The sequence below is a fragment of the Bacteroidia bacterium genome, from assembly GCA_016218155.1.
Taxonomy (GTDB): domain Bacteria; phylum Bacteroidota; class Bacteroidia; order Bacteroidales; family GWA2-32-17; genus GWA2-32-17.
Genome location: JACREQ010000059.1, coordinates 115,343 through 173,013, shown reverse-complemented (window position 1 = coordinate 173,013; position 57,671 = coordinate 115,343). Strand labels below are relative to the sequence as shown.

The 57,671-nt window shown below is 31.8% G+C and carries 46 protein-coding genes (2 of these 46 running past the window's edge); 30 read left to right on the top strand and 16 right to left on the bottom strand.

Annotation, left to right across the window (positions count from 1 at the left end):
• The 3 genes in view from HY951_11530 to HY951_11520 are tightly spaced (at most 57 nt apart) and all read left to right on the top strand, a layout consistent with a single transcriptional unit that may run on beyond the window.
• Positions 1 to 490 carry the 3' portion of a class I SAM-dependent methyltransferase gene (locus HY951_11530; protein MBI5540683.1) on the top strand. The gene continues 236 nt to the left of window position 1, outside the view, so only the last 490 of its 726 coding nucleotides appear in the window; the start codon falls outside the window, past its left edge; its stop codon occupies positions 488 to 490.
• A gap of 57 nt (positions 491 to 547) precedes the next feature.
• Complete coding sequence (locus HY951_11525) at positions 548 to 1,297, top strand: FkbM family methyltransferase (protein ID MBI5540682.1); 750 nt, start codon at positions 548 to 550, stop codon at positions 1,295 to 1,297.
• The gene (locus HY951_11520; protein ID MBI5540681.1) at positions 1,287 to 2,024 is read left to right on the top strand and encodes a glycosyltransferase family 2 protein; all 738 of its coding nucleotides are present in this window, start codon (positions 1,287 to 1,289) and stop codon (positions 2,022 to 2,024) included. Before HY951_11525 ends, HY951_11520 begins: the two co-directional genes overlap by 11 nt.
• A gap of 24 nt (positions 2,025 to 2,048) precedes the next feature.
• Here HY951_11520 and HY951_11515 read toward each other — a convergent pair whose 3' ends face one another.
• Both HY951_11515 and rffA read right to left on the bottom strand, forming a co-directional pair.
• Positions 2,049 to 3,515: a hypothetical protein gene (locus tag HY951_11515; GenBank protein MBI5540680.1), complete on the bottom strand. Its 1,467-nt coding sequence runs from the start codon at positions 3,513 to 3,515 to the stop codon at positions 2,049 to 2,051.
• An 11-nt stretch (positions 3,516 to 3,526) separates the two neighbouring features.
• The gene (gene rffA, locus HY951_11510; GenBank protein ID MBI5540679.1) at positions 3,527 to 4,651 is read right to left on the bottom strand and encodes a dTDP-4-amino-4,6-dideoxygalactose transaminase; all 1,125 of its coding nucleotides are present in this window, start codon (positions 4,649 to 4,651) and stop codon (positions 3,527 to 3,529) included.
• Positions 4,652 to 4,708: 57 nt separating this feature from the next.
• Here rffA and HY951_11505 point away from each other — a divergent pair, with 57 nt between their 5' ends.
• The 6 genes from HY951_11505 (at position 4,709) to HY951_11480 (ending at position 14,302) form a co-directional block, all read left to right on the top strand.
• A complete protein-coding gene (locus HY951_11505; protein MBI5540678.1) occupies positions 4,709 to 5,398 on the top strand; it encodes a WbqC family protein in 690 nt (229 codons plus the stop codon).
• Positions 5,388 to 6,317 carry a glycosyltransferase family 2 protein gene (locus HY951_11500; protein ID MBI5540677.1) on the top strand — a complete coding sequence of 310 codons (930 nt, stop codon included), beginning with the start codon at positions 5,388 to 5,390 and terminating at the stop codon, positions 6,315 to 6,317. Before HY951_11505 ends, HY951_11500 begins: the two co-directional genes overlap by 11 nt.
• The gene (locus HY951_11495; GenBank protein MBI5540676.1) at positions 6,307 to 6,924 is read left to right on the top strand and encodes a hypothetical protein; all 618 of its coding nucleotides are present in this window, start codon (positions 6,307 to 6,309) and stop codon (positions 6,922 to 6,924) included. The genes HY951_11500 and HY951_11495 overlap by 11 nt, the downstream gene beginning before the upstream one ends.
• Before the next feature lie 103 nt (positions 6,925 to 7,027).
• Positions 7,028 to 12,580: a PKD domain-containing protein gene (locus HY951_11490; protein ID MBI5540675.1), complete on the top strand. Its 5,553-nt coding sequence runs from the start codon at positions 7,028 to 7,030 to the stop codon at positions 12,578 to 12,580.
• A gap of 2 nt (positions 12,581 to 12,582) precedes the next feature.
• Positions 12,583 to 13,170 carry a non-canonical purine NTP diphosphatase gene (locus HY951_11485; protein MBI5540674.1) on the top strand — a complete coding sequence of 196 codons (588 nt, stop codon included), beginning with the start codon at positions 12,583 to 12,585 and terminating at the stop codon, positions 13,168 to 13,170.
• A gap of 37 nt (positions 13,171 to 13,207) precedes the next feature.
• Positions 13,208 to 14,302 (top strand): glycosyltransferase family 4 protein, encoded by a 1,095-nt coding sequence (locus tag HY951_11480; GenBank protein MBI5540673.1) that lies wholly within the window; start codon positions 13,208 to 13,210, stop codon positions 14,300 to 14,302.
• Between the two features lie 71 nt (positions 14,303 to 14,373).
• On the opposite strand, the gene HY951_11475 is transcribed toward HY951_11480, so the two are convergent.
• Complete coding sequence (locus tag HY951_11475; protein MBI5540672.1) at positions 14,374 to 16,248, bottom strand: von Willebrand factor type A domain-containing protein; 1,875 nt, start codon at positions 16,246 to 16,248, stop codon at positions 14,374 to 14,376.
• Between the two features lie 245 nt (positions 16,249 to 16,493).
• On the opposite strand from HY951_11475, the gene ssb reads away from it, so the two are divergent.
• Both ssb and mqnC read left to right on the top strand, forming a co-directional pair.
• Positions 16,494 to 16,844: a single-stranded DNA-binding protein gene (gene ssb / locus HY951_11470; GenBank protein ID MBI5540671.1), complete on the top strand. Its 351-nt coding sequence runs from the start codon at positions 16,494 to 16,496 to the stop codon at positions 16,842 to 16,844.
• A gap of 86 nt (positions 16,845 to 16,930) precedes the next feature.
• Entirely contained in the window at positions 16,931 to 18,013 is a 1,083-nt protein-coding gene (gene mqnC / locus HY951_11465) for a dehypoxanthine futalosine cyclase (GenBank protein MBI5540670.1), read from the top strand.
• 163 nt (positions 18,014 to 18,176) lie between these two features.
• On the opposite strand, the gene HY951_11460 is transcribed toward mqnC, so the two are convergent.
• The 4 genes from HY951_11460 to HY951_11445 all read right to left on the bottom strand — a co-directional run bounded on the left by HY951_11460 (position 18,177) and on the right by HY951_11445 (position 21,349).
• Complete coding sequence (locus HY951_11460) at positions 18,177 to 19,244, bottom strand: T9SS type A sorting domain-containing protein (protein ID MBI5540669.1); 1,068 nt, start codon at positions 19,242 to 19,244, stop codon at positions 18,177 to 18,179.
• Positions 19,245 to 19,336: 92 nt separating this feature from the next.
• On the bottom strand, positions 19,337 to 19,648 hold the full coding sequence (locus tag HY951_11455; protein MBI5540668.1) for a DUF59 domain-containing protein: 312 nt from the start codon (positions 19,646 to 19,648) through the stop codon (positions 19,337 to 19,339).
• A 56-nt stretch (positions 19,649 to 19,704) separates the two neighbouring features.
• Entirely contained in the window at positions 19,705 to 20,130 is a 426-nt protein-coding gene (locus HY951_11450) for a SufE family protein (protein ID MBI5540667.1), read from the bottom strand.
• Between the two features lies 1 nt (position 20,131).
• Complete coding sequence (locus HY951_11445; GenBank protein ID MBI5540666.1) at positions 20,132 to 21,349, bottom strand: cysteine desulfurase; 1,218 nt, start codon at positions 21,347 to 21,349, stop codon at positions 20,132 to 20,134.
• A 175-nt stretch (positions 21,350 to 21,524) separates the two neighbouring features.
• On the opposite strand from HY951_11445, the gene nadB reads away from it, so the two are divergent.
• The 3 genes from nadB to HY951_11430 all read left to right on the top strand — a co-directional run bounded on the left by nadB (position 21,525) and on the right by HY951_11430 (position 27,509).
• Positions 21,525 to 23,105: an L-aspartate oxidase gene (nadB, locus tag HY951_11440; GenBank protein MBI5540665.1), complete on the top strand. Its 1,581-nt coding sequence runs from the start codon at positions 21,525 to 21,527 to the stop codon at positions 23,103 to 23,105.
• A 121-nt stretch (positions 23,106 to 23,226) separates the two neighbouring features.
• Positions 23,227 to 25,365, top strand: coding sequence for a C10 family peptidase (locus HY951_11435; protein MBI5540664.1), 2,139 nt, complete (start codon positions 23,227 to 23,229; stop codon positions 25,363 to 25,365).
• Between the two features lie 50 nt (positions 25,366 to 25,415).
• Entirely contained in the window at positions 25,416 to 27,509 is a 2,094-nt protein-coding gene (locus HY951_11430) for a T9SS type A sorting domain-containing protein (GenBank protein ID MBI5540663.1), read from the top strand.
• 1 nt (position 27,510) lies between these two features.
• Here HY951_11430 and thiL read toward each other — a convergent pair whose 3' ends face one another.
• The 5 genes from thiL to HY951_11405 form a co-directional block, all read right to left on the bottom strand.
• Positions 27,511 to 28,542, bottom strand: a complete 1,032-nt coding sequence (gene thiL / locus HY951_11425; GenBank protein ID MBI5540662.1) for a thiamine-phosphate kinase — start codon at positions 28,540 to 28,542, stop codon at positions 27,511 to 27,513.
• A 67-nt stretch (positions 28,543 to 28,609) separates the two neighbouring features.
• Positions 28,610 to 31,570: a hypothetical protein gene (locus HY951_11420; GenBank protein ID MBI5540661.1), complete on the bottom strand. Its 2,961-nt coding sequence runs from the start codon at positions 31,568 to 31,570 to the stop codon at positions 28,610 to 28,612.
• A gap of 9 nt (positions 31,571 to 31,579) precedes the next feature.
• The gene (locus HY951_11415) at positions 31,580 to 32,230 is read right to left on the bottom strand and encodes a hypothetical protein (protein ID MBI5540660.1); all 651 of its coding nucleotides are present in this window, start codon (positions 32,228 to 32,230) and stop codon (positions 31,580 to 31,582) included.
• Between the two features lie 68 nt (positions 32,231 to 32,298).
• Entirely contained in the window at positions 32,299 to 33,066 is a 768-nt protein-coding gene (locus HY951_11410) for a hypothetical protein (GenBank protein MBI5540659.1), read from the bottom strand.
• Between the two features lie 204 nt (positions 33,067 to 33,270).
• Entirely contained in the window at positions 33,271 to 34,137 is an 867-nt protein-coding gene (locus HY951_11405; protein ID MBI5540658.1) for a hypothetical protein, read from the bottom strand.
• A gap of 152 nt (positions 34,138 to 34,289) precedes the next feature.
• On the opposite strand from HY951_11405, the gene HY951_11400 reads away from it, so the two are divergent.
• A complete protein-coding gene (locus tag HY951_11400; protein MBI5540657.1) occupies positions 34,290 to 35,129 on the top strand; it encodes a peptidylprolyl isomerase in 840 nt (279 codons plus the stop codon).
• Positions 35,130 to 35,138: 9 nt separating this feature from the next.
• Positions 35,139 to 36,158, top strand: coding sequence for a phenylalanine--tRNA ligase subunit alpha (gene pheS, locus HY951_11395; GenBank protein MBI5540656.1), 1,020 nt, complete (start codon positions 35,139 to 35,141; stop codon positions 36,156 to 36,158).
• Here the strand turns inward: pheS and HY951_11390 are convergent.
• The gene (locus tag HY951_11390) at positions 36,155 to 36,529 is read right to left on the bottom strand and encodes a CoA-binding protein (GenBank protein MBI5540655.1); all 375 of its coding nucleotides are present in this window, start codon (positions 36,527 to 36,529) and stop codon (positions 36,155 to 36,157) included. The genes pheS and HY951_11390 overlap by 4 nt on opposite strands.
• A gap of 115 nt (positions 36,530 to 36,644) precedes the next feature.
• Between HY951_11390 and HY951_11385 the strand changes: the two genes are divergently transcribed.
• The 7 genes from HY951_11385 to HY951_11355 all read left to right on the top strand — a co-directional run bounded on the left by HY951_11385 (position 36,645) and on the right by HY951_11355 (position 42,097).
• A complete protein-coding gene (locus HY951_11385; protein MBI5540654.1) occupies positions 36,645 to 37,352 on the top strand; it encodes a Crp/Fnr family transcriptional regulator in 708 nt (235 codons plus the stop codon).
• 119 nt (positions 37,353 to 37,471) lie between these two features.
• Entirely contained in the window at positions 37,472 to 37,684 is a 213-nt protein-coding gene (locus HY951_11380; protein ID MBI5540653.1) for a DUF4492 domain-containing protein, read from the top strand.
• A gap of 6 nt (positions 37,685 to 37,690) precedes the next feature.
• Positions 37,691 to 39,220, top strand: a complete 1,530-nt coding sequence (locus HY951_11375; protein MBI5540652.1) for a cytochrome ubiquinol oxidase subunit I — start codon at positions 37,691 to 37,693, stop codon at positions 39,218 to 39,220.
• 5 nt (positions 39,221 to 39,225) lie between these two features.
• Positions 39,226 to 40,356, top strand: coding sequence for a cytochrome d ubiquinol oxidase subunit II (cydB, locus tag HY951_11370; protein ID MBI5540651.1), 1,131 nt, complete (start codon positions 39,226 to 39,228; stop codon positions 40,354 to 40,356).
• 6 nt (positions 40,357 to 40,362) lie between these two features.
• Positions 40,363 to 40,989 carry a hypothetical protein gene (locus tag HY951_11365; protein ID MBI5540650.1) on the top strand — a complete coding sequence of 209 codons (627 nt, stop codon included), beginning with the start codon at positions 40,363 to 40,365 and terminating at the stop codon, positions 40,987 to 40,989.
• A gap of 310 nt (positions 40,990 to 41,299) precedes the next feature.
• Positions 41,300 to 41,812 carry a ferritin gene (locus HY951_11360; GenBank protein MBI5540649.1) on the top strand — a complete coding sequence of 171 codons (513 nt, stop codon included), beginning with the start codon at positions 41,300 to 41,302 and terminating at the stop codon, positions 41,810 to 41,812.
• Positions 41,813 to 41,869: 57 nt separating this feature from the next.
• A complete protein-coding gene (locus HY951_11355) occupies positions 41,870 to 42,097 on the top strand; it encodes an RNA-binding S4 domain-containing protein (GenBank protein ID MBI5540648.1) in 228 nt (75 codons plus the stop codon).
• A gap of 3 nt (positions 42,098 to 42,100) precedes the next feature.
• Here HY951_11355 and HY951_11350 read toward each other — a convergent pair whose 3' ends face one another.
• Entirely contained in the window at positions 42,101 to 43,009 is a 909-nt protein-coding gene (locus tag HY951_11350; protein MBI5540647.1) for a glycosyltransferase family 2 protein, read from the bottom strand.
• A 178-nt stretch (positions 43,010 to 43,187) separates the two neighbouring features.
• Between HY951_11350 and HY951_11345 the strand changes: the two genes are divergently transcribed.
• Both HY951_11345 and HY951_11340 read left to right on the top strand, forming a co-directional pair.
• Entirely contained in the window at positions 43,188 to 44,264 is a 1,077-nt protein-coding gene (locus HY951_11345; protein ID MBI5540646.1) for a glycosyltransferase, read from the top strand.
• A 16-nt stretch (positions 44,265 to 44,280) separates the two neighbouring features.
• Positions 44,281 to 44,868 carry an SIS domain-containing protein gene (locus HY951_11340; protein ID MBI5540645.1) on the top strand — a complete coding sequence of 196 codons (588 nt, stop codon included), beginning with the start codon at positions 44,281 to 44,283 and terminating at the stop codon, positions 44,866 to 44,868.
• A 130-nt stretch (positions 44,869 to 44,998) separates the two neighbouring features.
• Here the strand turns inward: HY951_11340 and HY951_11335 are convergent, their stop codons facing one another.
• Both HY951_11335 and HY951_11330 read right to left on the bottom strand, forming a co-directional pair.
• The gene (locus HY951_11335; protein MBI5540644.1) at positions 44,999 to 47,230 is read right to left on the bottom strand and encodes an NADP-dependent isocitrate dehydrogenase; all 2,232 of its coding nucleotides are present in this window, start codon (positions 47,228 to 47,230) and stop codon (positions 44,999 to 45,001) included.
• Positions 47,231 to 47,249: 19 nt separating this feature from the next.
• A complete protein-coding gene (locus HY951_11330; GenBank protein ID MBI5540643.1) occupies positions 47,250 to 49,526 on the bottom strand; it encodes an aconitate hydratase in 2,277 nt (758 codons plus the stop codon).
• 234 nt (positions 49,527 to 49,760) lie between these two features.
• Between HY951_11330 and gcvH the strand changes: the two genes are divergently transcribed.
• The 5 genes from gcvH to HY951_11305 all read left to right on the top strand — a co-directional run.
• Positions 49,761 to 50,138 carry a glycine cleavage system protein GcvH gene (gene gcvH / locus HY951_11325; protein ID MBI5540642.1) on the top strand — a complete coding sequence of 126 codons (378 nt, stop codon included), beginning with the start codon at positions 49,761 to 49,763 and terminating at the stop codon, positions 50,136 to 50,138.
• A gap of 139 nt (positions 50,139 to 50,277) precedes the next feature.
• Positions 50,278 to 52,134: a hypothetical protein gene (locus tag HY951_11320; GenBank protein ID MBI5540641.1), complete on the top strand. Its 1,857-nt coding sequence runs from the start codon at positions 50,278 to 50,280 to the stop codon at positions 52,132 to 52,134.
• A gap of 201 nt (positions 52,135 to 52,335) precedes the next feature.
• Positions 52,336 to 55,680, top strand: coding sequence for a T9SS type A sorting domain-containing protein (locus HY951_11315; protein ID MBI5540640.1), 3,345 nt, complete (start codon positions 52,336 to 52,338; stop codon positions 55,678 to 55,680).
• A 217-nt stretch (positions 55,681 to 55,897) separates the two neighbouring features.
• Positions 55,898 to 56,041 (top strand): hypothetical protein, encoded by a 144-nt coding sequence (locus tag HY951_11310; GenBank protein ID MBI5540639.1) that lies wholly within the window; start codon positions 55,898 to 55,900, stop codon positions 56,039 to 56,041.
• 27 nt (positions 56,042 to 56,068) lie between these two features.
• Positions 56,069 to 57,671 carry the 5' end (the start) of a gliding motility-associated C-terminal domain-containing protein gene (locus HY951_11305; GenBank protein ID MBI5540638.1) on the top strand. It continues 3,986 nt past the right edge of the window, so only the first 1,603 of its 5,589 coding nucleotides appear in the window; it begins with the start codon at positions 56,069 to 56,071; the stop codon falls past the right edge of the window.

The following is a 57,671-nucleotide window of genomic DNA, read 5'->3' as shown; positions in this document are numbered from 1 at the left end:
TATTGAAGGCGACTATGCCGAACTAGGAGTTTTTAAAGGAGCAGGCAGTAAATTGATGCTGGAAGGAAGTTTTCATAAAAAGAAAATTTTATTATTTGACACATTCGAAGGTTTGCCTGACGTTAACAAAGAATTTGATAATCATTGGGACAAAGGAAGTTTGGGAGACGTTAGTTTTAATGAAATCAAAACCTTTCTAAAAGAAGATAATTTCACTTTCTATAAAGGATATTTCCCCGAATCTGCAAATAACTTATCAGAAAACACTAAATTTTCTTTTGTGCACATTGATTTTGATATATATCAATCAACATTAGATGCTTTGGAATATTGTTATAATAAGATGTCTCATAATGGGATTATTTTAATTGACGATTATGGAGTATTGGCTTGTCCTGGCGTTAAAAAGGCTGTTGATGATTTTTTTATTGATAAATCCGAAATGATTATTCCAAATCTTAATGGACAATGTATTATTATTAAAGCTTAATTTAGTCTTTTATTTAATTTTAACTTTTCTTATTGTATAAAGAACTCTACTAGAAAAATGACCTTTAGAATACTTTCTATACAAATTATAATAGACGTTGTTGAACGATTAGTATTTTATCCCAAATTAAAAGCGTTTTATTTAAAAAAGATTATAATAGAAAATAAAGATAGGATTAAAACAATAATTGATGTAGGTAGCAATAGGGGGCAAAGCATCGATTTTTATCTGAAACTAAATAAAAAAGTTAAAATTTTTGGTTTTGAGCCAAACATAACATTATTTAACAAATTACAAAACAAATACAAAAAGAATTCTGATATTGTACTTAATAATCTAGGAATAAGTAACACAAACGGAAAATTACTGTTTTATGAAAATATAATGAACGAAACCTCTACTTTTGAAGAAGTTAATTATAATTCAGATTATTTAAATAAAAAAGCAAAGGTGTTGGGTGTAGAGGCAAAGGAATTAATCGCTAAAACTTATGAAGTAGAAGCCATTACATTATCTCGTTTTTTAGAAAACAATACAAATCTTTTTATTGACATTTTAAAACTTGACGTTGAAGGTCATGAATATAGCTGTTTACAAGGACTTTTCGAAAATCAAAAAACTAAGTACCCAATAAATTTCATACAACTGGAATGCCATTATGATGATATGTATGTCAATAATAAAAATCAGACTAAAATTAATGCCCTTTTAAAAACTAATGGATTTGAAGAAGTTGCCAGAATAAAACATAGCTACGGAGATTTTTATGAAATTATTTACGAAAATAAATTATTAAATGAAGCTTAGCGTTTTAATACCTGCTTATAATGAAGGTGAATCAATTACTGAAACAGTAGATCAGTTAGAAATTGCATTTTCAGAAGTTAACATCGATCACGAAATTTTTATTGTAAATGATAATTCCAATGATAACACATTACAAGTTTTAGAAAATTTATCAAAAAAATACTCAACTGTTAAATATGTAACAAATACAGGTGCAAATGGCTTTGGATATGCAGTTCGTTATGGGTTAGAGCATTATACCGGCGATTGTGTTGCTATATTTATGGCAGACTTGTCTGATTCTCCTAATGATTTAATCAAATTTTATAACTCCATGGTTGAAGGAAACTATGATTGTGTGTTTGGTAGTAGGTTTATTAAGGGGGGGAAATTAATTGATTATCCTTTTGTTAAAAAGCGCATAAACAGATTGGCTAATTTAATTATCAGAATTGTTATGCGCATAAAATATAACGATACAACAAATGCATTTAAACTATATAAGAGACATACAATTGATGGCTTAAAACCATTCTTGTCACCTCATTTCAATTTAACAATAGAATTACCGCTAAAAGCTATAATTAGAGGGTATTCATATAATGTACTTCCAAATTCATGGACAAATAGAAAATATGGCGAATCGAAATTAAAAATTCGTGAAATGGGAAGCAGATACTTTTTTATTTTAATGTATTGCTTTATAGAAAAGTATTTCTCTCGTGGTGACTTTAATAAGAAATGGTAGCCTTTATATTTGTTTTTTCTGAATTTAATTATTCATCATGGTTTTGCTTTTTATACTAAACCTAATATTAGATAATAACATAATAGTATAAATTGTAAGATAAATAATTGCCGGATTAAAGTATCTCCATTCAGAGCCTTTTAAGTAAATTGGAAATAAAAGGATTAAAAAAATGATTATCACATTAAAAAACCAAAGTTCTTTGTTTTTTCTTGAAAGCACAAATAATCCAACAAACCCTAATATTAAAATAACATAATACAAAAGGCTTTGAAAAATCTTAACAGCAGAAAACATTAATTTTAAAGTAATTGGCTTTGCAGGAACAACAAAATAATATGACCCGGAATTAATTAAAAAGTTTTTAATTCTTAAAAGCGGACCCCAAAAATAATAAAAAACAGGTTTTTCTTTTGCAAAACAATCAATATATCCTTTCATTCTATTAGATAATTCCGCTTTAACAGTATCGTTTTTTACTCCTTCAACTACCTTTTTTTGATAATTCACGATGTCATTTCTTAAAGCAATTGTTTCTTTTTTTCCATAACATTTACAATAAGCATAGTCCGGCATTTGAAATTCACATGGCAAACAGTGTAAATTATAATTAAAATAACACCCTGCACTTCTTTTATCCCAGAAAATAAAATTTCCGCCCCAAGCGGCTATATAATCACGTAAAGTTAAATCAACATCATCATAATTAAAACCAGAATACATGTCTTGCTGCAAAGGAACAAATCGATTTAATGCGTAATAATTTCTTATAGTCCATGGAGTAAGCAAAACAATTATGGTACTAACTATTAATAACTGGTCAATAAATAATGATTTAAACCGACTAAATATTTTTTTATTTTTAAAATAATATAATGCAGTTTCAACACAGATTAAAAATAAAAACATACCATAATATGGCTTTAAGGCAACTGCAATACCTAAAAACAATCCGGATAAAAACAATTCTTTTCTTCCTCTATTTCTCTGATAAAGAATATAAAAATAGGTAAAGAAAATTAACATTGAATAAGAAAGACTCTCAGGTGCTATATAAACATCCCACCAGCTTAAGTACAAACTTGCTGCCGATAAAATAATAAATAAAACAAAAGTTCTTTTATTAAACTTTGTTAAAAGTAGTATTATTTTAAATAAATAATAGGTTGAAATAACAGCAATAACAATTTGTAATAAAACCAATAAAAGTAAACTATTGTCTCTGTTAAAAAGCAGATGAAAAAGATAATAAATTATTCCATAATGGGGCATTCTACCTGCAAGTGCCGGTTCGCCACCTGGATTGGAATATATATAAACTCCATGATTTTTTAAATTATCAAGTGGTTCAATATATGAATCGGCATCTCCGGCATAGTGAACAATATTAATTTTATTTGGTTCACTACTTGAATAGATATAAAAACCGAGAAAAATTATTTTAACAATGAGTATTATAAGAATATAAAAGTATGTTTTTTTTAAAATCATGTTGCTTGTTATTACTTATAAAATTTTAATAACTTTAAAATAATTTCATTCAAAACAGTTTCATTTAATGAAAAATAAAAAGGTAAACGAACCAACCTTTCAGCATAATAATCACTATGTGGCAAATCTATTAATGAAGATGTTTTTAAATTATAACTACTCTTATGAAGGCTTTGATAATGAAAAACGCAAAATATCTTCTCGCTCTTCATGTATTCTATTAAAGATTGTCTTTCTTCTGTAGATGAACACACTATATAGTACATGTGCCCATTGTTAGTAGCATAATCAGGAATAACTGGAATTTTTACTCCTTTTGAATCCAATTTAGATCTTAAGGCAGAATCATAATAATTCCAAATCCATTTCCTTTTATTTTGAATAACCTCCATGTTTTCAACCTGGGCATAAAGAAAAGCAGCACATATTTCTGAAGGAAGAAATGAAGATCCTATATCAACCCAACCATATTTGTCTATTTCACCACGAAAAAAAGCAGCCCTGTTAGTTCCTTTTTCCCAAATAATTTCTGCCCTATTTGCAAATTGTTCGTCATTTATTACAAGCATACCACCCTCACCACATTGAATATTTTTTGTTTCATGAAAGGAAAAACAAGATAAATGCCCAAGACTTCCTAATGGTTTACCATTATAATAACTATCAATTGCCTGAGCAGCATCTTCAACAATAAATAATTTATATTTGTTTGCAATTTCAATTATTTTATCCATATCACAAGCAACTCCCGCATAATGAACAACAACAATAGCTTTAGTTTTTGAAGTGATAAATTTTTCTATTTTAGATTCATCAATTCCAGGGTGGTCTTGGCGACTATCAACAAATACTATTTTAGCACCTTGTCTAACAAAAGCTAATGCAGTTGAAACAAAGGTAAAAGAGGGAATAATAATTTCGTCACCTGTTTTAATGTCTAAAAGCAATGCCGCCATTTCTAATGCATCTGTACAGGACGTAGTGAGTAAGCACTTTTTGAACCCGAATTTATTTTTTAAATATGACTGGCAAAGCTTAGTATACTTCCCATTTCCAGAAATATGACCAACATTTATAGCATCATTGATATATTCATGTTCTTTTCCGGTAATATAAGGGAAGTTAAAATTAATCATTGTTTTTTTTTTCAAAGATACAATTTTACAATATTTCAACATTATCTTTGCAATAATATGGTAGTTTCAGTCATTCAATCAAATTATTTACCCTGGAGAGGTTATTTTGATATTATTGGTATGTCAGATATTTTTGTCTTTTATGACGATGTGCAATACACTAAGAATGACTGGAGAAACAGAAATATGGTTAAAACTAGTAATGGCAAATTATGGTTAACCGTGCCTTGCGGCGACAATATTAAACGTCTTATATACGAAGTTGAAATTTTAAATAATAATTGGCAAAAAAAACATTATCAGTCAATTACGCAAAATTATGCAAGGGCGAAACATTTTGATTACCTTAAGGACTTTTTGAAATACATATATATTGAAAAACAATGGTCTCATTTATCCGAGCTTAACCAATATTTAATTGAAAAAATTTCTACCGAATATTTAGGTTTTAATTGCAGATTTTTTAGAAGTAACGATTTTTCAATTAGCGGAGACAAAAACGAAAGACTTGTAGAATTGCTGCTAAAAGTTGGAGCAACCGAATATATTTCTGGTCCAAGTGCAAAAGATTATATTGATTTTAATAAATTTGAACAAGCAGGGATTAAAATAAAATGGATGGATTATTCCAATTATAAAGAATATCCACAGCAATTTCCTCCGTTTGACCCAAATGTGTCAATTATCGATCTTCTTTTAAACTGTGGATCTGATTCAAAAAAATATTTAAAATGTTATGAAGGATAATTATGATTATTCTATAGTTGTACCAGTATATTCGGGAGAATTTACAATTAAGGAACTTTTTAATAAAATAGAAGCTGCTTTTATTTCAATAAATAAAACTTTTGAAATAATTTTTGTACACGATAGGGGAATTGATAATTCGTGGGAAGTTATTTGCAATTTAAAGAATCAGAATCCAACTATTATTAAAGCAATTCAATTAACCAGAAATTATGGTCAACATAATGCTATTATTTGTGGTTTTGAATATACATCCGGCAACTACATTATTACTTTAGACGAAGACTTACAGCATGATCCAGCTGACATAATTAAATTAATTATCAAAGAACTGGATACTGATGCTGATGTTGTTTATGGCTGGTATAAAGAAAACGAACAAACATTTATAAGAAAACTTCTTTCGAAGATTTTTAGATATATTATTTTAAAAGGCATACCTGGGCTTTATTCATTCTATTCTCCTTTCAGACTTTTAAAGAAAGACATTGCAAAAGCTACAATTGGGATGCAAAATTCTTATACTTTTTTAGATGGCTATCTTACATGGATTACTTCAGATTTTGAGCATGTTAACGTAAGTCATTCTCGCCGTATTTCGGGCAAAAGCTCATATAACTTTAGCAAATTAATTACACACTCTATTAATGTATTTGTAACGTTTTCAAATCTTCCGTATAAAATATTATTTTACTTAGGAACAATACTTTCGTTTTCTGCAGTTATATATTCGGTATACATTCTTTTAAGAAAAATATTATTTGATGATCTTTTACCCGGTTTTGCAACTTTAAATATATTATTGAGTCTTGGATTTGGAATAACTTTGCTAGGGATGGGTATTTTAGGTGAATATTTACAACGAATTAACCAAAAGTCGACAAAAAAACCAAATTACTTGATTAAACATGAAAAGTAAAAGACTCGCAATTATTGGTTCTCAGCAGTTGGGTTTGCAACTTAAGAATTTGGCTGATCAATCTGGGAAGTATGAATTTGTGGGATTTTTTGATGACTTTAATAAGGGCTCCAATATTATTGGTACTACTAAAGAAATTGAAAAACATTATAAAAAATCATTTGATGAAATAATAATTGGTATTGGCTACAAACATTTAGAATTAAAAGATTCCATTTTTCTTAGTCTTAAAGAACAAATTCCTTTTGCTACAATTATTCACCCAACAGCTATTGTTGATAGTTCTGCAATAATTTATCCGGGTACAGTTGTTTACCCCGGTTGTATAATCGATAAAAATGTAATTATCGAATCAAATAATCTATTAAATTTAGGTTGTATAATTTCTCATGATACTGTATGTGGTAGAGCAAATTATATCTCACCGGGTGTTGTTATAAGTGGATTTGTTAAGATTGGCTGTGGTAACTTTTTTGGTTCAAATTGCACTATAATTGATTCCATAAGTATTGGTAACAAGAATGTTATTGGCGCGGCATCAAATATTATTTCTAATATTAATAACAATTCTAAAGTAATAGGTAATCCAGCAAAAATTATAGTTTAAACAATTCTAAAGTTTAAAATTAATTGTATGTCAGGCAAAAAGGAACTAACTTTGTTTAAATTTAAATTGAAAATATAATTTATATTTTATATTTTTGATAAATATGAAACTACTTATAATCTCAATAATTAGTATTTTTCTCTGTTGGCAAAATGTTTATTCGCAAAATATTTCACTTGTTAGTCCTTTAAACAACATTGTTATTGACACTAATTCTATTAATTTTAACTGGAATAAAGAGGCAAATATTCTTTATTATGTTATACAAATTTCAAACGACTCTAGCTTTAATTCGGTTTTATTAACAGACTCAACTGGTTTAACCGAAAAAACTTTTAGTTCATTTACAAGTTGTGAAAAATATTTTTGGAGAGTTAGAGGGAAAAAAATAACACAATACTCAAATTGGTCAAATTTTAATACTTTCATACTTTTTAATCCAAAATGTATTCCCCAACTTTCTCTCTGGCTTAGTGCAGATACTGGTATTGTTGAAACATTAGGTAAAGTTTCAGAATGGCACGATCTATCTGGCAACAATAACGATGCTGTTCAGTTGGTTAGTGCAAATGCCCCATTTTATTACCCATCTGATGATTCTATAAATGGTATGCCAACTGTATTTTTTGATGGGTTAAATTCTTTTCTAAACGGAACTATTATTAATAATATTGATATTAGTTCAAATACAATATTAACAGTTTGCTCTGGAGAACCTGAGCCATTAAATGCTAATGCAGGAATATTTTGTATTAATAATTTCGGAAGTGGCTTCTGGTTTGAAAGATGGACAAACGGTACAAGTTCATTATTATACTCAACAAATGGAAATTATTTTTATACTTCGCCCAGTACCTTAAACGAATTAGGCTTTAACTATAAAGTTCTTGGATCAGAAAAGTTAATAAATTCATTTGTTAAGTTATTTATAAATAACACTCTTGCAGGTCAATCCACTTCACCTCAAATTAGTTCCACTTTTACAAATGCAAACTACAATATTGGATATGCTCCCGGATTTCAATATTATCATGGAAATATTCCCGAAATAATTGTTTATAATCAATTGCTAAATGATAGTTTATTTAATCTTGCCAATAAATATTTATTTGATAAATATGCGCCGCCAGTAAACTTAGGTTTTGACATTGATGTTACATCAAGTTTATGTGATACAATTATTCATGCAGGAAATAGATTTGTATCATATCTCTGGAGTACAGGAGAAACCACAGAATCTATTTCGGTAAATACGTCAGGTACTTATACAATTACCGTCACAAATATTTTTGGCATTCAATCATCTGATTCGATATATATTAAATATCCCTCAGTTGAACTTAATGATACAATGTTTTGTTCAAATAGTTCTGTTCAGATTTCTTCTAATCTTGGCTCTGGTTTTACCTATCTCTGGTCAACCGGAGAAACTACTTCATCAATTAATATAAACACACCAAATTCATATTGGGTATCAGTAACAACAGGCAGTTGTTCGAAAGTTTCTAATACAATTCAGGTAACCGAAGATTCTTTTCCAATAATCGCATCTTTAGGAAACGATACTAATCTTTGTTCTTCTAATTTAATAGGATTAGTTGCTCCAGCACCTCTTCCCTCTGGACTTTCTTATTACTGGTCAACAGGAGAAACCATTCCAAACATTGCCGTAAATAGTATTTCTGACTTTTATTATATTACTGTAACAAATAGTAATGGTTGCGTAGCAAAGGATACTATTTGGGTTAATATTTTAGGAACAGCTCCTGTAATTGATTTTGCAAATAGTGCCAGTTGTTCAAACGAAACTATTCAATTCACTAATCTTTCAACTCCAGTTGGTAGTTCATGGAATTGGAATTTTGGAGATAGTCAAACATCCTCTTCACAAAATCCTGCTCATTTATATACTTCTGGTGGTGTTTATAATGTAACACTTGAAGTAAGTGTAGGTAGCTGTAGTAATTCCAGAACAAAGCAAATAACAATACCAGAAGCGCCGACTAGTGCGTTCAATATTTCAACTGCTTGTGTTGGAAATGAATTTTCTTTTTTTGATCAAAGTACAGTCCCAATGGGAGATACTATCATTTCATGGGATTGGAATTTTGGCGATTCTACACCGCATTCTACTTCCAAAAACTCACAACATATTTATTTATCTTCAGGTTCTTATTCTGTTGCACTTATTATTCAAACTCAGAAAAGTTGTTCGGATACGGTAATTCATGTTATAAACGTTGTTAGTAATTCAATACATCCTTCTTATTTTGAACTTTGTTCACCAACTAATGGGCTTATTTTATCAGATCAATCAATTGATTTTATCTGGAATAATTCAAATAATGCAAGTTTATATACATTACAATATTCTACAGACAACACTTTTTTAAACAACGTTTCAACATTTTCAAATATTCAATTCAATAATTTTCATACTATATTATCTTCTGTAGGTCAATATTACTGGAGAGTAATTGCCTATAATATTTGTAACGATTCTGTTATTTCTTCAATAAATAGTTTTAATTACTTCCTCCCAAACAATCTGCAGGATAATGTTATTTGGCTTTCTGCTGATTCCGTTGAGTTAAATAGTAACACCGTGCATACTTGGTATGATAAAAGTGGAAATAACTATAATTCAACACAGGTAATTTCAGACCAACAACCATTATTTGTAAATAATGACTCATTATTAAATAATCATCCAATTATTAGATTTGATGGTAATAATGACTTATTTAACGGAACATTAATTAATGGAATAAATGATACTTCTTTATCTATATTTATTGTAGCCAAAGGTTATTCACAGGGAGGTAATGAAGCTGGTTTTTTTAACATTAGCAACTGGACTAACGGTTTTTGGTTCAATAGAAGAATTTCTGATCAAAATTTAAGTTTATATAATAATGGCGATTATTTTTGGACAACTCCATTATCGCTTCCCAGCACAGGTTTCCCATTCAAAATATTAGAAGGTGTTAAAATCATAAATATTAAAACTCAATTATATATTAACGAAATTTTAAGCAATGAATCTACTGTTCCATTATTAAATAGCGCATTTATTAATGATAACTATATTATTGGATATAGTCAGGGATTTAGTTATTTAAATGGAGAAATAGCAGAAATTATTTTATATAATAGGGCACTTCCAAATAATGAGCGAAAACAAGTTGAAAAATATATTCATGACAAATATGCACCTCCTGTTAACCTTGGTCCAGATATACAGTCAACAAATTTTTGCCCTGTGACTATTGATGCAATAAACAGATATGTTAAATATAATTGGAGCACAACAAACCTTATTTCTGGTGACACTCTTTCTAAAATAACGGTCACCAAACCAGGACAATACTCTGTAACCGTTACTGATGTTTTTGGAGCAACTTCTGTGGATACCATAAAAATATTTATGCCTTTTAATGGATTTAGCGATACTACAATTTGTTTTAATTCTTTAGCAACATTTAACAGTAATTTATCTCATCTTTTTACTTTTAACTGGTCTGACCTTACAACAGATTCATTAATTACTGTTTCAGACTCAGGCAATTATTGGGTGCAAATAACCGATTCACTTGGTTGTAGCAATATAGATTCTTTTTTTGTAAATATCGATTTTTTCCCTTTAACTGCTACTCTTGGACCTGATACAATTTCTGTCTGTTCTGGAAATTCTATTTCTTTACAGTCAGGTGCAAATCAAACAACAAATTATCTATGGAATGACAATTCTACAAATTCCAATTTAATTGTTAATTCAACAGGCAATTACTGGGTTTTGGTAACAAATAACAGAGGCTGTACTGCGACTGATACAGTTTACGTAAACATACAAGGAACCGCACCATTACCTGGATTCTATTATACAAATACTTGTTTGAATGATCAAACAATATTTACCGACACCTCGCAAACACTAGATGGTAGTAATATTAATGCCTGGCAATGGATTATTAATAATGACACAACAATAACACAAAACACATCAAATATTTTTAATGGCATTGGTAATTATCAAGTTATACTAACTGTAACAACTGACAGTAATTGTTCAAATACCATTTCAAAAAACATAACAATTCACCCTAATCCATTGGCAGATTATAGTGTTTCCGGTACTTGTATGGGAGGAACAAGTTATTTCACAAACTTAAGTTTGATTTCTCAGGGTTCTTTATCAAACATGAACTGGAGTTTTGGGGATAGCAATTATTCAATTCTACTAAACCCACAACACACTTTTTCTGATATTGGCTTTTATCAGGTACAACTTATTGCTACAAGTAATGAAGGATGCACAGATACTATCACAAAAAATATTGAGATTAAATATGCACCAACAGCAAATTTTGATTTTTCACCGGCATGTACGGGTTCAGCAACCTGGTTTTTTGATTTAACTGAAACTCTTAATATTTTCCCAATTATTAAATGGAATTGGGATTTTGGCGATGCCAGTACATCATTACAACAAAATCCACAACATATTTATTCAGCAGTTGGGCAATACCCTGTTAGCTTAATAATAAAGTCATTAAACGGTTGCGAAGACACCATAACTAATTTAATTTCTGTTTCTGCACCACCAGTTGCAGGATTTGTTGGTGATAGCACTTGTTTTGGGCTACCTCTTCAATTTACAGATACTTCATCTGTGTTAAACGATAGCATTTATAAGTGGCAATGGGATTTTGGTAACAATACACACTCAAATCAACAAAATAATTTAGTGAACTATAGCGACACAGGTAATTATATAGTTAATTTAACAGTCACCTCAACTGTTGACTGTATTGATCAGGTTTCAAAAATAATTAAAGTATTTCCACTTCCTGTACCGGGCTTTTTAAGTTTACCAGATTTAGGTGCTCCTCCATTACTAGTAAATTTTACAAATAATTCAAATGATCTCAGTTATTGGAGTTTTGGCGATGGGCAAACAAGTCAGATAAACTCACCTGTTCATGTGTTTAACGATACAGGAAATTACATCGTTTGGCTTAAATCAGAAAATTCTCATGGCTGTATCGACTCTACTTCTAGATCAATAAAGGTTGTTCCAAATATCTTCGATCTGGCAATTTTAAGTGTCGATTATACTAATAATTCAGGTTATTTAACAATTCACACAATAATTGCAAATGTTGGAACTATGCCAATAATAAAACCAATACTTACTCTTAGCTCAGATAAAAATACTCCTATTGTTGAAATTTATCAGGATACTATTTTCTCCGGCGAAATCCTTGATTATTATTTTACTTCACTGCTGCCTTATAATGAGACATTCCCACAGAAATATGTTTGTGTAAAAGGTAGTCTTTCTCAAAGTATTATTGATAAAGATCTTACAAATAATGAAGCGTGCAAAACTATTGTTTTAAGTAATGTTATATTAAATCTTTATCCTAATCCTTCTTCTACAGAAATAAATCTGGATTTAAATATAACCATACCCGGAGATTCTAAATTAGATATTTTTGATAAAGAAGGTCGTATGGTTTATTCAAATCATGCACAACTAAGCATAGGTTTTAACAGACTTACAATTAGCGTTATGGATTTTGCAAAAGGAAAATACACACTAACACTAAAAACACCAGAAGGTGAGAACACAACTGAATTTATTAAATATTAAAAATGCAATTAGTATTTGCTTCTAACAACCAGCATAAATTATCAGAAATTCAATTTATTATTGGCAAAGAATTTCAACTAATCACATTATCAGAAGCCGGATTTACTGGCGATATTCCGGAAGATCAAAATACTTTAGAAGGGAATGCACTTGAAAAAGCGAGGTATATTTTTTCAAAACTTGGTGTAAATTGCTTTGCCGATGATACTGGACTTGAAGTTGAAGCATTAAACGGAGAACCTGGAGTTTATTCGGCAAGATACGCAGGTCATACAAATAATTCTGAAAATAACATAGCAAAACTATTATTAAATATTAAGAATAAAACTAATCGCAAAGCACAATTCAGAACTGTTATTGCATTAATAATAAATGGCAAAGAATTTCTTTTTGAAGGTATAGTTAAAGGAATTATTATTAAGGAGAAAAGAGGAAGCATCGGATTTGGTTACGACCCAATATTTGTTCCTGACGGATATAACAATACATTTGCAGAAATGCCTATTAACGAGAAAAATAAAATAAGCCATAGAGCAAACGCAATACACAAGCTTGCAGATTTCCTTAAAAAAGACAATTTAATACCATAATATTTAATTATTTTGCAAAAAATATCTGCAAAATAAAATGCCTCGCATATTATATATTGTTCCACATAGAATAAACCGCTCTCCAGGGCAGAGATTTCGTTGCGAACAATACTTAAATGTTTTACAGGAAAGAGGTTTTGAAATACAATATTCAAATATTATTTCTGAAAAAGATGATAATATTTTCTATTCTAAAGGCAAATATCCTCACAAAGCATGGATATTAGTCAAGAGTTTTTATAAAAGACTCACAGATATCAGAAAAGCGAAGAAGTTTGATATAGTATTTATTTACAGAGAAGCATTTATGCTTGGAACTACTTTTTTTGAACGACTATTACAATCAAGAAAAGCTCTGATTATTTTTGATTTTGATGATGCAATATGGTTAAATGACACATCTGAAGGAAATGCTAATCTGGATTGGCTTAAAAAACCTTCTAAAACTGCATCGATAATAAAAATTGCAGATCTTGTTTTAGCTGGCAATACATATCTCGCAAATTATGCAAAATTATTCAACCCCAGAATTGAGATTATGCCAACCACTATTGATACCGATTATCATAAAAGAACTATTAAAATACAACAAAAATCAAGTATTTGCATAGGTTGGACAGGCACATCAACAACATTAAAGCATTTCGAAACAATTGTGCCAGCACTAAAAAAGATTAAAGCAATTTTTGGCGAAAAAGTTTACTTCAAAGTAATTGTAAATTTCCCATATCGATTACCTGAGCTAAATATTGAAGCAACTCAATGGTCGTCAGAAAAAGAAATTGAAGATCTTTCCGAAATTGATATCGGAATAATGCCATTACCTGATGATGAATGGTCAAAAGGGAAGTGTGGCTTTAAAGGCTTGCAGTATATGGCATTAGAAATTCCAACAATTATGTCTCCTGTTGGTGTAAATTCCGAAATTATTAAAGATGGAGAAAACGGTTTTCTTGCCTCAACAGATGAAGAATGGATTGAAAAACTTACACTTTTAATTGAAAACGAAAACTTACGTATTTCATTAGGTAAAGCCGGACAAAAAACTGTTGAAGAAAATTATAGCGTAAACTCATTTAAAGATAAATACGTTCAGTATTTCTTAAATTTATTGGAAATAAAAAAAGCGTAGGTTTTAAGCTACGCTTTTCATTAAATCATGTTTTTGTGAAATTTTGTGTTTTCGAGCATTTGTGGCATTTTTTATTTTTTCAATAATTCCGCTGTCTCAACCAATTTCATAAACTCTGATCTGTAACCTTCTTTGTCTTCACCTTTAGAAACCTTTGCTAAAGCAAGTACTGAAGCAAATGAAGAATTTGCCTTAAATTCCGATTCTCTTAAAAGCATACCAAATTCAGAAACAGCACAAGCAAATGTAAAGTTATTTGTGTTAACTACTTTCCTGTCACTTTCTTTTATTTTATTTACAATTAACTTAGAAACATCTTCATCTGGTTTTTTGTAACGAAGTTTAACAGTCATAATATCGCCTGATTTTACAACTTTTGTTTGTTGATATTCTAATGGGTCTGTAATATTAACCGACTCATCTGAATCTGCAGGAATAATTTCATAAAGTGCAGTAACTGTATGACCGCAACCTATTTCACCAGCATCTTTAGTGTCATCGTTAAAATCTTCTTTATTTAACAATCTGTTTTCATAACCAATTAGTCTGTAAGCCTTCACTTTTGAAGGATTAAATTCTACTTGAATTTTTACATCTTTTGCAATTGTATAAAGCGTTCCCCATAATTCTTTTCCAAACACCTTTTTTGCTTCCATAATATTATCGATGTAATAGTAATTACCATTTCCAGCATCTGCAATTTTTTCCATTTTAGAATCTTTATAATTGCCCATTCCAAAACCAAGTATGCTGATAAAAACGCCACCTTTTCTTTTTTCTTCAATAAGTCTGGTCATCTCACCATCACTACTTGCACCAACGTTAAAGTCACCATCTGTAGCCAATATTACTCGATTGTTGCCACCAACAATATAATTTTCTTTTGCAATTTTATATGCTAACTGAATACCCGCTCCACCAGCTGTACTTCCGCCAGAGCTTAACTGCTCTAATGCTGCGTTAATTGTTTCTTTTTTATTCCCGGCTGTTGACTCAAGTACACAACCTGCTGCACCTGCATAAACAACCATTGCAACTTTGTCTTCATCTCTTAAATTACTTACAAGAATTTTAAATGCTTGTTTTAAAAGTGGCAGTTTATTTACATCACCCATTGAACCAGAAACATCAATTAAGAAAACCAGATTGCTAGCTGGAATTTTTGTAGCTGCAATATTTTCACCTTGTAAACCTACCATAACAATATCATGTTTTTCGTTCCATGGACATTTTCCAATTTCCATATTAATTGAAAAAGGATCACCATTAGTTGGCTGTGGATAATTATATTCAAAATAATTAATCATTTCTTCAACTCTAACTGCATCTTTATATGGCATTTGATTTTGATTTAAAAATCTTCTTACATTAGAATAAGATGCCTTATCTACATCTGCTGAAAAAGTTGATAATGGGTTTGAAAGGGCTTCTTTAAATGCATTTTCATTAATTTTATCATATTCTTCGGTATTATGTTCAACTTCTATCATATCGTATGAAGCAGGTGAAGCAAAATATGCCTGAGATTCTGCACATTTTGTTTTCATTGCAGCACCCACATTACAATTTTTTTTATCCATCACCTGCTCTTGCTGTAATTCATCAACAAGTACTTCAACAATTTGAGATAATGAAATTGAGACAGACTTAAACTCTCCCTTTTTTAATTCCAAAGTTTTACCAGTCCAATTACTATAACCATTCTTTGTTGCTTTAATTAAATACTTTGCTGGAATTAATTTCGAAAAAACATATGCACCACTTGTTCCAGTTTTTACCGAGGTTACAAAGTTACCGTCTCTGTAAAGCGATACGGTTGCATTATCTATTGCTTTACCGGTGTTTGCATCTGTTACAAAACCTGAAATTGAATCAGGTATCGGAGCTGTTACTGGACTAATCCATAATCCTGTAAGTAGCATAATTAATAAAAATGTTGTTTTCATAGCTTTAATTTTTAAAGTTTATTAAAATTTGATTTTGGTTTTGAGATGCTACTAAATATTTTTTTCCATAAATAAAATTTTAAACTTTTTTATTTATTTGACATTTAATTACATATCCGTTTTTAAACGTTTACATTCGAATATAAGCGAATATACCTGATTAACAGCCGAATCTGGATTTTTTACGACCATATCTTTGCATCAAACAAAATTCAAATTCATAAACAATTAAATTTTAAAACGTCATGGAAAAAATGATTAACAAAGTAGAACTTAGCGGATTTATCGGATTAAATCCTGAAGTAAAAACATTACCAAATGGTAATAAAGTATTAAAATTTTCGCTTGCAACAAGCACAAACCATAAAGACCGTGAAGGTCAATGGGTGCGTGATACAACATGGCATAATGTTGTAATGTGGAATAAACTTGCAGATGCAGCTAGTAACGAAATTAAAAAAGGTAGCAGAGTTTCGCTAACCGGTAAACTTGCAAATCGCACTTTTACAGATAAAGAAGGAAAAAAGCGCTTTATCACCGAAATAGTTGCTGTTACTTATGAAATAATAGCTGCTGAAACAGTAAAAGCAGAGTAAATTTATTTCAATCTTTTCTAAAAGCCTTTCCGATAAATCTGGAAAGGCTTTTTTTTTTAACTTACATTCTAATTTTTTTTTAATTAATGACTACTCAAGATATTCTTAATAAATATAATAAGTCCGAATTTATTTCACTTGAAGAAGGTGTTGAGCTTTACAAAACTGCGCCACTTGCCGATTTACTTTATGCTGCAAATGAAATAAGACAGAAACTGCATCCAAATAATATTGTTACCTGGCAAATTGACAGAAACGTAAATATTTCAAATGTTTGTTTTGTACAATGTTCTTTCTGTAATTTTTGCAGAAAAGCAAATAATGATGATTCTTACACAACCACTATTGAAGAATACAGAAAAAAAATTCTGGAACTTTTTGAATTGGGCGGTGACCAACTTCTTTTACAAGGAGGGATGAACCCCAAATTAGGACTTAGTTTTTATGTTGATTTATTTAAAACTTTAAAAAACGAATTTCCAAAACTAAAACTTCATGCACTCGGTCCACCAGAAGTTGCTTATCTTGCAAAAAAGGAAAATCAAAGTTTTAAAGAAATTCTTGAAGTACTTATAAAATCAGGACTTGATAGTTTGCCCGGAGCCGGTGCCGAAATATTGAGTAACAGAGTCCGCACTGAACTTTCTAAAGGTAAATGTTCTGTTGAAGACTGGCTGGATGTTATGCGTGTTGCACATAAAATGGGGCTTTATACTTCAGCAACTATGATGTTTGGACACATTGAAACTATAGAAGAAAGAATTCAACATTTAATTTATATCCGCGATGTTCAAAGCGAAAAACCAAAAAATGTTCCTGGTTTTAATGCATTTATTCCCTGGCCTGTTCAGCTTACCGACACAAAACTTGGACAAGAAAAACAAATTGCACCTGTATCAAATACCGAATATTTACGAATGTTAACAATTAGCAGAATTATGTTGCCAAATGTTCCAAATATTCAGGCATCGTGGTTAACTGTTGGAAAAAACACGGCTCAGCTGGCTTTACATGGTGGTGCTAATGATCTTGGTTCAATAATGATAGAAGAAAATGTTGTTTCTTCAGCAGGTGCAAATTATTCGTTAAATGCTATGGGAATGAAAAAATTAATTGAAACAGCGGGTTTTATTCCAAAACAAAGAAATCAGAAGTACGAATTTGTTTAAGTATAATTGTTGAGGTCTGTAAACATTCTAATTGTAAGCTAGGACGTTTTTCTTTTTTTATTCGTGCAATTACTTCCTTCGGAAGTAAAAAAGTTCGTGTCTTGTTTTAAACAAAAAAAATGCCCGGCAAAGCCGGGCATAAATTTTATAATAAATGTTGTTATTATTTTACAAGTTTTGTGCTAAAAGAATTACCTTTTACGCTATTTGCAACAATGCTATAAATTCCGTTAGAAAGTTCAGAAACGTTTAATTTAACTTCTGTTGAATTATTAAAATCGTATTGCTGAACTAGTCTTCCCTGAAAATCATAAATGCTAACATTAGAAATAGCTTCTTTTGCTGCTATTGTTACCATGTTTGTTGCAGGATTTGGATAAACATTCATAACGCTAATATCAGAAACTTCGTTAATTCCTGTTGATAATGGAGTAACACTTGCAAATGTTGAACCAACACGGATTTCATCAATATCTACATTAGGTGTACCTCCTAAAATAGTTGAAGAGTATCCGTTTCTAATAAAAACGGCAGCAAAAGTTGCAAAAGTACTTGTACCAACGTTATTTGTAACAGAACCAGCTGGGTCTGCACCACCAAGTGTTGTTGGGTTTATCCACAGTGAAGCAGTTGTAGGAACAGTACTTTTGTCGTATTTTACAACAACTAAATAAGTAGTTCCATAATTTAAATCAATTCCACAATCAGTGAATGAAGTACCGGTAGTACCACCAGAAGTATTTAAAATACCAAGTCTGAAGTTAGCTTTGTTTGTATTAACTGCTTTAATACCAAGTCTACCACCAAATGCTGTTACACTAGCGTTGCCAGCTGAAGCTGCTAATCCTAAAAAGTAATCATATCCAGTTATAGATAAATCTGTTGAATCAACAACATTAATTAATGCAGAATAGTATGCAACATTACCAGTAACTGTAGCTACAGCATTAACATCACGGGTTAGTGCAGCTGTTCCAGTTAAGTGAATTTTTCCACCGGTAGATGCTTGTAAGCCAGTATATGACAAACTTCCAGAAACAATGTCAATTGTGCCTACTGTACCACTATGAGTTAGCCAGCCATTGCTAGCGCAATCTGCTGTTGCTCCAACTGTTGTGCAATTTCCGCCAATATTTCCTGTTCCAGCAAAACCATCATAAAACTGACCAAATGATAATTGGCTAATTCCTAAAAAAGCCAATAAAAAGAAAGAAGTGTAAAGTTTTTTCATATAATTTTTTTTAAAGTTAATTTGTTGCAAAGGTATAACATTTATTAATGTCAATAATTATTTTTAGGTTAATAAATTAGAAAATTAATGATTTATAAAAGACCTAAATCGAGTAAGGCAGCGTCGCTCATCATGTTTTTATTCCAAGGCGGATCAAATACTATATTTAAAACCAAATCGCTAACTCCTTCAGTTGCTTTTACTTTCTCGTTAATTTCATTTAGCATATCGTCAACCATAGGGCAATTGGGCGAAGTTAAAGTCATTTTAATATTAACCTTACCATCATTTTCTGCAATTACTTCGTAAATTAAACCAAGCTCATAAATATTTACAGGAATCTCGGGATCAAAAATAGTTTTAAGTGTTTCAACTACTTTGCTTTCTAATGTGAATGTGTCCATGATGTTAAATACAGTTTATTGTTTGAAGTTCTTTGTTAAAAAATTGTTCTGTGTTTTTACAAATTATATTTTGTTTTATAAGCAAGTGCGTACATTTTCATTTGCTTAACCATTGAAAGTAATCCGTTTGAGCGTGTTGGCGAAAGATGAGTTGTTAAGCCAATTTTATCAATAAACCAAAGATCTGCATTTGCAATTTCATCCGGTGTGCGGTTAGATAATAGCCTGACTAGCAGGGCAATCATCCCTTTTGTAATTATTGCATCGCTATCGGCATAAAACTTTATTTTTCCATCAACAAACTCATCTTGTAGCCATACTTGTGATTGACAACCTTTTATTAAATTTTTGCTTGACCGGTATTCTTCTTTAAACTCGGTTAAATCTTTACTGAGCTCAATTAAATAAGTATACTTTTCCATCCAGTCGGCATAAACCGAAAACTCTTCAACAATCTGTTCCTGAACCTGATCAATAGTCATTTTATGCAAATAATTGTTTAATTTTTAAAAGAGAATCAATCAAATAATCAATTTCATTGGTTGTGTTGTAAAAAGAGAATGAGGCTCTTACAGTTCCCTCAATTCCATAAAATTTCATAATTGGTTGAGTACAATGGTTTCCGGTTCTTACGGCAATATCCATTTTATCTAACATCATCCCTGTATCAAAATGATGAATTTTTCCAATTAAAAAAGATATTACACCAACTTTATTTGGTGATGTTCCATATATTCTAATATCAGGAATTTTGCTTATTTTTTCATTTGCATAATTTAGAAGCAAATTCTCATATTCGAAAATATTTTGTCTGCCTATTTTCTCGACATATTTTAACGCAGCACCCAAACCAATTGCGCCAATAAAATTTGTTGTTCCTGCTTCAAACTTAAAAGGTAAGTCGTTATAAGTTGTTTTTTCAAACGTTACAACTTTAATCATGTCGCCACCACCTTTGAAAGGAGGCATTTCATTCAACCATTTTTCTTTACCATAAAGAACACCAATGCCAGTTGGACCATAAATTTTATGTCCCGAAAAAGCATAAAAATCACAATCCAGTTTTTGAACATCAACCGGTTGATGATGTATGCCCTGTGCTCCATCAATAAAAACAGGAACATTATGGCAATGTGCAATACTGATTATCTTTTCGATGTCATTAATTGTTCCGAGCGAATTTGAAACATGATTTACCGAGACAATTTTTGTTTTTTCTGAAAAAAGCCTGTCGTAAGCTGCTAAATCGAGTTCACCGGTATATGTTAAAGGAATAACTTTTATTTTAGCACCTGTTCTATCACATAATAATTGCCATGGAACAATATTACTATGGTGTTCTAATTGTGAAAGAATAATTTCATCGTCCTTTTTTACAAATTTTTCTCCAAATGAAAAAGCAACAAGATTTACTGATTCGGTTGTCCCCGAAGTAAAAATTATTTCGTGTTGATGTTGTGCATTAACAAAATTCTTAACTGTTCTTCTTGCATGTTCATATGATTCGGTCATTTTTTCACTTAAGTAGTGAACCCCTCTATGAATATTGCTGTTATATTTTTGATAATATTCATTTGTAGTTTCAATAACAGATTGTGGTTTCTGGGTTGTAGCAGCATTATCAAAATAAACCAGCTGTCTGTTATATATTTTTTGTTGGAGCAAAGGAAAGTCGCTTCTTATTGCCTGTACATCAATCATCTGATAAGTATTTTTAATATTACAAATTTAACTATTCTATTTTGCTAAGTTAATGTTTTTCCAGTAAAAATTTAATTACTCAAATACTAAAATTGTTTAAGAAAGTTTTAAAAGATGAGGTTTTTCGCAGATTTGTGATTTTCAAATAGTATTTTTGTATAGAATTAATATAGCCATGACATTAAGATTTGATTTTTTAGTAATCGGTTCGGGGATAGCTGGGTTATCAGCTGCCTTAAAAGCAGCTAAGTATGGAAAGGTATGTGTAGTAACAAAAACACAAATTGACGAAACTAATACCAGATATGCTCAGGGTGGAATTGCTGCTGTAACTTATCAACCCGATTCTTTTGAAAAACATGTAAAAGATACAATTATTGCCGGTGCAGGTCTTTGCAACGAAGACATTGTAAGGATGGTTGTTAGTGAAGCACCTGAGCGCATAAATGATTTAATTGAATGGGGAATTGATTTTGATAAAAATAACGATGGCAGTTTTAATTTAGCCCGCGAAGGTGGTCATACCGAACATAGAATTTTACATCATAAGGATAATACAGGTAACGAAATTCAAAAAGTTCTTTCCATTCAGGTAAAGAAAAACCCAAACATAACAGTACTCGAAAATCATTTTGCAATAGACTTAATGACACAGCACCATCTTGGAAGCTATGTAAGAAGAAGTAATACTGATACAGAATGTTATGGTGCATATGTTATGGATTTACAAAAACACCAGATTTTCAGACTACTTGCAAAAAATACTTTTATCTCGTCGGGAGGTGTAGGAAATTTATACCTTACAACAACTAACCCAAATATTGCAACTGGTGATGGTATAGCTATGGTTCACAGAGCAAAGGGAATAACTGAAAATATGGAATTTATTCAATTTCATCCAACTTCACTTTATAATCCGGGAGAACGACCTTCATTTTTAATTTCAGAAGCATTACGAGGATTTGGAGCAGTATTAAAAACAATTTCTGGTCGGGAATTTATGCAAGAGTATGATACCAGAGGATCGCTTGCACCACGTGATATAGTTGCAAGAGCAATTGATTATGAAATGAAAAGTCATGGCGACGATCACGTTTATATAGATTGTACACATCTTGATAAAAACGAATTACAATATCGTTTTCCGAATATTTATGCTAAATGCTTAAAAATTGGAATTGATATTACAAGAGATATGATACCGGTAGTTCCTGCTGCACATTATCTTTGCGGTGGAATAAAGGTTAACGAAAACGGATGTACGCATATTCATCATTTATATGCTGTGGGCGAAGCTGCTTCAACCGGCTTACATGGTGCAAACCGACTAGCGTCAAACTCATTAATAGAAGCAATTGTATTTGCTCATCGTTCTGTTCATCATGCAATTTCAATGTTGTCAAACATTAAATATCAGGAAGACATTCCGGAATGGAACGATAAAGGAACAACCCAACCACGTGAGATGGTGTTAATTACCCAAAACACAAAAGAAATTCATCAGTTAATGACAAATTATGTTGGAATTGTAAGATCTGACAGTAGGCTTGAAAGAGCTTTTGCCAGACATTCAATGATATATAATGAAACCGAAGAACTATATAAAATCTCAAAAATCTCTCAAAAACTTTGTGAGTTAAGAAATTTAATTACTGTAGGGTATTTAGTAATAAAAGCAGCATCAGTTCGCAAAGAAAGTATTGGTTTACATTATAATATTGATCATGCTTCAGAAAAAATAAAGGCATCGCTTTAAATAAAATGCCTGCAACCTTTAGCTTAGTTCCCGTGTCTTGACTTTACAAAAAAGAAACAATTATTTTTTCTTATAAATTAAAGACTGTATATTTGTAGTTAAACGTTAAAAAAAGCAACACATGAGAACATTTATTTACATGTTTTTTATAATTCTTTTTGCAATGCCAACATTTGCAAAAAATGTAGATGTAGAAACCGCAAAATCTGCAGCTAAAAACTTATATTATTTGAAAGTTAGTCAGCTAAAAGATATTAAACTAGCCGAACTTAATCTTTCATTGGCATATACTGAGGTTGTAAATAGCGAACCTGTATATTATGTTTTTAATGTTAACTCAACCGAAGGTTTTGTAGTAATCTCTGCTAACGATATTGCAATGCCATGTATCGGTTATAGTTTTGAGGGAGCGTTTCCAACAAATAATCTGCCTCCAACATTTAGTTATTATATGGGTGCTTTTCGTGATCAGATAGCTTCAGCTATATCACAAAAAGCAGCTGCTTCTGCTGAGGCTACTGCAGAATGGACAAGGCTTCTTGCCAATAATCCAACACCAGTAAAAACTTTAAGTACAATGCCATTACTTATTCACACCTGGAATCAGGATTGGCCATATAATGAATTATGTCCTGCAGATGCTGCAGGCCCTGGTGGTCATGTTTATGTTGGCTGTGTTGCAACATCTATGATACAGTGTATGAAATATTACAATTACCCAACTACCGGAACAGGAACCCATACAAATTCAACTATAACTAATGGTGGATATGGTAACCAAACTGTTAATTATGCAAATCAGACTTATGTTTGGGAAAATATGCAAAATGTTCTTGGTACTTCAAGTTCATCATCAACCTTAGAAGTTGCCAAAATTGGTTTTCATGCAAGTGTTTCTGTTAATATGAATTATGGTGCTGACGGATCAGGTTCACAAACTTCAAGTATTCCTGCAGCTCTTGAAAGTCATTTTAAATATTCTACAGATTGTCAGTATGTTCAAAAAACTAGTTATACTCAAACAAACTGGGAAAACATGTTAAAAACTCAGATTGATAGTAAATGGCCTATGGTTTATCAAGGATTGGAATCAGCTGCATCTGCTGGTCATGCTTGGAATTGCGACGGTTATATTACTGGTACAACTAACGAATTTCACATGAACTGGGGTTGGGGTGGATCTGCAAACGGTTATTTTTCTGTTGCAGGTGCAATAAATTCTGGTGGTGGTTATACTTTTGATACAAATTTTGGTGCAGTTATTAATATCTACCCATCAGCAAATTATCCAACATGGTGTTCCGGTACAAAAACAATAACAGGAACAGCAGGTACATTTAATGATGGCAGTGGTAACCAAAATTATTTAGATAATCAGGATTGTCTTTATTTAATTCAACCAGCTTGCGGATCATTTGTTACACTTTTATTTGACAGATTTGATTTAGGAACAGGTGATCTTGTTAAAGTTTATGATGGCGCAACTACAAGTGACCCTTTATTAGCAACATATGATGCAGCTAATTTACCTGCTTCTTCAATTACCTCAACTTCGGGTAATATGTTACTTGAGTTTATTACTGATGGAAGCAATAACGCAACAGGATGGTATGCAAGCTATAGTTCATTTCCTTGTACTGGTTCAAAAACACTAACAACACCTTCAGGAACAATAAGCGATGGCAGTAATTCTTGTGATTATAAAGCATCATTAATTTGTACCTGGAATATTCAGCCGTCACCAGCAGCAGCTTCAATTTCATTAACTTTCCCAGATTTTAACTTTGCCGCAGGTGATGCAGGTGATGCATTAAAAGTTTATAAAAATACCACAGGAACTTTAATTGGTAGCTATAACGCATTAAATTTACCCCCTGCATCATTAGATATTGTAGCATCAAAAGTAATTCTTCGTTTCCAGACAAATAGTACTAATCAGGGTGCAGGTTGGACTGTAAACTACAATTCAACATTAACCGGAATAGAAAATAATCTTGCAGAATTTAGTACTGGAATATTCCCAAATCCATTTACCAACGATGCAACTATTAGTTACACATTAACCGATGTAACTGACGTTAAGATTTCTGTAACAAATGTTTTAGGCGAAGTTATTGGTAATTATAACAAATTTGAAACAGCCGGATCGTACAGTTTACCTTTAAGTTCATTTACAGAACAAATTTCACAAGGAATGTACTTTGTTAACTTCTCATTTAATGATAAGCTAACAACGGTTAAAATAGTTTGTACAAAATAATAAATCTCTTAAGGCTGGCTAATTGCCAGCCTTTTTTTTCTTTAATTTTTATGAAAAAACTTTTCTTATTTCTAATTGTATCTCTTTTTGCTTTTGCAAATGTTTTTTCTCAAACCAGATTGTGCTCAGAATATGAGGCTAATAAAAAAGCTGAAACTGAAAATCCTGATGCGCTACCTGCAAAAGCGGAATTAACAAAGTTTACAAAAGAATATATTCAGAATAAAAATAAAACAGAAGAAGTATATGTTATACCAGTTGTTTTTCATGTTTTACATAATTATGGCGCAGAAAATATTTCGAAAGCACAAATTTTAGATGCTGTACGGATTTTAAATGAAGATTTTAGAAAGCTAAATTCTGATACTTCTGATATTATTCCAGAATTTAAAGGTATTGCAGCAGATTCTAAAATAGAATTCAGACTGGCAACTATCGACCCTAATGGAAATTGTACAGACGGGATTGTTAGAGTCGTAACAAGTTACACATATAATGCAGATGATGATTCGAAATTAGAATCCCCTTCATGGGACAGAACAAAATATTTTAATGTGTGGACATGTAGTTCAATAGGGTCTGGAGCTGCAGGATATTCATATTATCCCTCTAGTGTATCGGGGTCGTGGGGTGCAAGCAGAGACGGTGTAATTATTTTAGCAACATATGTTGGAAGTATTGGAACAGGAACAGTATATACATCAAGGGCGCTAACACATGAGATAGGGCATTATTTAAACCTTGCTCACACCTGGGGAAGTACAAACGAGCCAGGACTCCCCTCTAACTGTAATTTTGACGATGATGTTGCGGATACACCAAATACAATAGGACATACAAGTTGCGATTTAGATGCAAACACCTGCGGTTTTCTTGATAATGTTCAAAATTATATGGAGTATGCATATTGCGATAGAATGTTTACCTACGGACAGAAAGACAGAATGCGTGCAACCCTTAATAGTCCTATAAGTGGAAGAAATAATCTTTGGAGTCCCGCAAATTTAATTGCAACAGGAACAAATAATGGTGCTGTTGCTCAGGTTTGTTTACCAGAACCGGATTTTTCATATTCCAAACGATTTGCCTGTAACAATTTACAATTGCAATATACAAACTTGACATGGAACACTGATTCTATTTCAAGTATTTATTGGTCATTCCCTGGCGGAAACCCATCAAGTTCAAACGCTCTTAACCCAATTGTATCCTATGACAACCCTGGAAATTATAGCGCAACTCTAATTGTAACAAATGCCACAGGAACAAATCAATTTACAAAAAGTAACATAATACAGGTACAAAATTCATTATTAGGTGAAGGGGTTCCATGGATTGAAGGATTTGAGAATAATTTATTTCCTGTTAACACTTTAGATTCTACTAAAAATTGGTTTATTTCAGGTAATGCCAATGCTAATTGGGAGAGAACACAATCGATTTTTTATGATGGGCAGGCTAGTGTTTTTGTTGCAAACGATATAAACAATATTGGACAAACGTCAGAATTATTTTCTCCAAATATTCTTTTTGCGGGCAACGACCCTAACAATTTTTTTACTTTCAGATTTGCCTATGCACAAAAAAATACTGATAATACTGACAAATTAATTGTTTATGCCTCATATAACTGTGGTCAAACATGGTATCCACGACTTTCAAAAGTTGGTGCTGCGTTGTCAACAAATGGTGGTGCTTTTGTTAATTCATTTATTCCTGACACATCGGAATGGCTTAAGCAAAGTATTAACCTTGGTCTTTTCATGAGCAGACCAAACATTAGAGTTAAATTTACTTTTACTTCAGGTGGCGGAAACGAAATTTATATTGACGACATCAATTTAGAGAAAATAACAAATGTTAATGAATTACCTCTTTCTTTATCAAATAATTTAAGTTTGTTTCCAAACCCAGTAAATGAAGAAACAACAGTAAACTTTGACCTAAGTGAAAAATCAGAAATTAAATTTGAGCTATCAAATGTTTTGGGTCAAAATATTGCGACGGTTGAGGATAATTATACCACAGGACCATATAGTTTATTAATAAGTGATTTGTTAAAACAAAGTTTACAATCAGGCATGTATTTTATGACAGTCTCTATAAACGGGAAGTCTCAAACATTAAAATTAATTAAAGAGTAATTTATTTTATTGCATTCCAGCCCTGAGCCATTATTTGAATAAAATTGCCGTCAGGTGAAATTAAATTCAGCCCTTCAGATGCGTTTGTGATATTTCCTATAACACTAATTCCTTTTATCAATTTTATCTTTTCAAAGTCCGATAATGGTATTGTAAACAGTAATTCATAATCTTCGCCTCCATTTAAGGCTGCTGTTTCAGGTGGAAGATTAAATTCATTTGCCATTTTGCATGTTTCGGCATCAATTGGAATTTTTTCGGTATATATTCTGCAGCCTGTTTTAGATTGTTTGCAGATATGAATTAATTCTGAACTTAAACCATCAGAAATATCTATCATAGATGTTGGAAGAATTCCCTTTTCTTTCAGTTTCTTTATTATGTCTACCCTTGCTTCTGGCTTAAGCTGTCGTTCTAAAATATAATCATGACCGGATAAATCGGGTTGAACTTGAGAAGTTTCAGAAAACACTGTCTTCTCTCTTTCAAGCAATTGCAATCCCATGTATGCAGCACCTAAATCTCCCGACACACAAATCAAATCTGTTTCTTTTGCTCCGTTTCTGTAAACAATTTCGTTTTCATTAGCATAGCCCATGGCTGTAACCGAAATCAATAAACCTGTTAAGGAACTTGAAGTATCGCCACCAATTAAATCAACACCGTAATGATTGCATGCAAGACGAACACCTTCATATAAATCTTCAATTGCTTCAACAGAAAATTTTGAAGAAACTGCTAATGAAAATGTAATTTGTTTTGGAGTTCCATTCATTGCAACAATATCCGATAAATTTACAACAACCGACTTATATCCAAGATGTTTTAATGGAGTGTAAATTAAGTTGAAATGAATTCCTTCAACTAATAAATCTGTTGTAACCAATATTTTTTTGTTGGAATAATCCAGAACAGCAGCATCATCTCCAATACCATATATAGTTTCCGGATTTATCTTCTTAATGTTATTTGTTATATGTTCAATTAAACCAAATTCGCCAAATTCAGATAATAGAGTAACCTTTTTTTGCATAAATAAAAAATTAAAGTGCAAATGTATGAATAAAATAAATTAGGAGATTAATAGTTTGATTCAAACTTTATTCTTCAATTCTGTTACCATTGCTGTCAAATTTAATGACCTTAACCTTTCTTCGTTTCTCGATCACATAAAAAGGCACAAACAGATTATCAAATTTCTCATCAATTATGAGCTCGAAATTATTTTGAAGTAGCTGATATTTTTCACCAAGAACTTTTTCGTCAAGTGTAAGAACATATTTACCAATAGGAATATACATTTCAAACGAACCATCAAAAGAAGTAAGTGTTGTAAATGAGCGATCATTTACTGCAGTAATTTTTATGCGCGATAAATCTAATTGTTTTTCAGCATCTGCTCCCATTTTTTCCCTGTCCATAAAAACTTTACCCGTAACCTTTACCCCGCGAACAAAAGGCACAAACACATAATCAGTTTTGGTTAAATATAAAGTGTCATTTATGTGCGGAAACCACCCGTTTAAATCAGGAATTGAAAATGCACTATAATTATAAGCTCCAACCGGAACGTTAATTAATTCAGCTTCGCCATCTTTATTCGTAATTATTTCCCACGCATCGACTTTTATGACTACATTTTCTAACAAATCTTCATTGCGCTCCCTTTTACCATTTCCGTTAATATCATAGAATGCAACAAACTTACTTGTACCATATTTCTTTTTTGTTTTAGGTATGGGAATCCCAAATTCTTTACGAATACCTGCCCCCAGATAAAAATTTCTTGACCATTGTGGTTCAGCAACTTCTTCGCTACCATTTGAAACATAATAAGATGGTCCATTATTGGATTTGGCTCCGATAGAAAAATTTATTTCTGCAAAAACTCTAAAACGCCATCCCTTTTTTGTATAACAATATATTTCAGGATTTAAATTTAAGCTTTTTCCTGATAATGTAGAATATGAAAACCCTGCTGCATTTTGCATAACAAATGACGGTCGTGGAAACACATATTGGTGGCGAAGTGTAAGACTTATATTTTGTGGATTTTTCACACTGTTATATAAAAAATAATTCCTGCTTACACTTAAATTTCCTAGTGTATATCGTGTCATAAACGATATTGTTCTTACCTGAATGAAACCGGCAAGTTGTAAAAAGAAATATTCTTTGCTAATTGTATCTAAAGCATAGTTGTAACCAGAGCGAATATTTATAAAATACCGGTAATTATCGGCCATGTTATACTTTCCAAGATTCAGACCAAGACCACGAGAATGTACTCTAAAATCCTGTATTCGTGTAAAATTATAAAATGCAAATGGACTGAAATTGCCAACCTTAGAATTTAATCGGTTAAAATTTAATTGATTATTCAACTGATAATCATAAAATGGAATGTTATTTTGACTAAATGGATAACGATAAAAATTATTTTTAAGACCAATACTCCATTTTTCATTTAATTTATAATCGTTACCGACGTTTGCCGTTAATCTTTCGAGACCAAATATTCCATATTCTGAAGAGTTAAACATTGCACTAACATGAGTATTCATTTTCTGATGCAAATACCTTCCGGAATAATAAACCCCAGCTAAAAAACCATATTTAACAACAGTTGAATCCTGTTCGACATTACGGCTTACTCCTGCCCTGATTCCAAATGTGTGATTTTTAATAAAATTTGTAGACGCATTTATGTTAAGTACATCGGTAAATTTACGCTGATCGTTGTTAATGCTATGACCAAATTGTGTAGTTAAACGAACTAGTTTGTTATGGAAATTATGTACTAAACCAAATGTTGTATACTGTGGATTCTTCGAAAACAATCGAGGACTTGTTGTATAAAAAGCAGCGATTCTCTGATTTTTGTTTATATAATATTCGGCTTTAAGTCCCTGTCCGTTCTGATAAGTTCCAAGTACTCCGCCTGTAATATTTCCAAATTGAACATTAAATTTTGAATGAAAATAACCCAAATAAAGATTTGCATTTTCATAAGGATTAGTTGTAAAAATATTGGTCATATAACTAAACTGAGTGTTATAAACCAATGTAGAGGTTTCAGTTAAAAATGCCTGTCCCCTTAAATTAATATTCATCATAGGATTATCACCCAAAATATTATATGCATTCATGTCAAATATAATAGGGATAACATCTGTACCATATCTGTTTACTTCCCATTGATCAGACAACTGAATAAAATCAATTTTCTGACCGGCACGAAACTGATTGATTTCGCCCATATTAGGAGAAGTTGAATTTGCTAATATTGAATATTTATTAGCTTCGCCTACACTAAAAGGATTATATCCTTCGTAATCAATAAGTCTGTAATTTCTTGGTTCTATTTGTTTTGAAAAGGTATAATGAAAAGTTGTATCTGATTGTGATTTGATTCGAAAAGTGAGTGGATTTGAAGATATTTTTTCACCGGTTGAATCTAATATAGCAGTATTTCTTGAAATAGCATTTTGTGTAAGATGAATATCCTGTTCTTCTGAACTATTATTCATCAAAGTAATACTAAATGGAGCTTTTGTCTGACCATTTAATAAATATATTTTTTTCTCATCTGAGGTTAAAACCCAGGATGTTTTCTTTTTAATTAAACCATAAAAGTAAGTATAACCTAATGGCTCGTTGTTATCACTATAAAGATATGTTGTAAATAAAAATCTTGTACTTCCTTTCAAATTAACTTTTGGCAGAATATGAAAAGGAATAAATATGCTATCACCCGGTGCTATCTGGTAAAGTTGATCTTTTTTGGTAATGGCCTTCCAGTCTGAAGGAATCGAGATGTCTACATAAAATTTAACCGCAATATTTTTGTTATTTGTTACTGATAAAACATTTGAAATCATTTCTCCCTTAACAAAGTCCACAATATCTTTCTTGAATTTCATAATAATTCCAGAAGTATTTGGCTTTTTAATAAGTGAAATAGTATCTTGCAAAACAGGTGGAATAGTGTCCTGTGCATTTATTTGCAAGGAAAATAAAGTACTTATGAAAATAATAATATAAAAGAATACTTTATTCAATTCTTTAAATTAAGGTACTTCAACTAAACAAAAATTAATTTTAATCTGATATGCTCCTGGTCTGATGTTAAACCCGGGCATTATTCTATAATCTACAGTAAAGTTATATTCGTTATAATCGGTCAGATAACTTCCTGGTCCGTTAATATTAGTTCCATCACAGGAACCGGGCATATTTCTAACAATAAGTTCGGGAATAATTTCGAGTACATCATATTGAACATTTCCTGCAAATATTTGATAAGTTCCGCTATTTAATGGTGTTCCACAGCCATTATATACATTTACCTGAATTAAATTCAGTTCAGGATCATTACCTGAAGTTCCGTAATAATATAAATTTTCCCACTCATTGTTAGGTAAATGTCCATTATTATCAACATACATAATTAATTTCCACTTGCAACTACCGGCAATTACTTCATCAATTTTTAATCTTAATTGTGTAGATCCACTGTGGGTAATACCTGTAACAAATTTCCTCATATCGTTAAATTCAAAGTCAACATTACCAGATGTTGACATAAGAAAATCGCTTGTACCAGCAATTGCATCTGCACAATTAGAGGTAGTTGGATTAGCACATGGTTGAGAAAAACCAATACCTGCTATTGCAAAGCATAAAAAACTTAAAATAATTTTACCGTATACTTTTATCATTCGGTAATTGTTAGTTGCTTTTTATAAATAAAGAGTTAGCAGGATTTGCTAACTCTTTATTTTGAAGGCTATTGATCTTCAAGTAGAATGTATTTAGCATTCATGGTATAAACACCAGGATTTGCGTAAGTACCAGCACCACCAACAGTCACCAAATCTTCGGCAACACCAGCATTTGTACCAGCATTAGGGAAAATTGCAGGTAAGCTTGGAAGAATGCGATAGTCAATAGTAAAATAATAATCACTGAAAGTACCAGCAGCTGGTGTAGCGGTTAAATATGAGCCACCATCAGCACCTTCACCTGCGCCTGTACCAAACTGTCCTTGAATATATTTTTCAGCAGCACCAGGAGTAGTATAAGGAGTAGCGCTTGCAAAAATACTATTTACGCCAGGAGCAGGAGTGTTTGCAGGAGAAAATAATGCACTATAATCTGTTTGAGCACCTGCAGCGGTTGGATCAAACTGATTTGGTTCATACTGGTGAAGTTCAAGTAAGCTTAAAGGTAACTGGTTACTTGCATTAGGTCCACCACCACTGTAAGTCATTTGCTGATCCCAGAATGTTCCATCCTGTGAAGTTCCAACAGCATAAAGATCCCATGATACAGAGGAAGAAACTTTTAAAATGGTTGCTGCATATTTAATAATACCACCATAATAATCGCGGATATCATCAAATACAAAATCAACCTGATCAGAAGTTGTCATATGAAGTTGCAAAACTGGTTGCAAATCCATTGTTACTGTAACATTTTTTTCGTCAATTAGTTGACCAAATGAAAATGCTGAAAACATTCCTAAAAAAGATACAATTAATAATAATTTTTTCATGCCTGTAAATTTAAATTAAACATTTTTTTGATTTGTCTTTACTACGCGAAGACCAACGCGTTTCAGAATTCTATGCTTCATAAAACTCTGATGTGGTTTAATTTCTGTTTGTTTTTTAGGGTCGGTTTTTTCCTAAAGTTGTCGTGTTATTAACATCTTTTCAACAACTGTTATACTTAAATAATTTAAAAAAAGTTTCCTTTTTTAGGGAACTTCAAACTCTGCTTCGGCTGCAACAATTTCTTCGGAACTACCAAAATCAACTACACCAACAGCAGTGTATTTGCCCGATGGCAGGCTTGTGGGCAATTCGTAAAAAAAATCGCGAAAATACTGTGGTAAAATAGTAAACCGTTTTACCTGTAATTTTTCTTGTTTACCTGTTTTTAAATTTGTTAACTCAACATAAGAAGTACAATAACTAATACCATCTCCGGTATTTTTTGCAATCATTTCAATTTTTCTGTTTCCATCCTTTTCCTGCAACATAAATTTCTCAATAAGAACACTATTAATTTTTACATTGGGTGGATTTTGATATACATATACTCCAAAACCGAAACTTGGGGTAATTCCCATTGCTAATCTTTTTGTGTGGTCTGTTGCATCTAAAGCGGGGCGATCTACAACCTGATCGATAGTAATAATCGTCCATAATGCACGTAATGCCTCTTCATTATCTGGTATAGTAATAACAGCTTTTAATTTTATCTCTTCGCCGGGTTTTAAAGAAAAGTAAGATGGTGAAACATTAATGTATTTAGATAAACCATATTTACCTTCACCTTGTTTTAACGATAGCGGTTTTCCATTTCTTCCCATTTCAAAATCGCAATATCCGATACTGAAATTATATAGTTGTTTTGTAGAATTATTAATTCTGATTTCTTTTGCTACAGTTGTTCCTGGTTTAATATTTAAATGCATGCTTGAAGGTGAAACAGAAACGCCCATATCCTGAAAAGCTGAATCAGGAATCTCAGGTCTTGTTTTAGATTTTAAACTATCTGTTTGTCCAAATACAACACTACTACTTGTTAAGACAATTAATAGTAATATTTTGAAATTCATAATTATTGAATTTAAATTTAAAAGTTCTACGATAAACAAATTAATAATGTTTGTTTTAATTTTAAGTTAAAATCATGGTGAATTTCCAATGAGTTATTTAACTTTATTGGAGTCGTAATTTTTTTGTAATTTTCGGAATTAATTTTTATCGTATGAAACGAGCATTAACAGTTATAGGGACAACAATAATTTTTTTTACAATTATTTATTCATGTATAAGAGTTCCTGCTAGTTCAGAAAAAATATTTGTAGTAAACACAAAGTTTGGAGACATTAAAATTAAGCTGTATGACCAAACTCCTTTACATAGAGATAACTTTATAAAATTGGTTTCCGAGAAATTTTTCGACGATTTGCTTTTTCATAGAGTAATTTCTGAGTTTATGATTCAGGGGGGTGATCCCGATTCTAAAAATGCTCAACCAAATGTAATGTTAGGTAATGGTGGCCCGGGTTATAATATTCCGGCAGAAATAACACCGGGAATTTTTCATAAAAAAGGTGCATTGGCAGCTGCCCGCGAGTCTGATAATGTTAATCCCAAAAAAGAATCTTCTGGTTCGCAATTTTATATTGTTCAGGGAAAGATTTTTACCAGTCAGGAATTAGATGTTATTGAATCAAAAAAAAATCAGAGTCTAAAAAATCAGATATTGGGAAATTTATTAATGGCTCCGGAAAGTGAAAATCTGAGGATGAAACTTGATTCTGTGAAAAAAATCGGAACTCAAGAATCATTAATGAATTTTATTAAGGAGCTTGATCCAATAGCAGAAAAGGAACTTTTAAAAGTTGGCAAATTTACATTCAGTCCCGAGCAAAGAAAAACATATACTACAATTGGCGGAACGCCACATTTGGATGGTGCCTATACCGTTTTTGGTGAAGTTATTGAAGGAATGAATGTTGTTGACAGTATTGCCGCTGTTAAAAAAGACAAAAATGACAGACCTTTGGTTGATGTTAAAATGAAAATTAAACAAATAAAATAAAGTTTTCAGATGAAAGAAAAAATTACGCAACTGATTTCAGAAATTCGTTCGGCACAGGTTGCAAATAAAGTACAGTTAGAAGAATTCAGATTAAAATATCTTTCAAAAAAAGGCGAAATATCAACTTTATTTGATGGCTTTAAACAGGTATTAAGCGAACAGAAAAAAGAGGTTGGTCAACTTCTTAACACTTTGAAAAACGAAGCTCAGGAAAAATTCTCGTCATTTTCTCAAAAAATAGAAAGTGAAGAGACTGTAACAAATTACAACGACTTAACAATGCCAGGTGATCCAATAGAAGTTGGAAGTCGCCATCCTTTAAGCATTGTAAAAAATGAAATAATTGATATTTTCAGTCGTTTAGGATTTACTGTTTCCGAAGGTCCAGAAATAGAAGATGACTGGCATGTTTTTACTGCATTAAATTTTCCTGAAGAACATCCTGCACGTGATATGCAAGATACTTTCTTTATTGAAAAAAGTCCCGACATATTATTACGAACTCATACCTCATCGGTTCAGGTAAGGGTTATGGAAAATCAAAAGCCACCTATCCGGATAATTATGCCAGGCAGGGTTTTTAGAAATGAAGCAATCTCTGCTCGTGCACATTGTTTTTTTCATCAGGTTGAGGGATTATATATTGATCATAATGTTTCATTTGCCGACCTTAAGCAAACGTTGTTATATTTTGCCCGTGAAATGTTTGGTGCAGAAACTCAAATCAGACTTAGACCGTCTTACTTCCCATTTACAGAGCCATCAGCCGAAATGGATATTTCGTGTAATTTATGTGGTGGCGAGGGCTGTGCATTTTGCAAACATACAGGTTGGGTAGAAATTCTTGGTTGTGGTATGGTTGATCCTAATGTTTTAGAAAAATGCGGAATTAATAGCAAAGAATACACCGGATATGCCTTTGGTATGGGAATAGAAAGAATTACAAATTTAAAATTTCAGGTTAAGGATTTAAGAATGTTTTCAGAAAATGATATTAGGTTTTTAAAACAGTTTTCAAATTCTATTTAATATTTGTTTAAAGATAACATTACTAAAACACATGATTTATAGGTTTTAATTCCATTTTCTTTTGCTTTTTTTGCAAATATGGCATTCTCAGTTCCCGGATTAAAAATTATTCTTCTTGGTTTTAATGAAATTACATAATCCATATATTCTTCCTGTCTTGCAGGAGATAAATACATTGCAACAGTATCAATATCTGAAACAAGTATTTTTTCTGTCGTTATTTTTATTTTTCCAATCGAGCCTTCTCTAACTCCGATGGCAACAACGTTATAACCATATCTTACAAGTTTCTCAACAGCTTTGTAAGAATATCTGTCAGGATTTGTACTAGCTCCTAATACTAAGGTTTTCCTCTGTTCGAAAGATGTCATTAAACACAAAATAAACAGATGTAAATATATGTAATAACTGTATCTTTAAACAATAAAATATTGATCAGACTTTTATTAATATTTTAACATTATGCTTTTAACAAACAGGCGTTTAATGAAAAATTTAACTACAATACCCGGATGCGATGATTGTGCAATTTTATCAAATTCTCTTTTTTCGCAATTAACAACAGATGAAATTACAAACTTAAATTTTGATAAAGGCTGTAATTTTCATAAAAAAGGAAACATTATTTATCATGAAGGCAGTAGAGTTAATGGCTTCTATTGTGTTAACAAAGGAATTGTTAAGCTTTTTAAAACTGGCTTAGAGGGACGTGAGCAAATAATTAGATTTGCAAAAAAAGGTGATATAATAGGTTACCGTTCATTGTTAAGCGGAGATTTGGCATGCCATACAGCAAAAGTATTGGAAGATGCTACTATGTGTTTTATACCCGGAGAATCATTGTTTGCTTTACTAAAAAAGAATCCTGAATTTGCAATTGAATTGCTGCAATTAACATGCAGAGAACTTGGAGAAGCAAATGCATTTATTACAGATATTGCTCAAAAAACAGTCAGAGAAAGATTAGCAGAAGTGTTGTTTATTCTGAAAGAAAATTTCGGACTTGATGCAGAAAACGTACTTCAGATTTCCTTAACAAGAGAGGAACTGGCAAATATAATTGGTACTGCAACCGAATCTGTAATAAGGCTTTTAAGCGAATTTAAAGATGACAAACTGATTGAATTAAGTGGCAGAAAAATAAAACTTCTGGATCAAAAAGCCCTTAAGAAAATTGCCAATATGTACGAATAGATTTTTTACAAAAATCTGCTGTATTACAGTTTCGTATTTATTAACATAAAATATTATTATATTTAAACCGAAAAGGGTTTTAAGTTTCTTGGTATTTTATTATTAAAAAATCTATGTATTTGAAAAAATTTATTTTAAATGCAGGTTCGTTTTATTTAAATAGTCTTCGAAATCCAGGAAAACTTGGTAAAAATTTAATAATAATACTTTTAATTAAGCTATTTGTAATGTTTATTGTTTTAAAACTCTTTTTCTTTAAGGATTTTTTGTCTACACATTTTACAAGTGATGAACAAAAATCCGAATATGTAATTAACTCATTGACAAAATAAATAAAAATGAGCTTATCAGATATTTCTTTAGTGGATTGGTCTAGGGCGCAATTTGCTCTTACATCAATTTATCATTGGTTATTCGTTCCGTTAACATTAGGTCTTTCTTTTATTATGGCAATAATGGAGAGCATTTATGTTAAAACAGGTAATGAAGAATGGAGAAAAATTACAAAATTCTGGATGAAGTTATTCGGAATAAATTTCGCAATTGGTGCAGCAACCGGAATAATTCTGGAGTTTGAATTTGGCACTAACTGGTCAAATTATTCTTGGATAGTTGGTGATTTATTCGGTGCTCCACTTGCAATAGAGGGGATATTAGCTTTTTTTCTTGAAAGCACATTTATTGTTTTAATGTTTTTTGGCTGGAATAAAGTTGGAAAGAAAACTCACCTTTTATCAACGTGGCTCGTAACAATTGGCTCAACGTTATCATCATGGTGGATATTAGTCGCAAATGCATGGATGAACGATCCTGTAGGAATGACTTTTAATCCAGATACTGCACGTTGTGAAATGGTAAATTTCTGGGAAGTGGCATTTTCACCATTTGCTATTCATAAGTTTTGGCATACTGTTACTTCTGCATATGTTGTTGCATCATTGTTTGTTGTTGGAATAAGCTCTTGGTATTTAATAAAAAAACGGCATGAAAGTTTTGCAAAAAAGAGCATTTTGGTAGGCGCAATATTTGGTTTTGCAGCAACAATGCTGGTAACTGTTTCGGGTGATACTTCTACTTATCAGGTTGCCCAAAAACAACCTGTAAAATTAGCTGCAATGGAAGGGTTGTATATTGGCAGAACCAGAGCTCCTATTATTGCTTTAGCTGTTCTTAGACCAGGCGTCCCAATTAGTGATACAGTAAATCATTTTATTTTTAAAACGGAAATGCCGGGAATGCTTTCCAAACTCGGATATCGTGATAAAAATGCATTTGTTCCCGGAATTTACGATTTGGTTTATGGAAATCAATATCAGGGAATAGAACCGGTTTTTAAAAGAATGGAGCGCGGAACTATTGCAATGATTGCGTTAAATAAATATAAAGAAGCAAAAAAAGATAATGATACTTCTGAAATGCGATTATCGTTAGCAGAGTTTAGAACTAATTATACGGATTTAGGATATGCCTATTTAGATAAACCCGAAGATGTAGTTCCTAACATTCCTATTACCTTTTATTCTTTTCATTTAATGGTTGGATTAGGTTTTTATTTTGTAATTCTGCTACTTGTTATACTTTTCTTTTTATGGCGAAAAACATTAATCAAAAGAAAATTAATTTTGTGGTTAGCTGTATTAACAATACCACTTGGATATATTGCAACAGAATTAGGGTGGATAGTTGCCGAAGTTGGACGTCAGCCTTGGGCTATTCAGGATTTATTACCTGTTTCAAAAGCAACATCACATCTTAGCACCTCATCAGTGCAAACTACATTTATTTTATTTGCAATTTTATTTACAGTATTACTTATTGCAGATATTAAAATATTATGGAAGCAAATTAAAAACGGTCCTAAAGAATAAGTTTTATGTTTGAAACAATGACTTTAACCGCATTACAGCAATATTGGTGGATAATTATTTCACTAATCGGAGCAATACTTGTTTTTTTAATGTTTGTTCAGGGCGGACAAACCTTACTTTTTCAGGTAGCAAAAACAGAAGATGAAAGAACTCTTTTAGTTAATGCATTAGGTAGAAAATGGGAACTTACTTTTACTACTCTTGTAACTTTTGGCGGAGCTTTTTTTGCATCGTTTCCCTTGTTTTATGCAACAAGTTTTAGTGGTGCTTATTGGGTTTGGACAATTATTTTATTTGGATTTATTGGTCAGGCCGTTTCGTACGAGTACAGAAAAAAATCAGGAAATATTTTAGGAGCAAGATTTTATGAGATTTTACAGATAACAAATGGTTTTTTTGCAACATTTTTTATTGGGATAATTGTTAGCAGCTTTTTTACAGGCTCATATTTCATGATTGATAAATTTAACTTAAGCTCATGGATGAATAGCTATTATGGCTTAGATCTTTTGTTAAATACACAGAATCTCTCGTTGGGATTTGCTTTATTTTGTCTAACCCGAGTAACGGGTGCAATGTTTTTTATGAAATATATTGACAATAAAGAAATTTCTGACCGTTCTGCAAATCAGGTATTAATTAATGGATTGTGCTTTGTGCTATTTTTTCTTTTGTTTTTGGGAATATTAATTACAAAAGATGGTTTTGCTATAGATCCAAATACAAATAAAATTTATATGGAGCCATTAAAATATCTTCATAATTTAATGCAAATGCCGGTTATTTTAACTCTTTTTCAGCTAGGTGTTTTAATAACAATATTTGGAATTTATAAGGGGGGAATTAATAAATCTTCAAACTCTTTTTGGATTACCATAATCGGATTAATTCCAGTTGTGTTTTCATTATTTATTATTGCAGGTTTAAATAATACTTCTTTTTATCCTTCTACTTATAACTTACAATCATCGTTAACAATTTTTAATTCGTCATCAAGCAAATACACATTAACCGTGATGAGTTATGTTACTCTTTTTATTCCTTTTGTACTGGCATATATTATATATATTTGGAGAGTTATGTCTAAGAAAAAAATAAACAAAACCGAGTTGGAAGAAACGGGGCATATATATTAATTTACTATGAGAAATTTTTTAATCTTATCATTGGGTATATTGTTATTTACCTGTTGTAATCAAGGAAATTTAAAATCTGATAATTCTTTATCTGCTGATAATTTGCAAAATAAAAGTGTAACTGTAAATAAAGACTCAATAATTTTAGAATTAACAATACAAGTTCTAACTTCAATAAAAAACAATAACTTCAATAGTTTTGCGAAATTTATTCACCCTGCTTTAGGTGTCAGGTTTTCGCCCTATGCTTTTATTGACACAATTAAAGATGTAAAATTATCGTCAAGTGAATTTGCTGATTTGGTTAAAAAACAAAATGCAATAAATTGGGGTAGCTATGATGGAAGTGGGGATATTATTTCACTTAACATTAATGAATATTTTAAGAAATTTGTATATAGTGCTGATTTTTTAAATGCTGAGAAAAAAGAATTAAATAAAATTATTTGTACCGGTAATACTATTAACAATATTGATTCGGTATACAAAAATTGCGATTTTACTGAAAATCATTTTTCCGGTATCGACAAAAAATTTGAAGGTATAGATTGGTGTAGTTTAAGATTAGTTTATAAGAAGTATAATGATAATTATTACTTAGTCGGAGTAATTCATGATCAATGGACGATTTAAAAAATAAGGCTTTTTTTTTATAATTATAAATTTATTCTTATACCAAAATGAAATAATAAATAGTCCAATTTTAGAAATCACAACACTCTGTCATCCTGAGGGACTCGAAGGATCTGCACACAACCCCTCACACATGTTTCGACCCTGAGCTTGTCGAAGGGCCAACATGACCCCACATTTATTTGACTAGCTTGTAAGTCATTTTGAAGTTAATCTTTCGTAACTTTGACAAGAAAATACTTTAATCGAATCTGTTTTTTACTTTTTAAGCTTATTTTTGTATAAAATTTAAATATAAAAGAGAAATATTATGATATCTAAAAAAGTTGAAAAAGAAATAAATAAACAAATAAATGCAGAATTTTATTCAGCATATTTATATTTATCAATGGCTGCTTGGTGCCAGACAAAAAACCTTAAAGGTTTTGCAAACTGGATGCATGTACAATATCAGGAAGAAACAGCTCATGCATTAAAGTTTCATGATTATGTAATCGAGCGCGGTGGAACTGTAACATTTGATGCAATTGCAGCACCTAAGGAAAGCTGGAAAAACATTATTGATATTTTTGCAGAAACCTTAAAACATGAAAATCATGTTACTGCATTAATTAATAATTTAATGAATGTTGCTTTATCTGAAAAAGATCATGCTGCTTCAAATTTCTTACAGTGGTTTGTTAACGAACAGGTAGAAGAAGAAGCTAATGTTACCGGTGTTTTGGAACAATTAAAAATGATTGAGGGAAAAGGCTCTGCATTGTTAATGCTTGATCGTGAGATGCAACAAAGAGTATTTGTTCCGTTAACTGCAACAAATTAATTTTTTTAATTAATCGTTATTGTGGTTCGTGTCTTCACGGACCACTTATTTTTTTATATGACACAAAAAACATTTGCAATAACCGGCGACTATATTGAACTTATAAAGCTGTTAAAAGCTGCAAGAATCTGCTTTAGTGGTGGTGAGGCAAAGCAAATGGTAGAGGAAGAAATGGTTCAATTAAATGGAAACATTGAATTAAGAAAACGCGCAAAAATAAGAGTTGGAGATGTTGTTACAGTTAATGAAAAAAATGTGACAATTACTGTTGAAGCTGCAGAATAAAAATTATTCTTTTCCTCTTAATCCAAGAAATACCCAATACCTAAATCTAATAAGCATATTCCCCTTTGCCGGACGGAAAGTAAATAAGTAAAACAAGAAAAGAATAAATGAGACTTTCCATTTTATAATTTCTTCAATAATCTTTTTTGTAAAACCTAGATTGGTGGTTAAAATTCTTATTCTTTCACTTTTTCCAACACCAACAGACTGCTTTCTAAGAAAAGGAGTTAAGGTTCTTTCGATTGGAACCATGTGGTAAATAACAGCTTTGGGTAAATAGTAAATTGCTTCGTTACCCGAATAAATACGTTGAAACATTTCTTTTTCTTCGCTACCTAACATTCCTGCACCAATTCTACCGAGTTCGGGATTAAAAACACCATATTTTTTAAATAGTTCGCTTTTGTAAACCATATTTGAACCACGCGGATATTGTTTTTTATTAAATAATCTTGGTTCATCCCAAGGATTAAAATACCCTAAAAGCGAACCTAAATAATTTGTATACCAGGCAGGTTTTTGTGTTTCGAAGTGAAGTAAAATTCTTCCACCAACAGCTTTAATGTGTTGATTTAATTCAAAATAATTCAGTACATCTTTAATATAATTTTCATCTGCAAAAGCATCATCATCTAAAAATGCAAGTAATTCTCCATTAGAAACTTCTATCCCTTTATTTCTTGCATGCGATAAACCTTGTTTACTTTCAGTAGCATAAACAAAAGGGATATCTGTATATTTTTTTTGATACGAGAGAGAAATTTCTTCAGTTTTATCTGTAGAATTATTGTTTATAATTACAATTTCGAAGTCACCTTTTTCCGTTCCTTTTTGATTAATTAATGCATCAAGAGCAAGTGGTAAATACTTTTCTCTGTTGTAAGTACAGATTATTGCAGATAATTTAACCATTTTTAAAAATAAAGAAATAATGATTGTGATGCAAATGTATCGTATTTTTAAAGATTAAGCTACTTTTGTAAACAGTACAAAATAAGTTTTAGTGGGGAAAAAAATTGTAATAGTTGGTCCGGCACACCCTTTTAGAGGTGGTATAGCTGCAAATAACGACCGTTTGGCTCGTGAGTTCATGGATTCGGGCAATGAAGTTGTTATTTTCACTTTTAGTTTACAATATCCGTCATTTCTTTTTCCCGGAAAAACTCAGTATTCTAATGAACCAAAGCCAGAAGGACTAGATATTCGCATTGAAGTAAATTCTATAAATCCTTTCTCGTGGATTAAAGTTGGGCGAAAAATTAAAAAAATGCGTCCCGATATTTTACTTATTCGTTTTTGGTTACCATTTATGGGACCGTGTTTTGGAAGCATAGCAAGAATAGCAAAGAAAAATAAATTCACAAAAGTTATTTCTGTCCTAGATAATTATTTACCTCACGAAAAACGGTTTGGCGATAAGTGGCTGGCAAAATATTTTATTAAACCCGTTGATGGTTGTGTGGTAATGTCACATGCAGTTGAAGGAGAACTTAGAACAGCAAGTAAAAATATTTTAGTTGATTATTGTCCGCATCCGCTTTTTGATCATTTTGGAGCAATAATTCCGAAAAATGAAGCACGTAAAACTTTAGGAATTGATGAAAATTCAAGGTGGATGTTGTTTTTTGGGTTGATACGCGATTATAAAGGTCTTGATCTTTTACTTTATTCAATGAAAGAAAATGGAGCAAATGCTAATGATTTAAAGCTTTTAGTTGCAGGCGAATTTTATTCAAATTCTGAATTTTACTACAATCTGGTTAAAGAACTCGGGTTGGAAGAAAGAGTAAAATTTTTCCCTGAATTTATTCCTGATAATCAGGTTGCAACATTTTTCTCTGCTGCCGATATTGTTGTTCAGCCTTATAAACATGCAACTCAAAGCGGTGTTACGCAAATTGCATATCATTTTAATAAACCAATGATAGTAACTAATGTGGGTGGATTAGCCGAGATGGTTCCTCACGAAAAAGTAGGATATGTTATTGATCCAAATCCTGCTATTATTGCAAATGCTATCGGTAAATTTTATTCTGATAACAAAGAACAATATTTTTCTGATGGTGCAGCAAAAGAAAAAACAAAATATTCCTGGAAACGTATGGCTGAAACTATATTTTTGGTCAATAGTAAAATAACAGGTAAGTCGGAAGAACAGTATAACTAACAAATTGCAATTTATTATGATTAATTATTCAGAACAAATAGCAAAAATTATTAATAATAATATTTCTGTAAAGCAAGCTTTGCTTAATGATAATAATCTATTATCTGCAATAGAGACTGCTACAAATAAAATAATTAGTTGTTATAAAGCTGGCGGAAAACTTTTACTTTGCGGAAATGGCGGTAGCGCTGCCGATGCACAACATATTGCAGCTGAATTTTCGGGCAGGTTTTATGTTGATCGCCCTTCTCTTGCTGCTGAAGCAATTCATGTAAACACATCGTATTTAACATCAGTCGCAAATGATTATTCTTTTGACGAAATTTATGCCCGATATATTTCTGGTGCAGGGAAATCGGGTGATGTTTTAATTGCAATTTCAACTTCTGGTAATTCCGAAAATATTATTAGAGCTATAACAACAGCCAAAATATCGGGAATGTATACTATTGCTTTAACCGGTGCTACTGGTGGTAAAATAAAAGATTTTTCTGACTTACTAATTAATGTTCCTTCAACTGATACTCCACGTATTCAGGAAACTCATATTCTTATTGGTCACATTATTTGTGAGATAGTTGAGAGGGAAATGTTTCCAAGATAATTTTATTTTACTAGGCTGTTCCGGATTTGCAATCCGGAATGTGATAATTTGGGATTTATAATCCCGACAAGCAAAAAACAAAAAAACCTCAGATTATTCTGAGGTTTTTAACATATTGCAAGTATAAATATTAAATCGAATCAATAATCTTATTTAAAGTCTTGCTAGGTCTTAAAGCATTATTTGCTTTTTTATCATCAGGTAAATAGTATCCACCAATGTCAGCAGGTTTTCCAACTGTTTCTGCAATTTCTTTTAAAATTATAGTTTCATTTTCTGCTAATTGTTTTGCTGCAACTGTGAATTTTGCTTTCAAATCTGCATTTTCATTTTGCTCTGCAAGAGCCTGTGCCCAATACATTGCTAAATAAAAATGACTGCCTCTGTTATCAAGCTCACCTGCTTTTTTAGAAGGTTCTTTTTGATTTTCTAGGTATTTTCCAACTGCGTTATCAAGTGCTTTTGCTAAATCTAAAGCAACTTTATTGTTGAAGTTATATCCTAAATGTTCTAATGAAACAGTTAATGCTAAAAATTCTCCCAAAGAATCCCATCTTAAATGGCTTTCTTCCAAAAATTGTTGAACGTGTTTTGGAGCCGAACCACCTGCACCGGTTTCGAATAATCCACCACCGCCTAATAAAGGAACAATAGATAACATTCTTGCGCTAGTGCCAAGTTCTAAAATTGGAAATAAATCGGTTAAATAATCTCTCAATACATTTCCGGTAACTGATATTGTGTCTTTTCCTGCTCTTGTTCTTTCAAGTGTGTATCTTATTGCATCATCGGGACACATGATTTTTATTTCGAGATTTGTTAAATCATGGTCTTTTAAATAAAGTTCAACTTTTTTAATAATCTGTGCATCGTGAGCACGGTTTTTATCTAACCAGAAAATAGCCGGAGTATTTGATTGCCTAGCTCTTGTTACAGCCAATTTTACCCAGTCATTAATTGGAATATCTTTTACTCTCGACATTCTCCAGATATCGCCTTTCTCAACTTTTTGTTCCATTAAAACTACACCATCTTCAGCAATTACTTTAACAGTACCGTTTTCTTTTATAATGAAAGTTGTTGGATGAGAACCATATTCCTCAGCTTTTTGAGCCATTAAACCAACATTAGAAACGCTACCCATAGTAGCCGGGTTATATTGTCCGTTTTTAATACAATCTTCAATTACAACCTGATATAAGGTAGAATAACAACGATCAGGAACTACACATTTTGTGTCCTGAAGTTTATTAGCTGTATTCCACATTTTGCCACCATCGCGGATAACAACAGGCATTGAAGCATCAATAATGATGTTGTTTGGCACATGTAAATTTGTAATTCCTTTATCAGAATCAACCATTGCTAATGCAGGTTGTTTGGTATATAAAGCCTGAATATCAGCTTCAATTTCTTTTTGTTTTTCTACAGGAAGTTTGTCTAATCTAGCATATAAATCAGCAATACCATTATTCTGGTTAAAACCAATTTCTTTTAATGCATCAGCATGTTTATCAAGAACTTCTTTGTAAAATACTTCAACTGCATATCCAAACATTACTGGATCGGAAACCTTCATCATGGTAGCTTTCAAATGTAAAGAAAGAAGAATTCCTTTTTCTTTTGCATCCTGTATTTGCTGAGCATAAAATTCTTTTAATGCTTTTGCCGACATGAAAGTACAATCAATTACTTCGTTTGTAGTAAATTTTAAACCATCTTTCAAAACAGAGGTTACTCCGTTTTCATTAGCAAATTCAATCTTAAAACTATTGTTATTTTGAGCTACAAAAGATTTTTCGTTGCCAAAAAAATCATTTGCTTTCATGAAAGACACATGTGATTTTGAATCAGCACTCCATGCTTTCATCATTCGATGAGGGTTTTTCTGAGAAAACTTTTTTACGGAAGCAGCAGAACGTCTGTCAGAATTTCCTTCACGTAAAACTGGATTTACAGCAGAGCCTAAAACTTTAGCAAATCTTTCTACAAGTTTATGTTCTTCTTCTGTTTTTGGTTCTTCGGGATAATTAGGAATATTATAACCTTTTGAATTTAATTCCTGAATAGCTGCTATTAATTGAGGAACTGAAGCGCTAATATTTGGCAATTTTATAATATTTGCTTCTTTTGTTAAGGTAAGATTTCCTAATTCGGTAAGGTAATCGTGAATCTTCTGATCTTCCTTTAAATTATCAGGAAAATTAGCAATAATTCTTCCAGCTAATGAAATGTCGCGTGTTTCAACTTCAACACCGGCTGCTTTGGTAAATGCATTAACAATTGGTAACAAAGAATACGAAGCTAACGCAGGTGCTTCATCAATTTTAGTCCAGATAATTACAGGTGATTTTTCTTCCATTTTTATATTTTGTTATTTTTTACGCTTTAGACATTTGTGCTTGTTTTGCAATTAAATTTAAAGCACTTCCTGCCTTAAACCAACCAATCTGCATTTCATTATATGTATGAGCTACTTCAAATTCTTCTTTTGTTCCGTCTGCATGATGTAAAACAACTAGTAGATTTTTTCCGGGAGCAAATTTGTGTAAGCCCATAATATCTATTTTATCATTTTCCTGAATTTTTTCGTAATCAGCTTTATCAATAAAAGTTAAAGCTAACATTCCTTGTTTTTTCAGATTAGTTTCATGAATACGGGCAAATGATTTTACCAAAACTGCTTTTACGTTTAAGTGACGTGGTTCCATTGCTGCATGCTCACGTGATGAACCTTCGCCATAATTTTCGTCGCCCACAACAACAGACCCAATACCCTGAGCTTTATATGCTCTTGCTACTTTTGGAACTTCGTTATACTCGCCGGTTAAAAGATTTTTTACAGAATTTGTTTTTTCTGTAAAGTTATTTACTGCTCCAATTAGCATATTGTTAGAAATGTTTTCCAAATGACCTCTATACGAAAGCCATGGACCAGCCATTGAAATATGATCGGTTGTGCATTTACCTTTTGCCTTAATTAATAAAGGTAATTCTTTGTAATTTTCACCATTCCATTCTGCAAATGGAGCTAACAATTGAAGTCTGTCAGATTTTTCATCAACTTTAATTACAACAGATGAACCATCTGCAGCTGGTGCCTGATAACAACTTTCAATAACTTCAAATCCTTTTGGAGGAAGTTCTAATCCCTGAGGTGCATCTAGTTTAACATCCTGTCCTGATTCGTTTTTAATTGTGTCTGTAATGGGATTAAAAGTTAAATCACCTGCAATTGCTAATGCTGTAACCAATTCTGGCGATGCTACAAAAGCATGAGTGTTTGGGTTTCCATCTGCTCGTTTGGAGAAATTACGGTTGAAAGAATGAACAATTGTATTTTTTTCTCCTTTATCTGCACCTTCTCTGTCCCACTGACCAATACATGGACCACAAGCATTTGCAAAAACTTTTCCGCCAATTTTATCGAAAATATCAATAAAACCATCGCGTTTAATCAAGTGATGAACCTGTTCAGAGCCAGGTGTTATTGTGAATTCAGCTTTTACTTTAATGTTTTTTTCACCCGCTTGTTTTGCAATTGAAGCAGAACGTGATATATCTTCGTATGATGAATTTGTGCATGAACCAATTAAACCAACTTCAACTTTTGTTGGCCAGCCATTTTTAGCAGCTTCTTCTTTCATTTTAGAAATTGGAGTAGCTCTGTCTGGAGTGAATGGTCCATTTAAATAAGGTTCTAATTCAGAAAGATTAATTTCTAATACCTGATCAAAATATTTTTCCGGGTTTGCATAAACTTCAGCATCGCCGGTTAAATCAGATTTAATAGTGTTTGCTAAATCAGCAACTTCATTTCTTCCTGTAGCACGTAAGAAACGTTCCATTGATTCATCATACCCAAATGTTGAGCATGTTGCGCCAATTTCTGCACCCATGTTACAAATTGTTGCTTTTCCAGTGCATGAAAGTGATTTTGCACCATCGCCAAAATATTCTACTATTGCACCTGTACCACCTTTAACTGTAAGTATTCCTGCAACTTTTAAGATAACGTCTTTTGCAGATGTCCAGCCATTTAGTTTACCTGTTAATTTAATACCTATTAATTTAGGAAATTTAAGTTCCCATGCCATACCAGCCATAACATCAACTGCGTCTGCACCGCCAACTCCAATTGCCAACATTCCTAATCCGCCTGCATTAACAGTATGAGAATCAGTTCCAATCATCATCCCACCCGGGAAAGCGTAATTTTCTAAAACCACCTGATGAATAATACCTGCACCTGGTTTCCAGAAATCTATACCATATTTATTACTGATAGAACTTAAAAAATCGTAAACTTCACGATTAGTAATGTTTGCATGAGCCAAATCAACGCCCGCTTCAACTTTTGCCTGAATCAAATGGTCGGCATGAACAGAAGAAGGAACAGCTGTTGTTGGTTTTCCTGCCATCATAAATTGCAGCAATGCCATTTGAGCAGTTGCATCCTGCATAGCAACGCGATCAGGATTGAAATTTACATAATCTTTACCTCTGGTAAAAGCATTTTTTGCTTCATTATCATAAAGGTGAGTGTAAAGAATTTTTTCTGCAAGTGTTAAAGGAGCATTTACGAGATTTCGTGCAGTTACAACTTTTTGGCTATAGTTGGCATACACTTTTCTAATCATGTCGATGTTAAAAATCATAATAAAAATTTGTTGTAATTATTTATATTATTGTTGATTATTAAAATTATTCCATTTTTTTAATGGTGTACAAAATTAACCAAAATGTGATAAAAAGACGACTTTAATCATGTTTTTTTTCATAATAAAATTTAATTATTCATTTTTTGAAAATATGACAATAAACATATTTTGTATTATTGGGTTTTTTAATACTTTTGAGATTGGTAAAATCATCTTAAAAAAATATAAAAAATGAACGTTCCAGCAAATTTAAAGTACACTAAAGATCACGAATGGATTCGTGTTGAAGGTAACAACGCTTTTGTAGGCGTAACAGACTTTGCTCAAGGTGAATTGGGCGATGTAGTTTTTGTTGAAATTGAAACAGTTGGCGAAACTCTTTCAAAAGGCGAAGCTTTTGGAACAATTGAAGCTGTTAAAACAGTTTCTGATTCTTATATGCCGGTTTCTGGAAAAGTAGTAGAAAAAAATGAAAAAATTGAAGCTACACCAGATGTTATTAATAAAGATCCATACGGCGATGGCTGGATGATTAAAATCGAATTATCAAATCTTGCTGAGCTTAACGATCTTCTTACTGCAGATCAATATCAGGCTCAAATAGGCTAAAAAATATTTTCTTATATTTAAAAAGCGTGCATAAATTTATGTGCGCTTTTTTATTTTAATTTTAACTCTCATCGTAAATACATAAATTCGCAAAAATACTTTTGAGATATTAAACGGGTATTTATTAAAGTCAATATTAATGTCTGTAATCTTCGGAATAATAAAAAAAGAAGGAGTTTTCTTAGAAAAACATGAGCTTGAACAGATGTATAGTTCTGTTAAGCACTTTCCGCAAGATAATTATTCACTTTGGACTGAAAATAATATAGGACTAGGCTGGGTTCAGCTTTATGACACTCCGGAATCTGTTTACGATAAACAACCTTTTTCTTTTGGAAATCAAAGATTCATAATGATTGGGAAAGCTCGTTTAGATAATAGAAAAGAGCTTTGTGACATTTTTAATATTACAGCTGAAGAAAGAATAGTTTTGCCAGATACAAAATTGCTTCAATTTGCATTTGAGAAATGGGGTGAAAAAAGTCCGGCTAAAATATTTGGTGATTGGACTTTTGCAATTTGGGATAAGTACGAGAAAAAACTCTTTATTGCGCGTGACCATCAGGGCGTTAGTGCAGTTTATTACTCAATAACAAATGATTCTATCGCGTTTTCAAGCAATAAATCTGTATTGCTTTCTATTTCCACAATTTCAAAAGAAATAAATAAAGTTCAACTCGCCCAGCTTCTTGTTGGTTGGAATGGTTATGCAGATGAAACTGTTTATAGGGATATTCTTAGATTACCTCCGGCTTGTTCTGCAATTTATCAGAATGGAAAATTATTAATTACTAAATATTGGCAGCTTGAAAATGTTGCAAATTTCAGATTAAAAAATGATGATGAATATTTAGAAGCATTTAATGAACTTTTTTTAAGTGCCATAAAGTCAAGAATCAGATCATATAGAGATGTTGGCTCAATGTTAAGTGGAGGGATTGATTCTTCATCTGTAACTGCAATAGCAGCAACTGAACTTGCAACAGAAAATAAAAAAATAACAAGCTATACTTCAGTCCCAAAATTTGATGTTACTGATAAGTTAAAAGATTTCCAATTCGGAGATGAGTCCTTGCTTGCAGAACAGGTCTCAAAAAGTTATCCTAACATTGTTCACAAATTAATAAATTCTGATAAAAAAAATCCTCTTCAAGGATTAGTGGAATCTATTAATATTCTTAATTCTCCTGTTAGAAACTCATCTAATTATTTTTGGCTTTTATCTATTACCGAGAAAGCAAAGCAAAATAATATTGGCACATTGTTAACTGGTCAGGGTGGAAATTTTACTATATCTTGGCCATTTAGAGGTTATTATTCTAGTTTTATTCAACCAGGTTTAAAGCCATATTTGAGAAAAAAAGCGCCTTATTTTTTAATAAAGTTAATTGCCGAATTTAAAAAAGGGAAAAAACCATATCTGAAAAAATCTTTTATTAATAATAAGTTTGAATCTGAAATAAATTTATTAGAAAAAATGAAAGATGCAGGGTTTGATCCGTATTTTTTAATGGGTTATTCATTGAAAAAAATGCGATTAAATACTTTAAACACCAATATGGCTCAGGGAGCTGGAAACACACAGGAAATAGGAGATTATTTCGGATTAAACATTTATGATCCGACAATGGATATTAAACTTCTTGAATATTGTTACGGAATTCCGGATAATCAATTTGTCCGTCCAGGCGATGACAGGTATTTAATTCGCAGGGCAATGCAAAATAAATTGCCGCAGGAATTATTATTCAATGATAAAAAGGGTGTACAATCATCAGACTTATTATTCAGGGTAAAAGAAAACATAGAAAATTATTTAAGAATAATAACTGAAATGAATAATTCAGAAATTTGTAAAGAATTAATAGATGTAAATAAATTAAAAAGAACTGCTTTAGAAATAGAAAATAATTTTGAAAAAATTGTTTTAAAAAAAGATTCTGGATTTTTACGTGCAATTAATGTTGGTTTATTTCTAATTAACAAAGAAAAATAAATTTTCCTTACAAATCTAAACCGATTTACCCTAATACTTAAATTGTTAATCATAGAAATAATAATTTTCGTCAACTTTTGACGAAAAACTATTAATACCTATAACCACTACCGTAAATTTGCGTATAAAACCAAGTAAAAATACCTGTTGGTTTTTAAGTAAAAATACCCGAATAATGTCAAACGCATGAATATCAGTCGCATGAAACTACTTTTACTATCACTTTTTACATTACTGACATTTTTAGCAAATTCTCAGGGATGGATGTGGGCAAAACATTTTAACGGCACAGGTCAAAATATGCCTACTAATTTGCTTCAGGACAATCAAGGAAATTATTTTGTTTATGGAAATTTTAGTGGAACTGTTAATCAGGATGCTTTGTCCCTAACTGCTATAGATGGACAAGATGTTTTTCTTGCAAAATATAATTCTTCAGGACAAATTCAATGGTTAAAACAATTAGGTGGATCTTTAACTCAAACTGCAGCATCATTTACATTGAGTAATGATAAGAATTATATTTATTTAGCTTTATTAAATAATGGTTCTTGTAATTTTGACGGGGTAAATGTAATTACTGCTGGAAATTTTGATATTTATATAGCGAAATATAATCTTAACGGTAATCTTATATGGGTAAAGGAAGCTGCTTATGGGGCAGAAAATCAGACAAATGGTCGTTTGATAGTAGACGAACAGGGAAATCTGATATTAGCTGGAGGTTATTTAGGAGATGTTACATTTTATGGAGAAACACTACCATTAATTTCATCTGATCCATTAGTTGCACAAAATTTTATTGCAAAATTTGATAGTTCTGGAATTCCTTTGTGGTCAAAAACTATTAATTGCAATAACTCTTTTACTACAATCAGGTCTATTTCATGTTCAAATAATAGTTATTATTTTTCTGGTCAGTATATTGGTAATTTAACAATGGATATAGGGTCAATAAATTCTAATTCTGCTTTTAGAGATGGGTTTATTTTTAAAACTAATATAAATGGAACAGGGCAATGGATTAGAAAACTTACATCGATAGATAATGATTTATATGTTTACAAACATGTTACCGATCAGTCCGGCAATCAATATTTAACTGGTTATTATTCTGGAAATAGAATTAAAATTGACTCAACTTCAACCGACACATCGAAAGTAAACAGGTTTAATGTGTTGAATGGCTTTTCCGATTTGTTTATTGCAAAATATAATTCATCCGGAATACTCCAATGGGCAAAATCTATAGGTACTTCAAGAAACGAAAAAACTACAAGTGTTTCATTTGCTAATAATAAAATAGCTATTACAGGGTCATATGAAGGTAAAATAGGTTTTGGAAATTTTAATCTATTAAACTATGGAGGAAGCGATATCTTTATAAGTGAAAGTGATGATGCTGGAAATTTTATTAATTCCCAAAGAGCTTATGGTAAATCAACTGATATTGGTCAGGTGATAGCATATAGCTCAACTGGAAGAAATTTTGTGACTATTGGTGATTTTATTTCAGATACTTTATATGTTGGATCAAACCAGTTTGTAAATTCTTTCTCTGGTAAGAGAGATGGTTATATTACACGATTTGGTTGTTTTGATAGCACACACTTTACTGTTACACCTGTTACTTGTATTGATGGGATGGGAATTCCATTAGTAAACGATGGGTCAGTAACGGCAACACCATCTGACGGAAATGCTCCTTATACTTACTTATGGTCAAACGGAGCGAGCACTCCAACGATTTCAAATTTGGGATTAGGAAATTTTACCTGTACAGTTACAGGAACCAATGGATGCACTTTGGTTAGTACTGCAACAGTTGGATATAAACCATTACTTCAAGCATCTATAACAAATATTGTAAATGTAAAATGTTCTGGATCAAGTACAGGAAGTGCAACAGTTACTGCTTCTCTTGGTAGCCCACCTTATATTTATCACTGGAATACAGGTGCAACAACATCCACAATAACAAATACACCAGCTGGAACCTATTCTGTTACCGTGACTGATCAATGTGGAAATGAAGTTTACAATTCTGCAATTATAACCCAACCAGCGTTATTAACTGCAACTACATCTCAAATAAATGTGAGTTGTAATGGAGGATCAAATGGCTCTGCCACTGTAGTTGCATCAGGTGGTATAAGTCCATATACATATTTATGGACTGGAGGTGGAACCTTAGCAACTAAAAGTGGATTAATAGTAGGTACCTATTCTTGTACAATTACAGATGCAAATTTATGTTCTATTTCAAAAACTTTTATAATAACCCAACCAACAGTATTAACAGCAACTACTTCTCAAGTAAATGTAACTTGTAACAACGGTTCAAATGGTTCAGCAACGGTTACTGCAAGTGGCGGAACAAGCCCTTATAACTATTTGTGGAATGATCCGGCACCAGCACAAACAACAGCAACATGCACAGCGTTAACTGTTGGAACCTGGAGTGTAACCGTCACAGATGCCAATACCTGTTCAATTATTAAGTCAGTTACAATTACCCAACCTTCAGTTGTTACAGCTTCAATAAGTTCACAAACTAATGTAGGTTGTTTTGGAGGCTCAAACGGAACTGCTACAGCAACTGCAACTGGTGGATCGGGAACTATAACATATGTTTGGAATGATCCTGCTCCAGTGCAAACAACAGCAACTTGTACTGGTCTTACAGCAGGTGTTTGGAATGTAACTGTTACTCGAACAGGTGGATGTGGAGTAACCTCTGTTACTATTACACAACCAGTTGCATTAACTTCAAGTATTTCTTCAACAAATGTAAAATGTAGAAATCAATCAAATGGAACCGCAACAGTTACAGCTTCAGGTGGAACACCAAGCTATTCATATAATTGGTCACCAAATGGATTTACCGGAGATGGAACTATCACTTATTCTGGTTTAAGCGCTGGTAATTATAGGGTAACTGTAACGGATTTAAATAGCTGCACTTCTGTTTCAACTGTTACAATTACTCAGCCAGCTACCTTAAGTGTTCCTACCCCAACAAAAACTTGTTCTAATGCTTCACCAAATTGTACAGGTACTATAACAGCTAACCCAACTGGTGGAACTTTACCTTATTCTTATCTTTGGTCAGCAACAACTGGAAGTCAAACAACAAAGACCGCAATAAATGTTTGTGTTGGAAGTAATTATAGGGTTACTGTTACAGATGCAAATGGATGTACACGAAGAAGTACAAGGGTGACTATTTCTTTATGCGTTTTAAAATCGGCTGAAAATGAGGAAAATGGTTTGATCGATAATGCAAACTCTATTTCACTTTATCCAAACCCAACAACAGACAAACTAAATATACTTGTTGATAATCAGGATAGTGACAAAGAAGGTGCAATAATAGAAATTGAAATATACAATTTGTTAGGAAAGCTGATTTCAAAAGAAAGCAAAGAAATAATTTATGGTGTTGCAATAACAAAAGATGTTTCAACTCTTTCAACAGGATTATATCTGGTAAAAATTATTGATGGAGATGAACAAATTACAGAAAGAATTCTAATTCAAAAATAAATTAGTTATTTCAATTTTGTTGTTTGCACAATCTAAGTAAATAGAAGAAGAAGGATAAACGCTATCATTTTAATTTAAAGATAATGAGAATGTTAGTGTTTTTTTTTAAGGCTCATGTGAGCCTTTTCTGTTTTTTTACAGTCTATTATCAAAAAAGATTTATTTGACCAATAAATTTATTTTTATAATTTTGTCCAAATTACTAATGTATAAAATAATGGAAACAAAAAATAAAATGGAAGAAGAGGTAGATTTTAAAACTCCATGGGTAACTCCTGAAGTTATTGAAATAGGACTCTTAAAAACAAAAGACACAACAGGTGGTGGCTCCGATGGAATCTCTTATGGAGGAACAACTTAATAAGCATTAAATTTTAAAGAAATTGTTATGAGAAAAATATTAGTTTATTTTTTAGGATTATTTTTTTGCACTTTAAATACTATTGGGCAAAATACTGACTTGTTGTGGGTAAGTCAATTTACAGGAACTGGCCAAAGCATTCCTTCAAAAGTTACCACTGATGTTTCGGGAAATATTTATGTTTTTGGATCTTTTGCCAACACTGTTAGTCAGGGAGCGTTTTCTTTAACTTCAGTTGGTGGGAATGATGCTTTTATTGCTAAATATAACAAAAACGGACAAATTTTGTGGCTAAAACAAATAAGTGGTGCCTCAACTGAAACTGCTTCTGATATTGCAATAAGCTCAGATGGAGCTTTTGTATTTATTTCTGTTTTAAGTAATACCAATCCTTGTGTAGTAAGTGGTACTTCGGTTGCAACAACAGGATTGTTTGATATTATTTTAGCAAAATTTGCTGTAGACGGAACTTTAATCTGGGCTTATAATTCTGTTTATGGAGCACAAAATCAGAATAATGGTGCTATGGCTTTAGATAATTCTGATAATATAATTTTAAGTGGTGGATTTTTAGTTGATGCTACTTTTTATGGTGGGGTTACAACTCTTATTTCACCGGCACCTGCTGTAAATCAAAAATTTATTTCAAAATTTGATAGTAATGGTAACCTTACATGGGCTAAAATGCTTGTTGATGACAATAGTAATACAGGAATTCGCTCAGTTTCTACAGATGCATTTGGTTATTACTTCTGTGGTCAATATGTAGGAACCCTGACTTTAGATGTTGGTGTTTTAAGTAATGCTGGGAATAGAGATATGTTTATTTATAAAACAGATTTAACCGGAACAGGCCAATGGGTTAGGAAAATAGTTGGAACAGGAGATGATTATTTAACAAGACACAAAGGTGATGCTTTAGGGTTTCAATTTTTAACAGGATATTATGGAAGTCCAACATTAACAGCTGATTCAACTGCTGTTTTGACCTCTGTTCAAACATTCCCTAACGCTGGGAGTAATGATATTTTTTATGCTTGTTACGCATCTGATGGAACATTACAATTTTCAAAGAGATTTGGTTCACTTGGGGATGATCAGGGAAATGCTGTTTTTGCCACATCAGATCATGTAATTCTTGGAGGTCAATATACAGGAGCAATTAATTTCGACGCATTCCCTTTAACAAACTCTGGCACAGATGCATATATGGTTGAGACTGACAGAAACGGAACAGTATTGTCAGCAAAAAGAGGTTTTGGAACAAGTACCGATTTTGTTAAAAGTGCTAATATAGAGGCAAGTAATACTAATATTTTTGTTGGTGAGTTTGTTTCTACAAATTTAGACATTGATGGTAAAGTCATAGTTAATGCATCTGTGGGAACCAGAGATATTTTTATTGCAAAATTTGGATTAATAACTTTAAATTATGCTGTAACAAATGTTTTATGTAATGGAGCATCAACCGGAGCAATTGATCTTACCGTAACCGGAACAGGAACTTCTCCATATACATTTGCATGGACAGGTCCTGCGGCATTTTCTTCTACTTCTGAAGACTTGGTTGGGCTTGCTGCAGGTGTATATAATGTTACAGTAACAGATGCCAACGGAGCAACAAAAACAG

Bases quoted from the DNA above. Each gene is read 5' to 3' on its own strand.
- HY951_11320 (MBI5540641.1), top strand. From the start codon at position 50,278: ATGTCTGTAATCTTCGGAATAATAAAAAAAGAAGGAGTTTTCTTAGAA.
- HY951_11460 (MBI5540669.1), bottom strand. From the start codon at position 19,244: ATGAAAAAACTTTACACTTCTTTCTTTTTATTGGCTTTTTTAGGAATT.
- HY951_11455 (MBI5540668.1), bottom strand. From the start codon at position 19,648: ATGGACACATTCACATTAGAAAGCAAAGTAGTTGAAACACTTAAAACT.
- HY951_11315 (MBI5540640.1), top strand. From the start codon at position 52,336: ATGAAACTACTTTTACTATCACTTTTTACATTACTGACATTTTTAGCA.
- cydB (MBI5540651.1), top strand. From the start codon at position 39,226: ATGTTTGAAACAATGACTTTAACCGCATTACAGCAATATTGGTGGATA.
- HY951_11515 (MBI5540680.1), bottom strand. From the start codon at position 3,515: ATGATTTTAAAAAAAACATACTTTTATATTCTTATAATACTCATTGTT.
- HY951_11340 (MBI5540645.1), top strand. From the start codon at position 44,281: ATGATTAATTATTCAGAACAAATAGCAAAAATTATTAATAATAATATT.
- HY951_11385 (MBI5540654.1), top strand. From the start codon at position 36,645: ATGAAAAATTTAACTACAATACCCGGATGCGATGATTGTGCAATTTTA.
- HY951_11345 (MBI5540646.1), top strand. From the start codon at position 43,188: ATGGATTCGGGCAATGAAGTTGTTATTTTCACTTTTAGTTTACAATAT.
- gcvH (MBI5540642.1), top strand. From the start codon at position 49,761: ATGAACGTTCCAGCAAATTTAAAGTACACTAAAGATCACGAATGGATT.
- HY951_11410 (MBI5540659.1), bottom strand. From the start codon at position 33,066: ATGAAAAAATTATTATTAATTGTATCTTTTTTAGGAATGTTTTCAGCA.
- HY951_11355 (MBI5540648.1), top strand. From the start codon at position 41,870: ATGACACAAAAAACATTTGCAATAACCGGCGACTATATTGAACTTATA.
- HY951_11430 (MBI5540663.1), top strand. From the start codon at position 25,416: ATGAAAAAACTTTTCTTATTTCTAATTGTATCTCTTTTTGCTTTTGCA.
- HY951_11490 (MBI5540675.1), top strand. From the start codon at position 7,028: ATGAAACTACTTATAATCTCAATAATTAGTATTTTTCTCTGTTGGCAA.
- HY951_11375 (MBI5540652.1), top strand. From the start codon at position 37,691: ATGAGCTTATCAGATATTTCTTTAGTGGATTGGTCTAGGGCGCAATTT.
- HY951_11445 (MBI5540666.1), bottom strand. From the start codon at position 21,349: ATGATTGATGTACAGGCAATAAGAAGCGACTTTCCTTTGCTCCAACAA.
- HY951_11505 (MBI5540678.1), top strand. From the start codon at position 4,709: ATGGTAGTTTCAGTCATTCAATCAAATTATTTACCCTGGAGAGGTTAT.
- HY951_11495 (MBI5540676.1), top strand. From the start codon at position 6,307: ATGAAAAGTAAAAGACTCGCAATTATTGGTTCTCAGCAGTTGGGTTTG.
- rffA (MBI5540679.1), bottom strand. From the start codon at position 4,651: ATGATTAATTTTAACTTCCCTTATATTACCGGAAAAGAACATGAATAT.
- HY951_11485 (MBI5540674.1), top strand. From the start codon at position 12,583: ATGCAATTAGTATTTGCTTCTAACAACCAGCATAAATTATCAGAAATT.
- HY951_11405 (MBI5540658.1), bottom strand. From the start codon at position 34,137: ATGAATTTCAAAATATTACTATTAATTGTCTTAACAAGTAGTAGTGTT.
- HY951_11480 (MBI5540673.1), top strand. From the start codon at position 13,208: ATGCCTCGCATATTATATATTGTTCCACATAGAATAAACCGCTCTCCA.
- HY951_11365 (MBI5540650.1), top strand. From the start codon at position 40,363: ATGAGAAATTTTTTAATCTTATCATTGGGTATATTGTTATTTACCTGT.
- HY951_11520 (MBI5540681.1), top strand. From the start codon at position 1,287: ATGAAGCTTAGCGTTTTAATACCTGCTTATAATGAAGGTGAATCAATT.
- HY951_11450 (MBI5540667.1), bottom strand. From the start codon at position 20,130: ATGACTATTGATCAGGTTCAGGAACAGATTGTTGAAGAGTTTTCGGTT.
- ssb (MBI5540671.1), top strand. From the start codon at position 16,494: ATGGAAAAAATGATTAACAAAGTAGAACTTAGCGGATTTATCGGATTA.
- HY951_11310 (MBI5540639.1), top strand. From the start codon at position 55,898: ATGGAAACAAAAAATAAAATGGAAGAAGAGGTAGATTTTAAAACTCCA.
- pheS (MBI5540656.1), top strand. From the start codon at position 35,139: ATGAAAGAAAAAATTACGCAACTGATTTCAGAAATTCGTTCGGCACAG.
- HY951_11500 (MBI5540677.1), top strand. From the start codon at position 5,388: ATGAAGGATAATTATGATTATTCTATAGTTGTACCAGTATATTCGGGA.
- HY951_11475 (MBI5540672.1), bottom strand. From the start codon at position 16,248: ATGAAAACAACATTTTTATTAATTATGCTACTTACAGGATTATGGATT.
- HY951_11415 (MBI5540660.1), bottom strand. From the start codon at position 32,230: ATGATAAAAGTATACGGTAAAATTATTTTAAGTTTTTTATGCTTTGCA.
- HY951_11390 (MBI5540655.1), bottom strand. From the start codon at position 36,529: ATGACATCTTTCGAACAGAGGAAAACCTTAGTATTAGGAGCTAGTACA.
- HY951_11435 (MBI5540664.1), top strand. From the start codon at position 23,227: ATGAGAACATTTATTTACATGTTTTTTATAATTCTTTTTGCAATGCCA.
- HY951_11360 (MBI5540649.1), top strand. From the start codon at position 41,300: ATGATATCTAAAAAAGTTGAAAAAGAAATAAATAAACAAATAAATGCA.
- HY951_11350 (MBI5540647.1), bottom strand. From the start codon at position 43,009: ATGGTTAAATTATCTGCAATAATCTGTACTTACAACAGAGAAAAGTAT.
- HY951_11525 (MBI5540682.1), top strand. From the start codon at position 548: ATGACCTTTAGAATACTTTCTATACAAATTATAATAGACGTTGTTGAA.
- thiL (MBI5540662.1), bottom strand. From the start codon at position 28,542: ATGCAAAAAAAGGTTACTCTATTATCTGAATTTGGCGAATTTGGTTTA.
- HY951_11335 (MBI5540644.1), bottom strand. From the start codon at position 47,230: ATGGAAGAAAAATCACCTGTAATTATCTGGACTAAAATTGATGAAGCA.
- nadB (MBI5540665.1), top strand. From the start codon at position 21,525: ATGACATTAAGATTTGATTTTTTAGTAATCGGTTCGGGGATAGCTGGG.
- mqnC (MBI5540670.1), top strand. From the start codon at position 16,931: ATGACTACTCAAGATATTCTTAATAAATATAATAAGTCCGAATTTATT.
- HY951_11400 (MBI5540657.1), top strand. From the start codon at position 34,290: ATGAAACGAGCATTAACAGTTATAGGGACAACAATAATTTTTTTTACA.
- HY951_11330 (MBI5540643.1), bottom strand. From the start codon at position 49,526: ATGATTTTTAACATCGACATGATTAGAAAAGTGTATGCCAACTATAGC.